The organism is Halomonas sp. ML-15 (assembly GCF_014779595.1).
In the GTDB taxonomy this organism is placed as follows: Bacteria; Pseudomonadota; Gammaproteobacteria; order Pseudomonadales; family Halomonadaceae; genus Franzmannia.
This window is the reverse complement of the sequence record NZ_JACXZT010000019.1, coordinates 795546-848078: the sequence shown is the minus strand read 5'-3', so window position 1 is coordinate 848078 and position 52533 is coordinate 795546. Positions and strand designations below refer to the sequence as shown.

The 52533-nt window shown below is 62.9% G+C and carries 67 protein-coding genes and 2 pseudogenes (2 of these 69 running past the window's edge); 37 read left to right on the top strand and 32 right to left on the bottom strand.

The window, feature by feature from the left end; translation table 11 throughout:
• On the bottom strand, positions 1-936 hold the 5' portion of the coding sequence (locus IEI94_RS15700) for an MFS transporter (protein WP_191168209.1). It extends 651 nt beyond the left edge of the window; only the first 936 of its 1587 coding nucleotides appear in the window; its start codon is at positions 934-936; its stop codon lies off the left edge, out of view.
• A 129-nt stretch (positions 937-1065) separates the two neighbouring features.
• Between IEI94_RS15700 and IEI94_RS15695 the strand changes: the two genes are divergently transcribed.
• Complete coding sequence (locus IEI94_RS15695; protein ID WP_191168208.1) at positions 1066-1869, top strand: helix-turn-helix transcriptional regulator; 804 nt, start codon at positions 1066-1068, stop codon at positions 1867-1869.
• Here the strand turns inward: IEI94_RS15695 and IEI94_RS15690 are convergent.
• Positions 1839-2243, bottom strand: coding sequence for a VOC family protein (locus tag IEI94_RS15690; RefSeq protein ID WP_191168207.1), 405 nt, complete (start codon positions 2241-2243; stop codon positions 1839-1841). The two genes, IEI94_RS15695 and IEI94_RS15690, sit on opposite strands and share 31 nt — an antisense overlap.
• A gap of 26 nt (positions 2244-2269) precedes the next feature.
• The gene (locus tag IEI94_RS15685; RefSeq protein ID WP_318153408.1) at positions 2270-3436 is read right to left on the bottom strand and encodes an MFS transporter; all 1167 of its coding nucleotides are present in this window, start codon (positions 3434-3436) and stop codon (positions 2270-2272) included.
• A gap of 124 nt (positions 3437-3560) precedes the next feature.
• Here IEI94_RS15685 and IEI94_RS15680 point away from each other — a divergent pair, with 124 nt between their 5' ends.
• Entirely contained in the window at positions 3561-4049 is a 489-nt protein-coding gene (locus IEI94_RS15680) for an Lrp/AsnC family transcriptional regulator (RefSeq protein ID WP_224750165.1), read from the top strand.
• Here the strand turns inward: IEI94_RS15680 and ada are convergent.
• Positions 4025-5119, bottom strand: a complete 1095-nt coding sequence (gene ada / locus IEI94_RS15675) for a bifunctional DNA-binding transcriptional regulator/O6-methylguanine-DNA methyltransferase Ada (protein ID WP_191168205.1) — start codon at positions 5117-5119, stop codon at positions 4025-4027. The two genes, IEI94_RS15680 and ada, sit on opposite strands and share 25 nt — an antisense overlap.
• A 241-nt stretch (positions 5120-5360) precedes the next feature.
• On the opposite strand from ada, the gene IEI94_RS15670 reads away from it, so the two are divergent.
• Positions 5361-6131 (top strand): SDR family oxidoreductase, encoded by a 771-nt coding sequence (locus IEI94_RS15670; protein WP_191168204.1) that lies wholly within the window; start codon positions 5361-5363, stop codon positions 6129-6131.
• Positions 6132-6355: 224 nt separating this feature from the next.
• Here the strand turns inward: IEI94_RS15670 and IEI94_RS15665 are convergent, their stop codons facing one another.
• Complete coding sequence (locus tag IEI94_RS15665; protein ID WP_224750164.1) at positions 6356-6760, bottom strand: DUF2000 domain-containing protein; 405 nt, start codon at positions 6758-6760, stop codon at positions 6356-6358.
• 267 nt (positions 6761-7027) lie between these two features.
• Here IEI94_RS15665 and IEI94_RS15660 point away from each other — a divergent pair, with 267 nt between their 5' ends.
• Together IEI94_RS15660 and IEI94_RS15655 are read left to right on the top strand one after the other, a co-directional pair.
• Entirely contained in the window at positions 7028-7390 is a 363-nt protein-coding gene (locus tag IEI94_RS15660) for an antibiotic biosynthesis monooxygenase family protein (protein WP_191168203.1), read from the top strand.
• Positions 7391-7555: 165 nt separating this feature from the next.
• Positions 7556-8431, top strand: coding sequence for a pirin family protein (locus IEI94_RS15655; protein ID WP_191168202.1), 876 nt, complete (start codon positions 7556-7558; stop codon positions 8429-8431).
• Between the two features lie 50 nt (positions 8432-8481).
• On the opposite strand, the gene IEI94_RS15650 is transcribed toward IEI94_RS15655, so the two are convergent.
• The gene (locus IEI94_RS15650) at positions 8482-8937 is read right to left on the bottom strand and encodes a cupin domain-containing protein (protein WP_191168201.1); all 456 of its coding nucleotides are present in this window, start codon (positions 8935-8937) and stop codon (positions 8482-8484) included.
• A 144-nt stretch (positions 8938-9081) separates the two neighbouring features.
• Between IEI94_RS15650 and IEI94_RS15645 the strand changes: the two genes are divergently transcribed.
• From IEI94_RS15645 to IEI94_RS15635, 3 genes are all read left to right on the top strand, one after another.
• Complete coding sequence (locus IEI94_RS15645; RefSeq protein ID WP_191168200.1) at positions 9082-10035, top strand: helix-turn-helix transcriptional regulator; 954 nt, start codon at positions 9082-9084, stop codon at positions 10033-10035.
• A gap of 78 nt (positions 10036-10113) precedes the next feature.
• Complete coding sequence (locus tag IEI94_RS15640) at positions 10114-10539, top strand: VOC family protein (protein WP_191168199.1); 426 nt, start codon at positions 10114-10116, stop codon at positions 10537-10539.
• Positions 10540-10644: 105 nt separating this feature from the next.
• On the top strand, positions 10645-11106 hold the full coding sequence (locus IEI94_RS15635) for a GNAT family N-acetyltransferase (protein ID WP_191168198.1): 462 nt from the start codon (positions 10645-10647) through the stop codon (positions 11104-11106).
• A 311-nt stretch (positions 11107-11417) separates the two neighbouring features.
• Here IEI94_RS15635 and IEI94_RS15630 read toward each other — a convergent pair whose 3' ends face one another.
• The 4 genes from IEI94_RS15630 to gcvA form a co-directional block, all read right to left on the bottom strand.
• Positions 11418-12752 carry a hypothetical protein gene (locus tag IEI94_RS15630; protein WP_191168197.1) on the bottom strand — a complete coding sequence of 445 codons (1335 nt, stop codon included), beginning with the start codon at positions 12750-12752 and terminating at the stop codon, positions 11418-11420.
• Positions 12746-13195, bottom strand: coding sequence for a toxin-antitoxin system YwqK family antitoxin (locus IEI94_RS15625; RefSeq protein WP_191168196.1), 450 nt, complete (start codon positions 13193-13195; stop codon positions 12746-12748). The genes IEI94_RS15630 and IEI94_RS15625 overlap by 7 nt, the downstream gene beginning before the upstream one ends.
• Before the next feature lies 1 nt (position 13196).
• Positions 13197-14945 carry a hypothetical protein gene (locus IEI94_RS15620; RefSeq protein ID WP_191168195.1) on the bottom strand — a complete coding sequence of 583 codons (1749 nt, stop codon included), beginning with the start codon at positions 14943-14945 and terminating at the stop codon, positions 13197-13199.
• A gap of 91 nt (positions 14946-15036) precedes the next feature.
• Positions 15037-15957, bottom strand: a complete 921-nt coding sequence (gene gcvA, locus IEI94_RS15615; RefSeq protein ID WP_191168194.1) for a transcriptional regulator GcvA — start codon at positions 15955-15957, stop codon at positions 15037-15039.
• Between the two features lie 140 nt (positions 15958-16097).
• Between gcvA and IEI94_RS15610 the strand changes: the two genes are divergently transcribed.
• Positions 16098-16817 (top strand): FMN-dependent NADH-azoreductase, encoded by a 720-nt coding sequence (locus IEI94_RS15610; protein WP_191168193.1) that lies wholly within the window; start codon positions 16098-16100, stop codon positions 16815-16817.
• A gap of 76 nt (positions 16818-16893) precedes the next feature.
• Here IEI94_RS15610 and arsH read toward each other — a convergent pair whose 3' ends face one another.
• The 3 genes from arsH to IEI94_RS15595 are packed head-to-tail and all read right to left on the bottom strand — an operon-like array spanning position 16894 to position 19269.
• On the bottom strand, positions 16894-17640 hold the full coding sequence (gene arsH / locus IEI94_RS15605) for an arsenical resistance protein ArsH (RefSeq protein WP_191168192.1): 747 nt from the start codon (positions 17638-17640) through the stop codon (positions 16894-16896).
• Positions 17637-18800, bottom strand: a complete 1164-nt coding sequence (locus IEI94_RS15600) for an MFS transporter (RefSeq protein ID WP_191168191.1) — start codon at positions 18798-18800, stop codon at positions 17637-17639. The genes arsH and IEI94_RS15600 overlap by 4 nt, the downstream gene beginning before the upstream one ends.
• Before the next feature lie 58 nt (positions 18801-18858).
• Positions 18859-19269 carry a PadR family transcriptional regulator gene (locus tag IEI94_RS15595; RefSeq protein ID WP_224750163.1) on the bottom strand — a complete coding sequence of 137 codons (411 nt, stop codon included), beginning with the start codon at positions 19267-19269 and terminating at the stop codon, positions 18859-18861.
• A gap of 165 nt (positions 19270-19434) precedes the next feature.
• Here IEI94_RS15595 and IEI94_RS15590 point away from each other — a divergent pair, with 165 nt between their 5' ends.
• A complete protein-coding gene (locus tag IEI94_RS15590; RefSeq protein WP_191168190.1) occupies positions 19435-20169 on the top strand; it encodes a DUF899 domain-containing protein in 735 nt (244 codons plus the stop codon).
• Here the strand turns inward: IEI94_RS15590 and IEI94_RS22890 are convergent.
• Positions 20160-21050 (bottom strand): helix-turn-helix domain-containing protein, encoded by an 891-nt coding sequence (locus tag IEI94_RS22890; protein WP_191168189.1) that lies wholly within the window; start codon positions 21048-21050, stop codon positions 20160-20162. The genes IEI94_RS15590 and IEI94_RS22890 overlap by 10 nt on opposite strands.
• Before the next feature lie 14 nt (positions 21051-21064).
• Here IEI94_RS22890 and IEI94_RS15580 point away from each other — a divergent pair, with 14 nt between their 5' ends.
• The 3 genes and pseudogenes from IEI94_RS15580 to IEI94_RS22980 all read left to right on the top strand — a co-directional run.
• Positions 21065-21520 (top strand): carboxymuconolactone decarboxylase family protein, encoded by a 456-nt coding sequence (locus tag IEI94_RS15580; protein ID WP_191168188.1) that lies wholly within the window; start codon positions 21065-21067, stop codon positions 21518-21520.
• A gap of 136 nt (positions 21521-21656) precedes the next feature.
• Positions 21657-21911 carry a hypothetical protein gene (locus IEI94_RS15575; RefSeq protein WP_191168187.1) on the top strand — a complete coding sequence of 85 codons (255 nt, stop codon included), beginning with the start codon at positions 21657-21659 and terminating at the stop codon, positions 21909-21911.
• 1 nt (position 21912) lies between these two features.
• Positions 21913-22013: pseudogene (locus tag IEI94_RS22980) on the top strand (type 1 glutamine amidotransferase domain-containing protein); the annotation flags it as partial.
• On the opposite strand, the pseudogene IEI94_RS15565 reads toward IEI94_RS22980, so the two are convergent.
• The 5 genes and pseudogenes from IEI94_RS15565 to IEI94_RS15545 form a co-directional block, all read right to left on the bottom strand.
• Positions 22014-22808 (bottom strand): annotated as a pseudogene (locus IEI94_RS15565) (carotenoid oxygenase family protein). It lies immediately after the preceding pseudogene.
• A 44-nt stretch (positions 22809-22852) separates the two neighbouring features.
• Complete coding sequence (locus IEI94_RS15560; RefSeq protein WP_224750162.1) at positions 22853-23032, bottom strand: hypothetical protein; 180 nt, start codon at positions 23030-23032, stop codon at positions 22853-22855.
• A 137-nt stretch (positions 23033-23169) separates the two neighbouring features.
• On the bottom strand, positions 23170-24336 hold the full coding sequence (gene ampC, locus IEI94_RS15555) for a class C beta-lactamase (RefSeq protein WP_191168185.1): 1167 nt from the start codon (positions 24334-24336) through the stop codon (positions 23170-23172).
• A 100-nt stretch (positions 24337-24436) separates the two neighbouring features.
• Positions 24437-24697, bottom strand: coding sequence for a hypothetical protein (locus IEI94_RS22885; protein ID WP_318153407.1), 261 nt, complete (start codon positions 24695-24697; stop codon positions 24437-24439).
• A 152-nt stretch (positions 24698-24849) separates the two neighbouring features.
• On the bottom strand, positions 24850-25047 hold the full coding sequence (locus IEI94_RS15545) for a PhzF family phenazine biosynthesis protein (protein WP_224750161.1): 198 nt from the start codon (positions 25045-25047) through the stop codon (positions 24850-24852).
• Positions 25048-25242: 195 nt separating this feature from the next.
• Here IEI94_RS15545 and IEI94_RS15540 point away from each other — a divergent pair, with 195 nt between their 5' ends.
• The 3 genes from IEI94_RS15540 (at position 25243) to IEI94_RS15530 (ending at position 26154) form a co-directional block, all read left to right on the top strand.
• Entirely contained in the window at positions 25243-25422 is a 180-nt protein-coding gene (locus IEI94_RS15540) for a hypothetical protein (protein WP_224750160.1), read from the top strand.
• Positions 25423-25520: 98 nt separating this feature from the next.
• Positions 25521-25766 carry a helix-turn-helix transcriptional regulator gene (locus IEI94_RS15535; protein ID WP_263574631.1) on the top strand — a complete coding sequence of 82 codons (246 nt, stop codon included), beginning with the start codon at positions 25521-25523 and terminating at the stop codon, positions 25764-25766.
• Entirely contained in the window at positions 25750-26154 is a 405-nt protein-coding gene (locus IEI94_RS15530; protein WP_191168184.1) for a hypothetical protein, read from the top strand. Before IEI94_RS15535 ends, IEI94_RS15530 begins: the two co-directional genes overlap by 17 nt.
• A gap of 34 nt (positions 26155-26188) precedes the next feature.
• On the opposite strand, the gene IEI94_RS15525 is transcribed toward IEI94_RS15530, so the two are convergent.
• On the bottom strand, positions 26189-27205 hold the full coding sequence (locus IEI94_RS15525) for a GlxA family transcriptional regulator (RefSeq protein WP_191168183.1): 1017 nt from the start codon (positions 27203-27205) through the stop codon (positions 26189-26191).
• Between the two features lie 104 nt (positions 27206-27309).
• On the opposite strand from IEI94_RS15525, the gene IEI94_RS15520 reads away from it, so the two are divergent.
• Positions 27310-28407: a class I SAM-dependent methyltransferase gene (locus IEI94_RS15520; protein ID WP_191168182.1), complete on the top strand. Its 1098-nt coding sequence runs from the start codon at positions 27310-27312 to the stop codon at positions 28405-28407.
• Here the strand turns inward: IEI94_RS15520 and IEI94_RS15515 are convergent.
• Both IEI94_RS15515 and IEI94_RS15510 read right to left on the bottom strand, forming a co-directional pair.
• Positions 28397-29233, bottom strand: a complete 837-nt coding sequence (locus IEI94_RS15515; RefSeq protein ID WP_191168181.1) for a PhzF family phenazine biosynthesis protein — start codon at positions 29231-29233, stop codon at positions 28397-28399. The two genes, IEI94_RS15520 and IEI94_RS15515, sit on opposite strands and share 11 nt — an antisense overlap.
• A gap of 49 nt (positions 29234-29282) precedes the next feature.
• The gene (locus tag IEI94_RS15510) at positions 29283-29900 is read right to left on the bottom strand and encodes a TetR/AcrR family transcriptional regulator (protein WP_224750159.1); all 618 of its coding nucleotides are present in this window, start codon (positions 29898-29900) and stop codon (positions 29283-29285) included.
• A gap of 121 nt (positions 29901-30021) precedes the next feature.
• Between IEI94_RS15510 and IEI94_RS15505 the strand changes: the two genes are divergently transcribed.
• The 3 genes from IEI94_RS15505 to IEI94_RS22815 are packed head-to-tail and all read left to right on the top strand — an operon-like array spanning position 30022 to position 30721.
• Positions 30022-30423: a RidA family protein gene (locus tag IEI94_RS15505; protein ID WP_191168180.1), complete on the top strand. Its 402-nt coding sequence runs from the start codon at positions 30022-30024 to the stop codon at positions 30421-30423.
• 9 nt (positions 30424-30432) lie between these two features.
• Positions 30433-30576 (top strand): hypothetical protein, encoded by a 144-nt coding sequence (locus IEI94_RS15500; RefSeq protein ID WP_191168179.1) that lies wholly within the window; start codon positions 30433-30435, stop codon positions 30574-30576.
• 10 nt (positions 30577-30586) lie between these two features.
• Positions 30587-30721 carry a hypothetical protein gene (locus tag IEI94_RS22815; protein ID WP_263574630.1) on the top strand — a complete coding sequence of 45 codons (135 nt, stop codon included), beginning with the start codon at positions 30587-30589 and terminating at the stop codon, positions 30719-30721.
• 127 nt (positions 30722-30848) lie between these two features.
• On the opposite strand, the gene thpD is transcribed toward IEI94_RS22815, so the two are convergent.
• Positions 30849-31763, bottom strand: coding sequence for an ectoine hydroxylase (gene thpD / locus IEI94_RS15495; RefSeq protein ID WP_191168178.1), 915 nt, complete (start codon positions 31761-31763; stop codon positions 30849-30851).
• A 179-nt stretch (positions 31764-31942) separates the two neighbouring features.
• Positions 31943-32839: a LysR family transcriptional regulator gene (locus IEI94_RS15490; RefSeq protein WP_191168177.1), complete on the bottom strand. Its 897-nt coding sequence runs from the start codon at positions 32837-32839 to the stop codon at positions 31943-31945.
• A 161-nt stretch (positions 32840-33000) separates the two neighbouring features.
• Here IEI94_RS15490 and IEI94_RS15485 point away from each other — a divergent pair, with 161 nt between their 5' ends.
• Both IEI94_RS15485 and IEI94_RS15480 read left to right on the top strand, forming a co-directional pair.
• A complete protein-coding gene (locus IEI94_RS15485) occupies positions 33001-33354 on the top strand; it encodes a hypothetical protein (protein WP_191168176.1) in 354 nt (117 codons plus the stop codon).
• Positions 33355-33469: 115 nt separating this feature from the next.
• Positions 33470-33832, top strand: coding sequence for a cupin domain-containing protein (locus IEI94_RS15480; RefSeq protein WP_191168175.1), 363 nt, complete (start codon positions 33470-33472; stop codon positions 33830-33832).
• Positions 33833-33912: 80 nt separating this feature from the next.
• Here the strand turns inward: IEI94_RS15480 and IEI94_RS15475 are convergent, their stop codons facing one another.
• A complete protein-coding gene (locus IEI94_RS15475; protein WP_191168174.1) occupies positions 33913-34413 on the bottom strand; it encodes a MarR family winged helix-turn-helix transcriptional regulator in 501 nt (166 codons plus the stop codon).
• Between the two features lie 72 nt (positions 34414-34485).
• On the opposite strand from IEI94_RS15475, the gene IEI94_RS15470 reads away from it, so the two are divergent.
• From IEI94_RS15470 to IEI94_RS15435, 8 genes are all read left to right on the top strand, one after another.
• A complete protein-coding gene (locus tag IEI94_RS15470; RefSeq protein WP_191168173.1) occupies positions 34486-35430 on the top strand; it encodes a DMT family transporter in 945 nt (314 codons plus the stop codon).
• Between the two features lie 37 nt (positions 35431-35467).
• Positions 35468-36109 carry a nitroreductase family protein gene (locus IEI94_RS15465; RefSeq protein ID WP_191168172.1) on the top strand — a complete coding sequence of 214 codons (642 nt, stop codon included), beginning with the start codon at positions 35468-35470 and terminating at the stop codon, positions 36107-36109.
• Between the two features lie 54 nt (positions 36110-36163).
• Complete coding sequence (locus IEI94_RS15460; RefSeq protein ID WP_191168171.1) at positions 36164-36625, top strand: OsmC family protein; 462 nt, start codon at positions 36164-36166, stop codon at positions 36623-36625.
• 55 nt (positions 36626-36680) lie between these two features.
• The gene (nfo, locus tag IEI94_RS15455) at positions 36681-37523 is read left to right on the top strand and encodes a deoxyribonuclease IV (protein ID WP_191168170.1); all 843 of its coding nucleotides are present in this window, start codon (positions 36681-36683) and stop codon (positions 37521-37523) included.
• Positions 37524-37528: 5 nt separating this feature from the next.
• Positions 37529-38389: a hypothetical protein gene (locus IEI94_RS15450; RefSeq protein WP_191168169.1), complete on the top strand. Its 861-nt coding sequence runs from the start codon at positions 37529-37531 to the stop codon at positions 38387-38389.
• 119 nt (positions 38390-38508) lie between these two features.
• Positions 38509-38874: a hypothetical protein gene (locus IEI94_RS15445; protein WP_191168168.1), complete on the top strand. Its 366-nt coding sequence runs from the start codon at positions 38509-38511 to the stop codon at positions 38872-38874.
• Positions 38875-38943: 69 nt separating this feature from the next.
• Positions 38944-40326 carry a PepSY-associated TM helix domain-containing protein gene (locus IEI94_RS15440; RefSeq protein ID WP_191168167.1) on the top strand — a complete coding sequence of 461 codons (1383 nt, stop codon included), beginning with the start codon at positions 38944-38946 and terminating at the stop codon, positions 40324-40326.
• Positions 40327-40442: 116 nt separating this feature from the next.
• Positions 40443-41162 carry an SDR family oxidoreductase gene (locus IEI94_RS15435; protein WP_191168166.1) on the top strand — a complete coding sequence of 240 codons (720 nt, stop codon included), beginning with the start codon at positions 40443-40445 and terminating at the stop codon, positions 41160-41162.
• Positions 41163-41168: 6 nt separating this feature from the next.
• Here IEI94_RS15435 and IEI94_RS15430 read toward each other — a convergent pair whose 3' ends face one another.
• Complete coding sequence (locus tag IEI94_RS15430) at positions 41169-42068, bottom strand: arylamine N-acetyltransferase family protein (protein WP_191168165.1); 900 nt, start codon at positions 42066-42068, stop codon at positions 41169-41171.
• Positions 42069-42305: 237 nt separating this feature from the next.
• On the opposite strand from IEI94_RS15430, the gene IEI94_RS15425 reads away from it, so the two are divergent.
• Genes IEI94_RS15425 through IEI94_RS15415 form a run of 3 tightly spaced genes read left to right on the top strand, consistent with a single transcriptional unit; the run spans position 42306 to position 44147 of the window.
• The gene (locus tag IEI94_RS15425; protein WP_191168164.1) at positions 42306-42701 is read left to right on the top strand and encodes a VOC family protein; all 396 of its coding nucleotides are present in this window, start codon (positions 42306-42308) and stop codon (positions 42699-42701) included.
• A 13-nt stretch (positions 42702-42714) separates the two neighbouring features.
• Positions 42715-43419: a DUF899 domain-containing protein gene (locus IEI94_RS15420; RefSeq protein ID WP_191168163.1), complete on the top strand. Its 705-nt coding sequence runs from the start codon at positions 42715-42717 to the stop codon at positions 43417-43419.
• Positions 43420-43451: 32 nt separating this feature from the next.
• Positions 43452-44147: an aspartate/glutamate racemase family protein gene (locus IEI94_RS15415; RefSeq protein ID WP_191168162.1), complete on the top strand. Its 696-nt coding sequence runs from the start codon at positions 43452-43454 to the stop codon at positions 44145-44147.
• A 40-nt stretch (positions 44148-44187) separates the two neighbouring features.
• Here IEI94_RS15415 and IEI94_RS15410 read toward each other — a convergent pair whose 3' ends face one another.
• Positions 44188-45366: an MFS transporter gene (locus IEI94_RS15410; protein ID WP_191168161.1), complete on the bottom strand. Its 1179-nt coding sequence runs from the start codon at positions 45364-45366 to the stop codon at positions 44188-44190.
• A 153-nt stretch (positions 45367-45519) separates the two neighbouring features.
• Between IEI94_RS15410 and IEI94_RS15405 the strand changes: the two genes are divergently transcribed.
• Both IEI94_RS15405 and IEI94_RS15400 read left to right on the top strand, forming a co-directional pair.
• The gene (locus tag IEI94_RS15405) at positions 45520-46548 is read left to right on the top strand and encodes an AraC family transcriptional regulator (protein ID WP_191168160.1); all 1029 of its coding nucleotides are present in this window, start codon (positions 45520-45522) and stop codon (positions 46546-46548) included.
• Entirely contained in the window at positions 46514-47053 is a 540-nt protein-coding gene (locus IEI94_RS15400) for a GrpB family protein (RefSeq protein WP_191168159.1), read from the top strand. Before IEI94_RS15405 ends, IEI94_RS15400 begins: the two co-directional genes overlap by 35 nt.
• Here IEI94_RS15400 and IEI94_RS15395 read toward each other — a convergent pair.
• Both IEI94_RS15395 and IEI94_RS15390 read right to left on the bottom strand, forming a co-directional pair.
• Entirely contained in the window at positions 47042-47839 is a 798-nt protein-coding gene (locus tag IEI94_RS15395; protein WP_191168158.1) for an aminoglycoside adenylyltransferase family protein, read from the bottom strand. The two genes, IEI94_RS15400 and IEI94_RS15395, sit on opposite strands and share 12 nt — an antisense overlap.
• Positions 47840-47903: 64 nt before the next feature.
• Positions 47904-49106, bottom strand: a complete 1203-nt coding sequence (locus IEI94_RS15390; RefSeq protein ID WP_191168157.1) for an MFS transporter — start codon at positions 49104-49106, stop codon at positions 47904-47906.
• A 93-nt stretch (positions 49107-49199) separates the two neighbouring features.
• On the opposite strand from IEI94_RS15390, the gene IEI94_RS15385 reads away from it, so the two are divergent.
• Positions 49200-50012 (top strand): AraC family transcriptional regulator, encoded by an 813-nt coding sequence (locus IEI94_RS15385; RefSeq protein WP_191168156.1) that lies wholly within the window; start codon positions 49200-49202, stop codon positions 50010-50012.
• 16 nt (positions 50013-50028) lie between these two features.
• On the opposite strand, the gene aroQ is transcribed toward IEI94_RS15385, so the two are convergent.
• Entirely contained in the window at positions 50029-50619 is a 591-nt protein-coding gene (gene aroQ / locus IEI94_RS15380; RefSeq protein WP_191168155.1) for a gamma subclass chorismate mutase AroQ, read from the bottom strand.
• 103 nt (positions 50620-50722) lie between these two features.
• The gene (locus IEI94_RS15375; RefSeq protein WP_191168154.1) at positions 50723-51595 is read right to left on the bottom strand and encodes a LysR family transcriptional regulator; all 873 of its coding nucleotides are present in this window, start codon (positions 51593-51595) and stop codon (positions 50723-50725) included.
• Positions 51596-51692: 97 nt separating this feature from the next.
• On the opposite strand from IEI94_RS15375, the gene IEI94_RS15370 reads away from it, so the two are divergent.
• The gene (locus IEI94_RS15370; RefSeq protein WP_191168153.1) at positions 51693-52442 is read left to right on the top strand and encodes an NAD(P)H-dependent oxidoreductase; all 750 of its coding nucleotides are present in this window, start codon (positions 51693-51695) and stop codon (positions 52440-52442) included.
• A gap of 34 nt (positions 52443-52476) precedes the next feature.
• On the opposite strand, the gene IEI94_RS15365 is transcribed toward IEI94_RS15370, so the two are convergent.
• Positions 52477-52533, bottom strand: the 3' portion of a protein-coding gene (locus IEI94_RS15365) for an efflux transporter outer membrane subunit (RefSeq protein WP_318153406.1). 1347 nt of this gene lie beyond the right edge of the window; only the last 57 of its 1404 coding nucleotides appear in the window; its start codon lies beyond the right edge, outside the window; it ends in the stop codon at positions 52477-52479.

Genomic DNA, 52533 nt, shown 5'->3' with positions numbered 1-52533 from the left:
CAATGGCGTGAGCCCCGCCACCAACTGCAGGTACTGGGTTACCAGCAGCATGACGCCGGAAACACCAACAAGACCCACCAGCAATACGATCAGCGCAGCGCTGAAGGTGCGGCTTCCGAACAGCCGCATATCCAGCAGCGGGTCGGCCAGACGCTGCTGGCGTCGCACGAAGGCAATCGTCAGCAGCCCGCCCAGCAGCAGAGCCAGCACGGAAACGGGCTCGAGCCCCGCCTTGGCCATCTCTTTCACGCCGTAGACCGCCGGCAGCACCGCCGCCAGCGAGAGCAGCACGCTGGCGAAATCCAGGGGGCCGCTGCGACGGGCGCGGTATTCCGGCAACAGCAGCGGAGCGGCGATCAGCAGCACGACCACCACGGGTATTGCCACCAGGAAGGCCGAGCCCCACCAGAAGCGCTCCAGCAGCAGGCCCCCCACCACCGGTCCCGCCGCCATCCCCAGCGCGAACATGGTGGCCCAGACACCGATGGCCAGTGCGCGCTGACGCACGTCACCGAACATGTTGCTGATCAGCGCCAGAGTCGACGGCATCAGCGTCGCGCCGGCCACGCCGAGCACGGCACGGGCGGCGATCAACATGACGGCACTGGTGGAATAGGCCGCTATCACCGAGGTGATGCCAAAGGCCACGGCGCCGATCATCAGCAGTCGACGGCGGCCGATGCGATCGCCCAGCGTGCCCATGGTGATCAGGAACCCCGCGATCATGAAGCCGTAGGCGTCCATGATCCACAGCGCCTGGGTGCTGCTCGGCTGCAGGTCCGCCGCCAGGGCGGGTAGTGCCAGATAGAGAATGGTGACATCGAGGCCCAGCAACGCGGTGGGCAGCGCCAATACCGCCAGGCCGGCCCACTCCTTGATACCCGCCTGCTGCCGGGGCGAACGTGTAGTTGTCTCTTGCTCGGTAAGGGAAACCATGCCGCGCCTCCAGTTCTACATGGGTTGGCATGGTAGTCTTGGCCTAACTTTATAGGGTTACAATATAGCTACTTATCCTATTACTTTGAGCAATACCAAACGGGAGCAATACTCCCCAGGAGCAATGCCATGGCCAGCCGCAGCCTCGACAGGACCCGCAGCGAACTCACCGACTTCCTGATTCATCATCGCAACAAGCTGACGCCGGCTGACGTCGGCCTGCCGTCTACCGGCCGCCGCCGCACACCGGGGCTGCGGCGGGAGGAGGTGGCGACGCTGGCTGGCGTGGGGCTGACCTGGTACACCTGGTTCGAACAGGGGCGTGATATCAACGTCTCGGAGAGCTTCCTGCTCAGCGTCTCCAAGGCGCTCAAGCTCGACGACGCCGAATGCTGCCACCTGTTCCTGCTCGCCCATCGCCGCCCGCCACCGGTGGAGGCCTACCAGTGGCAGGCGATTCCGCCACTGATCCAGACCCTGATGGATGACATGGCCAGGCCCGCCTACGTGATGAACCTGCGCTGGGACGTCATCGCCTGGAACGCCACGGCCGATGCCCTTTTCGACTTCAGCAACAGGGAACCTGGCGAGCGCAACATGATGCGCCTGATGTTCGCCGACCCCGCGCTGCGCCGGCGCCTCCCCGACTGGCGGCAGGATGCCTCCCGCCTGCTGGCCCAGTTCCGCTGCGATCTGGCCGCTGCGCCAGAGGACCCGGCCATGCAGGAATTGATCGAAGCGCTCGCCAAGCTGTCGCCGGATTTCCGCCACTGGTGGGAACAGCCCAATCATGAAGCCTACCGTTACGGTATCGGCACCATGCTCGACGCCGATGCGAATCTCAGGGAGTACGAGCACACCACGCTGCTGGTGGACGAGCATCGCCATCTCAGGATGGTGGTTTATTTCGCCTCCACCACTTCTTTGGGATAAACCACAAAGGCCAACTTATTGCCATCACAGTCACGCACATAGGCCGCATAGAAACCTTCGGCGTATTGCGGTCGATAGCCTGGCGCGCCTTCGTCACTGCCGCCATTGTCGATGGCGATTCGATATAGCCTGTCGACCTGCTCAGGTTCGGCGAATTGGAAGGCCGTCATGGTGCCATTTCCCACGTTCGCTGCTTGACCATCGAAGGGATAGTTAACAAAAAACCTCGGGAAATCGAGATCATCTTCTCTCCCATAGGAAACGCACGAATCATCCTTCCAGCAGACATCCCAGCCCATTTCAGCAAAGAGTGGGTCATAGAATTCAAGTGCGTTATCGAGATCCTTGGTACCCACCATGGTGTAAGCAATCATGCTCCATTACCCTCCTTACGGATTTCTCATACCTCCGAACGACAGCGTAGCACTGCCTGTTTTCTGCGCCGCTGCTCCAGCGCCCAGCCCAGAGAGGGCAACACCAGCATCGCCGAGGCCCAGGCGCTGGCGGCGAAACCGACGTGCAGGAAGATGGGGCGATAGAGCAGCGCACCGACGAAAACGCACAGGTAGGTCACCGCACTGTTCAGTCCCATGATGGCGCCGCGCTGTGCCGGGTCGAGTTCCCCCAGGCGACGCAGCAGCAGGTTGAGACCGATATGGTTGGCGATACCCCACGCCAGGCAGAACACCAGCAACAGCCAGGGCAGCGACGCCGTGGCGCCGAGCCCCAGATAAATTAGGATCAGAGCGGCAAAGGTCAGACACGCTACGCTGCTCGGCTCATGGCGATCGACCCAGCGTCCCAGCGGCGCGGCAATGCCGAAGCCGGCGCCATAAATGGCAATGGTCAGCCCGGCAAAGGTAGTCGAGGCCATCAGCACGTCACTAAGATGCGGGCCGAGATAGCTGTAGAGACCATAGAACGCCGTCATGAATGCCGCCACATTGAGCAGTACGCTCGGCACCCCGCGCACACGCAGCGCTGTCAGCGGCGAGGTCGGCATCACCGCACGCACGCTGCCCCACTCCCGGCAACGGGCCACGCCCAATGCCAGGAACAGTGCCGCCCCCGCCAGCAGCGCAAAGACGGCTCGCCAGTGGAGGATATCTGCCAGCACCGCCGACAGGCTGACGCCCGCTATCAGGCTCAGCGTCCAGCCGCTGAGCACGAAGCTAAGGGTCTCACTCTCGCGCCCCTTCACGGCCACCTGGGCGGCCAAGGTATAGATCGCCGGCAGCGCTACACCGGCCGCCAGCCCGGCGAGTGCCTGGGCACCAATCAGGATTATCAGCGAGGGCGCGCTGCCCGCCAGCAGCAGTGCCGCCGCCAGCACCAGCAGGGCTCGCATCAGCGCCCGTTCGGCGCCGATGCGGTCGGCGATCGAGGCCAGGAAGAGTGCGCTGCCGGCAGTGGCCAAACCGTAAACCGCAGCCGCCGTCATCACATCGGCAGCGCTGACGCCCGGAAACGCTTTCGCCACCGAGGCAGCAATCGGGCTCAGCGCCAGCGAGTTGGCACCGATCACGGCAATAGCGGCGGTTAACAGAAGAAGGTGGCGGGTAATCACGGCTAGCTCCAGATGATATTCGACGCTAACATTAAAGAAAGGAATATCATTCGGAGCAATGACGATAATGCCGAACTCAGAAAAAACAGACATCGTTCGGGAGAAGGCCCTGGAGGCGCGTCCAATGGATGCCTTCGACCGAAGAATATTAGGAGAACTGGCCGAGGACGCCGGGCTCAGTTACGCCGACCTGGGCAATCGTGTCGGGCTTTCGGCCCCTGCGGTGCACGAGCGGGTCAAGCGGCTGCGTGCTACAGGACGCATACGCGGCACCGTGGCAGTGCTGGATGGGCCCGCCACCGGTAAGCCGTTCTTGGCCTTCGTCCATGTCGACGCCACCGGATGGGGCAAGAGCAAGGAGCTGCTGGCCCTCTCGGCACTGCCCGAAGTCGAGGAGATCCACTCGGTAGCCGGCGACGCCTGCATGCTGCTCAAGGTGCGCTGCGCCAGCAGTCGAGCCTTGGAAGGGCTGCTCGCCCGGCTCTATGCCCTACCCAGTGTCAAAGCCACGCGCAGCTATGTGGTGCTCTCCACCTACATGGAACGCACGCCCCAGGCAGCTATTACCGAGGCACTGGAGGAAGAGCATTACGAGCCGTCGACGAGTTCGTAAGTTCGCTCCCGCTCGAGCAGGGCGCGCTTGCGCTCCACGCCCCAGCGGTACCCGGAAAGCGCCCCGTCGCTGCGCACCACTCGGTGGCAGGGGATGGCCAGCGCGATGGTATTGGAGGCACAGGCACTGGCCACGGCGCGCACTGACTTGGGAGAGCCGATCCGCTCCGCCAGCTCCGCATAACTGATGGTGGCGCCCACGGGAATCTCGGTCAGCGCCTGCCAGACCCGCTGCTGAAAGGCAGTGCCGCGAATGTCCAGCGGCAGCGACAGCCCGATCTCCGGCGCTTCAATAAAACCCACCACCCGGGCCACCCAGGCGTCGAAATCCTTTCCTCCCGGGACCAGGCTGGCGCTGGCGAACCGATCCTGGAACTCCTGCAACAGCGGCTCAGGATCACTCCCCAGGGAAATGGCGCAAATGCCCTTTTCACTGGCCGCTACCAGTATCGTGCCCAGTGAGCATTCTCCCAGGGCAAAACGAATATTCATGCCCTCTCCTCCCGAACGGTAGCGCTTCGGCGTCATGCCGAGCATCTGGGTCGACGCGGCGTAGAAGCGTCCGCTGGAGTGGTAACCCGCTTCATAGATCGCCTCGGTCACCGTTTCGCTGTTCAACAGTTCGGCGCGCACCCGCTCGGCACGCCGCGCCACGCCGTAGGCCTTGGGTGTCAGGCCAGTGATCGACTTGAACACACGGTGAAAGTGGAAACGACTCAAGCCCGCCACCTCCGCCAGCTCGTCGAGGGAAGGCAGGGTGTCGGATGTTTCGATAAGCCGGCAAGCTCGGGCCACACTCTCGGCATGGCGCTGTGCCAGTGACACTTGATGGGGCCGGCAGCGCAGGCAGGGCCGATAGCCGGCGTGCTCGGCCGCCGGGCCATCGGCATGGAACTCGGCATTCTCACGCCGCGGCCGGCGCGATGGGCAGGTGGGCCGGCAATAGATCCCGGTGGTGCGCACCGCATAGACGAAGGCACCGTCCGCCGCGGCATCGCGGGCCAGTACCGCCGCCCATTTCGCTTCATCGGCTTCGAAGATGGCAAGTGACTCGATCGTTGTCTTATTCATGGCGGGCCTCCGCTGTGGATTCGGCGTTCACCGTGGATTCAGGATGACCCTTGGGCCCGCCTGCCACACTCCGTCCCTTGCTTTCAAAGCGAGCCCGTCTCTTCGTGTCATTCGCAGCATAGCATTGCCGGTTTTTTGTGATTCAGAGGCAAGAAGCGGAGTGAGCCCATCGGCGCCCTCCCTCAGGGTTCGACATGGGGTCGCAAACGACGCCCCCAATCAACCTAGAGAGGACAGCCAGATGAACTCACTTGCCGATAAAGTCGCCATCGTCACCGGTGCCAGCTCGGGCATCGGACATGCTGCGGCTCGTCTCTTCGCCAGCGCAGGCGCCAAGGTGGTAGTGAGCGCTCGCCGCAAGGAAGAACTCGATGCCCTGGTCGAAGCCATCGCACGCGACGGCGGCTCTGCCGTCGCTGTCAGTGGGGATGTGCGCGACGAAGGTTTGGCCGAGCGCCTGGTCACCACCGCCATTGAGCGCTTCGGAGGGCTCGATGTTGCCTTCAATAATGCCGGCATCGTGGGCCCTATGGCGCCCCTGCAGGACATGTCGCCGAGTGACTGGCAAGACATCCTGGAGACAAACCTGACCGCTGCTTTCCTGGGCGCCAAATACCAGGTCCCGGCGCTGCTGCAGCGAGGCGGCGGCAGCCTGCTGTTCACCTCGAGCTTCGTCGGTCATACCGTCGGCATGCCCGGCATGGCCGCCTATGCCGCCAGCAAAGCCGGCATCCTCGGCTTGATGAAATGCCTGTCTGCGGAGCTTGGGCCCAACGGCATTCGGGTCAATGCTCTGCTGCCCGGCGGCACCGATACTCCGGCGAGCATTACCAATGCCCCCGATGCCGGAGCGGAAGTTCTGGCATTCGTCGAAAACCTGCATGCCCTCAAGCGCATGGCCACGCCGGAGGAGATCGCCCGCGCGGCGCTCTACATGGCCTCCGACGATGCCAGCTTCGTCACCGGTACGGCGATGCTGGCCGATGGGGGCGCCTCGATCAGCCGCACCTGACCGACAAGTACAACGCTGCCGGGTTTCAACTCCGCCGCGGTCAGCGTTGTTGCTTGTCAAGAACGGCTTTGAGGTAATACCCGTAGTCGCGGAAGAAGGCAGTAGAGCACCGACTGGCCATAAGAAGCACGGCTATGGCCAGAAGCGTTCGATCAGTGTTGGTTCATGAGCCGTCGCTGTTCGGCCTGCTAAAACTGGATCCGGCAGACAAAGTGTTATTGCGCTTAACGCAGCAGGGAGAGTTGGCCGCAGATTCGGTCCACCGCCTTTCTCGGCCCAGCCAGCAAAACGCCTAATGGCGTCTGCTCTTCAAACGACGCAGAATTGATGCGCAACGTATAATCGGCGTAGTCGCTCGCCTCGAACGCAGCACGCATGTAGGTAAAACGAATCGGCAACTCCTCTGCGGCATGAAAGAGGCCAGGCAGTTCACTTTCCGGGACACAGAGGATCGGAAGTGGCACTCTGGTAATACCTTTGAGCAGGATGCCATCGGCTGAGGCAGTATCGTTCCCCACCAGCTCGGGTGAATGCTTCCCAAGGCTCATGCCAAGAACCGCAGCAAAGTTGGCAGCCAGGCCATTAGGCAAATTGCTGGCAAGCACGATAACGGATTTTATCGACATCATTCATCCTCCTGTTGAGGTTTTAGCCTGCCCAAACAAGTGCCTTGTATATTGAACAAAAATGATCTTTGCCAGTAGGGATGTGCTCATCAACCTGGACGCGGATGACCGTGAACGGTGACTACCCAAAAGCTTGTCGCGGATGCCACCTTCTTCCACACTGCCTGCCTCGTGCACTCTCTGGGCCATGGCTATGATGAAATCGCACCCTGATGCGCCGTATCATTCGACCTGGAACAACCACAATCACTATAACGACATGGAGCTAGCATGATCGCCGTTATTTTCGAAGTCATCCCCAAGTCCGGCCATCGCGACCAGTACCTCGACATCGCCGCCAGCCTGCGTCCTCTGCTCGACGAAATCGATGGCTTTATCTCCATCGAACGCTTCGAGAGTCTGACTCAACCGGGCAAGGTCCTCTCGCTCTCCTTCTGGCGCGACGAGGAGGCAGTGGCCGAATGGCGCCGGCTGGAACGCCACCGCGACGCCCAGACCATGGGCCGCGACCTGGTTTTCGACGACTATCGCCTGCGCGTCGCCACGGTCATGCGTGACTACGGCATGCACGAACGCGACCAGGCGCCTACCGATAGCCGCGAGCGCCACGACCGCTCTCCCCCCACAGAGTAAAAGGCACTCCCCAAGAGTGCTTCAATGAGCCTTTCCTATCGAACACGCTCGACCACACCAGTATTTTGGCTTCGAACAATTTCCTGCAATGAGACGCGGCAAATTATTCACTCCTCATCTCCCCGCTCAGGTTTTACGCTGACCGTCATTGATAAGGAGGCCGTTATGTCGTTAGCCAGTGCGCAATCCGTTCGTCGAGTGGTCGCTCAGCATCCCTCCAAGCGCGATGATATCGGTGATTTAATCACCCGTCGGCCGCTGCCGGGGCCGCAGCTAGAACAGCTCGATCCCTTTCTGTTCCTCAACCATCACGGACCGCAGACATATCCTGCCAATAACGGCGGGCTGCCGTTCGGCCCACACCCCCATCGCGGCTTTGAAACGGTGACCTTTATTCTGCAAGGGTCGCTGGCCCATGCGGATAGCGCCAAGCATCAAAGCGTGATCCACGCGGGGGGCGTTCAGTGGATGACGGCGGGCAGCGGTATCGTGCATGCGGAAATTTCGCCGCCCGAGTTTCTGCGCGACGGTGGCCCGTTGGAAATTCTACAGCTGTGGGTCAACCTGCCCGCTCACCTGAAAATGAGCGAGCCGCGCTATGTGGGGCTGCAGCAAGAATCGATACCCGCCATTGCGCTACCGGGTGGCGGGGAATTGAGCCTGATCGCCGGTGAGTGGCAGGGAGACACAGGCCCTATCGAAACGCTCACGGGGATATTCATGTCGACGCTGCGGCTGCCTACCGGGGCGCAGGAGCGACTACCCGTTGCCCCTGGTCGGCAGGTATTTCTCTATGTGGTAGAGGGTGATGTCACGGTGGGCGGCGAGCCAGCCAAGCCCCACCATCTGATCGAGGTGGATCGCGCCGGCGACAGCCTAGTGATCGACGCCAGCAGCGACGCGCGTCTGCTGTTTGGCCATGGGGAGGTCATTGATGAACCGGTCTACTCCCACGGGCCCTTCGTGATGAATACCCGCGAAGAGATCGTTCAAGCGATCGAGGACTACCAGCACGGTCGCTTTGGTGGGTTGGACGTCTAGCTATCGGTAGCTCTGCAGCTCGATCACACCCGTTTCTCGATGCAAGGCTATTAGGGGATATGCTCGATATCGGCATGGTCGACCAGGGTTTGTTCACTACCGTTGATATAGAGCCGCTTGCCCGAGCGCGGGTAGTCGCATACGTCCTGGGCCAACCGCTGTCCCACCACCAGGCACACCAGCGGTTCATCGCCATCGTTATACATCTCATGGGCCACACCGTTGATGGGGTAGCCAATAAAGTCGCCGGGGCGGATCGGCTGCTTGCGGTCGCCGAGCGTGGCCATGCCGACTCCTGACAGCACGTAGACGGCCTCCTCCTCGTAGCGATGGCAGTGGTACTCGGTGGAAAAGTGGCCGGGTGGCACACTGATCTGGTGGATCCCAAGCTGGGTCATGCCGACGGCATCCCCCAGCGACTTGTTGATGCGCACGGCCTCGGCATTGAGGAGGTGTACCTTCCTCACGCCTTCGAGCTCTTCTATGTCCTGTTTCGATAGATACATGCCGATTCTCCTCGTTTGGATTTGTCCGAAAAGCGCCTGCGCCTTGCCATGCGGGATAAGCCAGCGCCCTCTGCGCCTGGCCTTGTCAGCAAGGTAATGGCTAAATAGGACATATTACGTCCTACTAAAAAGGAAAATTCCAGCGTGGCCAACCCCACGGTTCGCGTTCTGACGCTACTGGAACTGCTGCAGAGCCACCGCCATATGAGCGGCCGGGAGCTGGCCGAACGGCTGGGCGTCGATCGCCGTACGCTGAGGCGCTACATCCAGGCCCTGGAGGAGCTCGGCATTCCCGTGACCACCGAGCGAGGGCGGCACGGCGGGTATCGCCTGATGCCTGGCTTCAAGCTGCCGCCGCTGATGTTCAGTAGTGAAGAGGCGCTGGCCGTCTCACTGGGGCTACTCGCCGCTCAGGGGCTGGGTATCGCCGAGACGGCTCCGGCACTGGCAACCGCACGGACCAAGCTGGAGCGGGTAATGCCCGCCAGACTGAAACAGCAAGCGCAAGCCCTGAGCGAAAGCGCGCGGCTCGAACTGCCCCCGGCACAAGCACCGGGCGACGAACGCTTGCTGATCCTGTTCGCCACTGCCACCCAGGCGCGGCAGCGGGTCCGGCTCGCCTACCGGGACGACCGGTCACGGCATAGTGACCGCGTGCTCAACCCCTACGGCCTGGTCTATCGTGAGGGGCGCTGGTATGTCAGCGGTTGGTGCCATTTGCGCCGCGACCTACGCAGCTTTCGCCTGGACCGCATCTCCGAGGCCACACTGCTCGAGGCCAGCTTCGAGCGCCCAACTGACTTCGACCCCGCCGAGCATCTGACCCAGAGTATCGCCAGCCTGCCCCGTGCAACTGCCGTCCGCGTGCGCTTGCACACCGAGCTGGCCAAGGCCGTCGAGAAACTCGGACGCAACATCGGCGTGTTCACGCCTGATGGAGACGCCGTAGTGCTGCATGCCCGCACCGACAGCCTGGCCTGGTTTGCCCGTCAGTTGGCCCACCAGCCCTACGACTTCGAGATCCTCGATCCACCCGAGCTTTGCGACGCCCTCTCGGCGCAGGCTGTCCGGTTGCAACGATTGGCAGCAAGAAAATAAATGTATGGGTGTCGAAATCGACTACGTTGAATCGACGAAGGGAAGTAGAACCGACAACAACCCTCCTGGAGACCCATCATGCAGCTTTCCACCTACTTAATCTTTGATGGCAACTGCCGTGACGCTTTCGAGTTCTATCAGCGCTGCTTCGACGCCAAACTCGAGGCCATGTCCACTTATGCTGAGATGCCCGACAGCGAGGACATGGAAATCCCCCCCGAGGCCCGCGACCTGGTCATGCACGCTCGTCTGCGCATCGGCGACCAGCTGTTGATGGCCTCGGATAATGCCCCCTTCTGCCCGGCGCCCTATGAAGGCATCAAGGGCGCGAGTATCGCGGTTGGCGTCGACTCAGTGCCCGAGGCTGAACGGCTCTTCAACGCGCTGGCCGACAACGGCACCGTGCAGATGCCGCTCGAGGAGACCTTCTGGGCTCACCGCTTCGGCATGCTGGAGGATAAGTTCGGCGTCGCTTGGATGATCAACTACGAAAAGGACGCGTAGAGGGCTGCTTTCTCTTCGCCGGTAGGCGCCGTTGAGAGCATTACGCATGGCAGGAGTGCGGCGCCTCTCGTCAGCCTGGCTTTTCCCCCAACTCAGGGTGTAATCATGCTAATCGATACACTGAACCCCGACTCCCAAGCCGCCTCGCGCCTGATAAGCCTCTCCGATGCGTACATGGCTAGTCTTTACCCAGCCGAGAGCAATCACATGATGAACCAGCAGGAATTGAAAAGCCCAGATACTCACTTTATTGGCGTTCACTGCGATAAAGAGGTCATTGGCTGCGGGGCCGTAAAATCAGTCAAGGAAGACGTCCATTACGGGGAAATCAAAAGAGTCTTCGTGCCCGTGGAGCATCGCGGGAAGGGCCTATCCAAACTCATCATGCAGGCACTTGAAGACCACCTTCGCTCGATGAACATCGCTGTCGCTCGGCTCGAAACCGGCGCCAGACAGCCCGAAGCCATCCAACTCTACAAGAAGCTAGGGTATCGAGAGTGTGGGCCCTTCGGAAAATATACACACGACCCGCTAAGCGTCTTCATGGAGAAGGAACTCGCCTCATAACGCTGCGTGGGACCTTGATATCAGCAGAGTCCCTCCTCCGCCGTACCCTTCCGCCTATCAGTCCGCAAGCCAGGAGCCCTCGCCCTAGCGAATCGCCATATCGGCAACGATGCCCACCGCTCAAGCGCGGGTTGGCGTGGGAATCACGGTTGGCGCTAAACGGTATCCAGTAGTGCTGACTGACCACACCAATGGAAACGCGCTCATCACCTGCCAACAGTCGAGCAGCGCTATTGTTGTTTTGTAGACCGAACATACTGTCAGGCTCCGTCGCTATCAGGTATTGACTCAGCATGCGCCACTGATGTCAGTCAAGAAACGCCACCGGTCGGCTCGGTGCCAATGCGCTGGCGCCTTGGTCTTGGGCTACGGCGCAGCAGCATCAACATGACGATGACCAGCCATGCCAGTGGAGCGATGAAAGCCAGCAAAGCGGCCGTAGATTGCAGCCCCACGGCAGTGTGGTAGACCAGCCGCACACCGCCGTCAGAGCGTGATTCGACAGCAATGAGCACGGCTCTCTGCAATCGACTCAGGGTGCCGATATCCGGCACCTCTATGGCAAGCTCATCCGCGATATCTCTCAACTCGGGCCATTGGCCTGCACTGTTGCCCTTCGACAGCGGTTTGAATCCTGGCCAGGGGTTGTACGGTACCATGTCCCGTAAGGCGAGGCTGCGTGCCTGAGAATCGGCGTAGACCGCAACTATCCCGGCCACGCGTCTTTCCAGCTGCGCGCGAACGTCCTCGTCCAGCGTGCGCAGCAGCTCTCTCCGATCGATGTAATCGAGCGTTCTAAGCGACAGCGGCAAGGACGCAGTGGCCGTCGGTTCGTCTTCCGTGAGCGCCGTCCAGCTTTGCACGCCCAGTAACGAGGTGATCATGTTCTTGCTGGCGAGGCAGTCGTCGCTTTGCGGGCAGAGACGCTGGAGGTCGGTAATGGTCAGGTCATCCAGGCTATTATACAACAACCCCAACGACAGTCGCCCAGGGGACGCTTCTTCCCAGAGCTCCTCTAATGCATACAGCGTGGGCAGATCCGTGTAGGCAGAGTAATCAAGGGAAGCCATGGCTTGGCCCCAGTAATAATCCCGGCAGGAGGTGCTGTAGGATAATGCCGGCCTTGATGGCTCGGGGTTCGCAAACAGGCCGCAAGACAGTTCGTTTCCGGTCGGCTTGAAGATGAGCCGGGTTCCGGCCGGTGGCACATACTCGCCGAGATCTTCGGGGGTATGCAGTACCAGTGGCGGATAGCCCAGCACGGTTCCCTTGAGGTCATAAAAAATCGCGGGCCACAGGCGCTGCCCATCCCACAGCATCAACGCGGCGCAAACACTCGCCAGTACCAGCGAGGCGCTCAGCCGAGAGCGTTTGCCTTGGAGCGACAGTAATCCCAAGCTCGCCCCGTAGACCAGCGGCAACCCCAGCAGCAACCCGGGCAGGCCCGCGCTTAGCTCTGGAGCCCATATGAACAGCAGATAGTGGCTGCTGGCAAGAACAGCCAGTACGCCGCAGGCCAGGGCTACTGCCATGGCTATTGCGCCCCACGAGCAGCAACGTACCAGAAACCAGAAAACATAGCCCACAGCCAACAGGGCGAGCGATACCCAGAGCACCGAAGCGGGTGCAGCCAACAGCGCTAACATTGTCCTACCCACATGCCACACCTGCTCAGTGTGCTGCCATGTGCATGCACGTAGTGCCGGATCAGACGGCCATCGGGTTCCAGCTCATAAGAGACACCGTGGCGCTGGCCGTTTTTGTCATAACGCGCTACGCCCAGCAGTTGTTCAGAGGGCGATGTGACCAGCCAGGTTCCCTGCTCCTTGCCTTTGCGAAACCAGCCCTGCCAGCGTGAGTCGGTGTCGGCCCTGAGCACCCAATAACCCTCTTTGGCACCATCGAGGTACTGGCCGCATTCGACCAGCTCGCCCGCTTCATTGCGCTCCTTGTGAACGCCTTCTTCGCTCAGCGCACAACCATCCGCATCCAGTGGCGGTGGCCCCAACTCTTCCAACAGCGAGGGGGCGATGCCCGCCATTGACCAAGTGGGGGCTGCAAACAGCAGCGCCAATGCAATATACCGCATGTCAGTAGATCTCCAGGGGCATGAAACGGTAGGTCCAGCGTTGCGAGCGCTCTCTGGGGTCATCTACTTGTAATTGCTCTATATGCGTCACTTCGCCATGAAACTTGAGCTGGTCTTCGGGGAATACAAAGGACTCCAGAGCAGGGTCTTTCAGGTCTGCAGCTCGCGCCATGGGCATCAGTGCCTCTCCATTGGCATCGAGAAAGCGAAAGCGACCAAAGAACTCGCGCGCGGGTTGGGCAGGATCCACGCTGGCCCCGGGCAGCGCCTCCAGCGGCACCAGCCATGGCAATTCACTCTGCTGGTAAGTCAAGGGCTGCCAGGTTACCTCGGCTGGACAACGCAACTCGCTCGTCGCCTCAAGGTCGTGAAAGAAGCGCTGCTCGCCATCCGTGCTTTGCAGCTCCCAGCGCACGCGGCCGAGATACTCCTCGGGCAGCTCGGCGTAGCGCGAGTACGATTTGGCGGACAGGCGGCGTTGCTGATAGTCCTCCACATCTTCGTCATAGCGGCCTATGGAGTAGACAAACAGCCGCTCTACCGGGCGCCATTGCAGCGGCAGGTCTGCCCCCACAACCTGGAGTTCACAGGTGTCGCTCATGGTGACGGGGAGAAAGAGCTCATGGTACTCGAGGTCCTGGGCGTGCATGGGCAAGTCTAGAGTCAGGTCTGTGTCCGTGTGCTGCAAGGGAAGGTGCCAGGTCGGCGGTATCGAGGCCCTGGTGCGTTGATCCCGTTCGGTTGAAAAACGCACATCGGCAACGCGCACCTCTTCCGTATGCAGCAGCGTTACCGGCAGTTCTGCAGGCGCTGCAGCATTGAAGCGCAGCTGATAGCTTTCAGCGATCGGGTCGGGTCTGGGTTGATTGCGAGCAGTATCCCAAAATGATGACGATGGGTAGCGTTTGGTGCGCCAACCTTGATGGGCAGGAGGCTCGACAGCAGTAAACTGCCAGCGTTGCTGCCCCGAGTTGGCGATCTCGACCCACCACTCCCATGGCAGGGCGCCGGGTTTGGCGGTCATTGAACTGCTGCCGGCTTGCAGTTTGTGTGGTTCGTCGGTGAGCTCCAGCTGGCGCGGCTCCGTTGAGGTCGTCTGGCGCTGTACGACGTCAGCCAGAACCGACGCCGGCTGTTCATAGGGACAGCTCTGGAAGCGCTGATCCCACCGCACCTCCAGCCGATACCCTGTCGCCGATGGCATCCAGTAGCGGGTACTCTGCTGCGACAGGTCAAGGTCGGCCTTGACGCCTACGCTGCTGGGATCTGCGGACAGCTGCAACTGTACTTCGGGAGCGCACAGCAGGCTGCCATCCTGCGCAAACAGGCGAAGGTTTTCCAGGCCGACAGGTGTATCCACGGTCAGTCCGGGCACGTCATTGGCGGGCAAGAGCAGATTGAACCAATAACGCCCATCCCCCCCGCTTGTGTATGGGTAGCCTTCAAAGCCGGCGGCAGGCTCCAGCGTACCACCAAGCTCGGTGGGCAGAATCACCTGAGTGTCCTGCGCTGTGGGCAGTTGAAAGGGCTCAAAGTCCTGGTCAGATAGGGTGTTTTGGCGCCCGCTACCGACGGCCAGACCGAAACCATACAAGACGGTCAGCCAGACCAGTGCAGCTGCCGAAGCGCCAATGAAGCGCGGTGTGCGACTCTCGGCCCATAGCCTTGTTCCGGTTTGCCTGAACGCGCTCGCGACGCGGGCGCGAATGGTTGGGCTAGGCCCTACTTCGGTGTTACGCGCCTCCTGCATGCTGGAGCTATCCTTGCTGATTTTTGGCGCTGGTAGGCTACAGGGTCGGCTTTGTTGCCACAAGCCGACCCGGCACCAGGCAGCCCGCAGGCTAGCCATGCCCCTCGATAATCGACCGGCAGGCGCGCTCTCTGGACGCAGCATCCAGTAGGCCCATGATCCAATCACGCACGGCGGCGATAGCCGGCTCCTCGAGTCGCTCGGGTGGGTAGACGAGGTGGAAGGGAGCAGCCTGTATCTCAGGGCCGAACGGCTGCACCAGCCGTCCCTGGCGCAACTCCTCCTCGATAAGGTAGCGACTCATCAGGGCCACGCCCTGCCCATCCAGGGCGGCGGCGATGCCATGGGTTTCGTCGGAGAACAACATGCTGGCGCTGACATCGAGCCCTGGCACCTGCACCTGCCGCTGCCAGGCAGCCCAGTCCACCGGCGTGGGCGAAGAGAAGTGCAACAGCGTATGCCGCACCAACTCGTCAGGCTCCTTCAGCCCAAGTCTAGGGCTGCAGGCCGGCACGAAGACATTGTCGAACAGCTTCTCCGCCACCAGCCCGGGCCAGGGGCCCTCGCCATAGCGAATCGCCATATCGGCGGTGATTCCATCCAGATCGACCGTTTCGTGGGAGACCTGAATGCTCAGGTCGATCTGCGGTTGCGCGTCGCGTAGCAGGCACACCCAGGGCAGTAGCCAGCGTGCAGCAACGGCCGGCGTGGTCGAGAGCGTTACCGCCTGGCGCGCCGGCGGCCGGCGCAGCTTGGTCACCGTCTCTGCAATGGCATCGAAGGAGTCGCTGAGTACCGCCAGCAGCGCCTGGCCCTGGGCCGTCAGTATCAGCTGGCGCGGCCGTCGCACGAACAGGGCCACGCCCAGGCTCTCCTCGAGTTGACGAATCTGGTGGCTGATCGCCGTCGGCGTCACCGACAGCTCCTGCGCAGCACGCTTGGCGCTGAGGTGTCGCGCCGCCGCTTCGAAGGCGCGCAGGGCTGAGAGGGAGGGGAGTCGGCGCGGCATCATGGCTGAGTTTTATTTTCCATTCGTGAAAAAGAATCGTCGTTTGTCGCCGCAGATGGCCTCTGGCTTGATGGCAGCAGCTGCTCACCGCAGCTGAAACAAGCTCACTCGAACGATACTACCTCCATTAGCGGAGAAAGCCCATGACACGCATACTTCACCTCGACACCAGCCCACGTCCCGGCCGTGCCGGCAGCCAGGTCCACGGCTCGCACACCCGCCGACTGACGCACCACTTCATCTCACTCTGGCAGGCTCTTGAGCCAAAAACTGAGATCATCTATCGCGATCTCGGCGCCACCCCGCCACCGCTGACCAGCGTCGAGTGGATCGAAGCCGAGTTCACTCCAGCCGAACAGAGAACGGAAGCGATGTGGCAAGCACTGGCCGAGAGCAATGCACTGGTCGATGAGGTCATACAAGCCGACCTCCTGGTACTCGGCGTGCCCATGTACAACTTCGGCCCGCCGGCCGCGTTCAAGGCGTGGATCGATAATATCGTTCGCATCGGACGCACCGTCGATTTCGACCTGCAGCAAGGTGCCCATCCCTATGTCCCGCTGGAACACTACGCGCCACGGCTGGCCGACCGGCCGCGCCACGCGGTGCTGCTCTCCTCACGTGGCGGTTTCGGCTTCGACCCTCAGGGCCCTTTGTCCGCCTTCAACCACCTTGAACCTAGCGCGCGCACCGCCCTGCAATTTATCGGCATCGGCGGTTTTCACAGTATCGCCATCGAGCACCAGGAGGTGGGCGGCGAGCCCTTGGCGGCCTCGACGAAAAGCGCCCTTGAGCGTATCGATCGGCTGGTCGAGCAGCTGCAGGCCAACATGGCCACGCCAGGTATGCCGCTACCGGCATGAGGGTCAGGCAGGTATTACGAAAATGGGTCGAACGCCGGGGCGCGTCATCGCCCCGGCGTTGCAATCGCACCAGCCATTATGAGGCTTGGCCCACCGCCGCCTTGTCGGTCACCGGATCGGCCTTGGCGCCAGCCGCCTCGCGGCGCTCCGAGTAGCGGTCCACCAGCGTCTCGGCGTGGGGCCGCATTAGCAGGGTGAAGCGCACCAGCTCCTCCATCACATCAACAATGCGATCGTAGAGCGGCGATGGAAGCATGCGCCCAGCCTCGTCGAACTCCTGATACGCCTTGGGCACGCTGGACTGATTGGGGATAGTGACCATGCGCATCCAGCGGCCTAGCAGACGCAGGGTATTCACCGCATTGAACGACTGCGAGCCGCCGCTGACTTGCATCACCGCCAGGGTGCGCCCCTGGGTGGGCCGCACCGCGCCCATGCTCAGCGGCAGGTGATCGATCTGCGTCTTTATCACGCCGGTGATCTGGCCGTGGCGCTCGGGACTGCACCACACCTGGCCCTCGGACCAGATGGCCAATTCACGTAGTTCCCGCACCGCCGGGTGATCGTCGCCGGCTACCTGATCCGGCAGCGGCAGGTCGGAAGGATCGAAGATGCGCGTCTCGGCGCCGAAATGGCGCAGCAGCCGCGCCGCCTCTTCCACCGCCAGCCGTGAATAAGAACGCTCGCGCAGCGAACCGTAGAGCAGCAGGATGCGCGGCGGATGGCCGAGCGGATCGGGCAGATTCTCGCCGGGCCGCTGGCGGGCAAAGCGCTCGTCGAGCGCAGGCAGATAGTCGGGATCGGACAGCGGGCGCAGTCTCATGTCGCCTCCTTCATGGGGTGGTGTTGAAGAACCTGCAGCGCCACCAGGGCCGAGAGGCCCAGAGCGGCGGAGAACAGCAGCGCCTGGGTGCCGAAGCGCTCGATCAACAGGGCAAAAGCCAACGGCGCCAGCGCCTGGCCGAAGCGCGCCGGCACCATCAGGATCCCTTGGCGTAGCCCGTAGCCGTGTGGGCCGAAGATCGCCAGCGGCAGCGTGCCCTTGGCGATGGTTAGAATGCCGTTGCCGGCGCCGTGCAGCAGCACGAATAGCGTGGCCAGCGGCGCCCCAAGCGCCATCACACCGAGGGCGCCAAGGGGGTGGGCGACCACCGCCAGCTTTGCCGAGAACAGCGGATGAAAGCGCCGCAGCAGCGAGAACTCGAGCAGTCTTGCGGCCACCTGGGCCGGCCCCACCAGTGCCGCGGCGGCAATCGCGGCCGCCGGCGACAGGCCCGCAATCTGCAGCAGCCACGGCAGATGTGCGGCCATGGCGGTGCTGACGAACCAGGTCACGGCGAAGACATAGGCCAACAGCGCCATCGGCAGCCAGGACGCGCTGGCCTCGCCCGCCGCCGTCTCGGCAGGGGTCGCTGGTGGCTGAATACCGAACGGTATCAGCAGCCGATTGAGCGGCAGGCCCAGCAGCAGATGCACCGCAGCCCAGGTAAAGCAGGCGTTCTGCCAGCCGAACTCGGCGTTGAGCCAGCCAGTAATCGGCCAGCACACGGTACTGGCGAAGCCCGCCAGCAGCGTGATGCCGGTGATCGGACCGCGCGCCGCGCGACCATAGAGCCCCGTCAGGGTCGAGAAGGCCGATTCGTAAAGCCCCATGCCCATGCCGACGCCGATCACCAGCCACCCCACCCACAGCATCAGCGGTCCGCTGGCCAGCCCCAACAGCACCAGGCCCAGGGCGAATACCAGGCTCGACGCCGCCAGCACGTCGCGCCCACCGAAGTGATCGATGCGTCGCCCCACCGCCGGCCCCAGAATCGCCGACACCACCAGCGCCGAGGAGAAGGCGGCGAAGACCGTGCCGGTGGAGAGGCCGAGATCCCGCGCCATGGGCACGGCGAGGATGGCCGGCAGATAGTAGGTCGAGCCCCAGGCCAGGGTCTGGGATACCCCTAGGGCAACGACGACGCCGGTACGCGAGCTCACCAGACACCTCGACCATCGAGGTATATAGCCCGGCAAGAATGCTCTGCCCCCATTGCGATCACTCCTTGGATGGTATTGCCCCACCTGCCATGCGGCGGCTCGCGAGGATGCAGTCGGTGGCTTCGAGCCAGGCATCCACCGCCATCTGGAAGGCCTCCCGCCCTTTGTCCGTCAGCGCATAGACCTTGCGCGAGCGACCCTGCACGACTTCGGCGCTCGAACTCAGGTAGCCCCCCGCCTCGAACTCGTTGAGCATCGGGTAGACCGTGCCCTCCGACGGGCTGCAGCAACCCTTGGTGCTCCTCTCCACCGCCTGCACCACCTCATAGCCGTGCATCGGCTTGCGGTGCAGCACGCTGAGCACGAAGAACTTCGACAGCGACATCTTGATCGTACCGTGCCAGTACGAGGGATCGCTGTAGTCGGGGATCTTGCGGCCCGCGGCCGATTCGCTTTTCGTCTGGGTCATGGCGGAAACTTATACCTCGACGCTCGAGGCGTCAAGATCGACCAGCAAACTACAGCTGGCGGGACCATACCTGGCCTACTGAATCGCACCGTGTCGAAAGTGCACTGCCCGATTCGACTTCAGGAGTGAGGAACATCAGCCGCACCATCACAGGAGGAAACCCCCATGCACGATCACGAAGTCATTCACCCGTCCATCGCCAGCCGCAGCGACTGGCTGGCCGCACGCAAGGCCCTACTGGAACGCGAGAAAGCACTGACACGTGAAATGGACGCGGTGAATGCCGCACGACGGCGGCTACCCATGGTGCGACTCGATAAGCCATACGCCTTCGACGGCCCGAACGGCAAGACCCGCCTGCTCGACCTGTTCGAGGGCCGGCGTCAGCTCATCATCTACCACTTCATGTTCGACCCAGAATGGGAGAAAGGTTGCGGCGGCTGTACCGGATTGGTGAAATCGCTGGGCGATCTTTCGCTGCTGGGCGAGCGTAACACCAGCTTCGCGCTGGTTTCCCGGGCACCGTTGGCCAAGATCGAGGCCTACAAGGCCGACCAGGGCTGGCGCTGGCCCTGGGTGTCGTCTTACGGCAGCGACTTCAACTACGACTTTCACGTCACCCTGGACTCGGCTATTGCCCCGCCCCAGTACAACTACCGTGGCCAGGCGGAGCTCGAGTCACGCTGCAGCGAAGAACCGCACTTCACCAAAGGCGAGTGCCACGGCCTTAGCGTCTTCTTCCATCTGGATGGGGAGGTCTTCCACACCTACTCGACCTACGCCCGGGGCTGCGAGAGCCTCACCGACGCCTATGCCCTACTCGACAGAACGCCCTATGGTCGCCAGGAGGATTTCGAGGACTCACCGCAAGGGTGGCCTCAGCGGCCGACCTATGGTTGAGCTTCGCGGCCATAGCGTCGCCGCACATGGTCGAGATAGCCGCCCGGCGTGAAGCCGGTCACGGCCTTGAAGTCGTGAATGAAGTGCGATTGGTCGCAGTAGCCGGCGACAAAGGCGGTATCGGTCAGGGAGTTGGCGGCTCCGCACTGCTTGATCAATTGGCGACAATGAGCGACGCGCAAGAGTCGAGCGTAACGCTTGGGCGAGAGCCCCACATGGCGCTGGAACAGCCGCTCCAGATGGCGCTGGCCGAACGGCAGCTCGTCGATCAGTGCGGCGATGCTGGCCTGACCGCGGTGGCGCTGCAGCCAGCCAAGCGATGATCTCAGCGCTACCGGTACCCGTTCCGCCTGGCGCAGCCTGGCCAGCAAGTAGTGCTCCAGCAGCGCGATGCGCTCCGCCAACTCGGGGGTCTCGAATAGCCGCTCCTGCAACAGGTCGAGTTCAAGCCGGCGCAGCGCATCGCCTGCCACCAGCTCAGCTCCTGCCAACCCGGACAGCGCCTCGCCGACGAACGGCAACGCCATGCCCGGCAGGAAGCGCACACCGAGCAGGTCGAGCGTTTCCCCCACCGCCAGCCGCGCCGTGCGCCGCTTGGGGCCATCCACCCAGCAGACGGCACGCAGTTGTTCGCCATCACGCTCGAGTACGCCACCGAAGTTGAATAACAGACCGGTAGCGCCATCCGGATGCAGCAGCTCCACCCCCGCCGCTTCGCTACTGGCTCGCCCCCTGGCCTGCCAGAAACACTGCACATAGGGGCGCAGTAAAGCACAGGGTGCGAAGCGCCTGAGTATCAGGCCGGTGGCCATCTGCACTGCGGGTCGAAAATCTACAATGCCGCTGCTGTCGGCCGGGCTAGGGTGATGTCCTACCTTCACTCAGGAGACCTCCAATGCGTATGAACTACTTCTCTGCAAGCCCCGAAGGCCTCGCGGCCATGCTCGGCCTGCAGCGCTACGTCCACACAGCCGACGAAGACGGTGAGCTAGACGATGGCCTGCTGGCGCTGGTCTATACCCGAGTGTCGCAGATCAATGGCTGCGCCTATTGCATCGACATGCACACCAAGGACGCGCGCAAGGCCGGCGAAACCGAGCAGCGGCTGTACGCGCTGAGCGCCTGGCGTGAAACGCCCTTCTACACCGAACGTGAGCGCGCCGCCCTGGCCTGGGCCGAGGCCAATACGCTCATCGCCGGGCACGGTATCGACGACGCGCTGTTCGAGGCCACCCGCGAGCGCTTCTCCGAGAAGGGCATTGCCGACCTCACCCTGGCGATCTGCACCATCAACGCCTGGAACCGCCTGGCGATCAGCTTCGCCGCTGACGCCGGCAGCTACCGGCCCTGACCCACCATAATGCCAAGCTTGCTTGACAAAACCACAAATGCCAAACAAGCTTGGCATATGCACAATCATGTTCGTTCGCTGCCCCTCGCCTTCCGCCTGGCGCGTTTCTTCGACAAACCCGTCGAGGAGGTATTCGATGACAGAGCACCGTGATGCATCAGCCCATGACAAGCCCATGCTCGTGCCGCTGTGCGGCGTGGCCCTGGGCGTGGCGATATTCCTTACTTCCTGGCTGGCAGCGGCAGGCCAGCACACCCAGACTCATTTCTATGCTGACATTCTTAAGGGTTTTGGTCAGAAAATATGTCGCCCCCATCCAAGCCTGAAGCCTTCCGAATGGGTGCTCGACTGTCTGGCGCCTGAGACGCACCATTTCCGGCGTTACGGATAGATTCTATATCTTGAAGGATGCGACGCCGACATTACTCTCGCCTCGCCGAAAGTCGGGCAGCCGCCCCTCGATCCGAAGAGCAACGAGCCGGGCTTCCAGACTTTAGACCTCATTATCGCCAATCCAGGTTCCGTGCACACCGGCGGGCACCCAGGCAGGCAGTTCGATTGCAGCGACTGGGCGGGCACCGACCTGTGTTGCGTCCAGGACCCACAGCTCCGCCACGTTGCTACGCAGGTCAGTGACATAGGTTAATAACCATCCGTCATCTTCGCCGCGACCCTATGGGTCGGGAACGAAGCAGGGCTCGCCCGCATAGACGCCTATAGGAAGATCAAGCACCCAGCGCCGGTCGTACTCCATGTCATATTTGACGATCCCGTAACCGGCGCGCGTCGCGTCGGGGAAAACCACCGCATAGGCGAAGCGATTTTGCCGCCCGGTGAAGCCGGGGTGAATCATGGGGAATTCAATCGTAAGGTCATCGAGCAGCCCGACACGCGCCGTTCCTTGTCGCGGATCGATTATCCAGCGACTGCGCTTCGCTCCACTGACAGGGGCTGCTCCCTGTGGCGCTGCGCCATTGATAAAGGCTGAGGCTTTCCCCCAAGCGGCTTCGTCAAAGAACGGCCCCTCGACCACAAGGTGGCCATCTGCGTCTTCCCAGGCATTGGAGAAGTGCAGCATGTAATAGGGATCGACGTCGATCCACTGCACTCCCCCCTTGCTGCGGTCACGCGGCATAACGCCGATCCTGCCGCGATACTCCCTCTGCCACGTATAGGGAAAAGCAAGGTTGGAATGTAGATCAAGCGCTACGTTGGGATCGAACCAAATCACATAGTTTTCAGTGATGGCGAAGTCATGTATGACAGAACCGTTTGGCCCTTCGATCACCTCACTATGCACCAGCCGCCCCGAGGCATCCGCCACGTGGTAGGTCAAAGCAGCCGCAGGGCCTCGCGCTCGCCGTCTTTTGATATATCGATGCCATCGGGGTAGATGGCTGGCATATCGACGACCTCCACGGCAGGTAGCTTGGCCGCTGCCGCAGCCAACGCAACATTGGCCTTCGAGTGCGCAAGATCGGGGGGGAAAAGAAGAATGAGCGTCTTAGTCATGGGGCCGGATCTGCTAGACATCAGTCAGGCTCTGGAAGTAGCACCGGGTAAGTATCTTATCCCCGTTCGAGGTGGGAATTAGGCAGCCAGATTATTCAGCTGCCTGTCATGCTTCAAGGTATGGGGTTGACTGGTACTCAGTCCAGCGTATGCAAGATTTGCCAGGCAGCTTCGACACGCTCTGCATTGGGGTATCGCTTGTTTGCGAGAATCGCGATGCCTTTTTGCTGGGCGGGGATGAAGGCGGCATAGGCACCAAACCCACCGGTTGAGCCGGTCTTGTGGTACCAACGCTGCGCTTGCGGATCGCCCGAAGTGTTCAGCAAAGTAGCTGGCTGTGGCTCCAACGCCATCTCCGCAGTGGTACCAGCCTTTAGAGTGTCGAGCGTAACCGGCAGCGCATAGCTCTCCCAGCCCAGGCCCTGCTGCATGTCACCGATCGCAGCGTAGCCGTGCTGGGTCTCCAGCAGCCCTCGGGACATGGGATCATCTGGATGATAGGCATCGATATTGGCCTGGACAAAGCGGGCCAGATCCAAAGCAGTGGTCTTGATGCCATAGGCTTGGGCGTCCATGGCCCCCGGATTGACCCGCACGGGCTCATCGTCCTGATTGTAGCCCTGCGCATAGTGGTCGGCCTGACCTTCCGGCACCTCGAGCCAAGTGTGCTCCAGACCCAGTGCCGGCAGGAGCTGGTCCTGCATCAGCACCTTGAATGGTTCACCATAGCTCTTCGCTGCCAGCTCACCGAACAAACCGATGCTCGGGTTCGAGTAGAGGCGTTGAGTGCCCGCCGCAAACTCGGGCTGCCAGTTGCGGTAGTAGTCGTACACGTTGTCACGGGTCACGCCGTCGGGAAACTGCAGTGGCATTCCTCCGGCCATGTAGGTCGCAAGCTCAACCATGGAGACCTCGCCTACCGGGCTGCCAGTGAAGTCCGACTCAATGCTGGCGACAGTATCTGTCCAACCGAAGCCGCCCTTCTGATGGGCCCAGCCAGCAAGGGCCGAAGTGAAAATCTTGCTGACAGACCCCGCTTCGAACAGGGTGTGATCGTTCACGGCAAGCCCGGTGTCACGAGAGGCCACGCCATAATGACTGACGCACAGCACGCCATGATCAACCACCGCGACGGAAATACCGGCAATATCATGGCGACTCATCAGTGCATTGATCTGCTGGTCTATCGTGATGCTGTCGCAGGGCTCGGTTTCCGCCTGAACCGAACCGGCAGCGACAGCAAGTATCAGGGGTAGTAGGCGCATCGGCATGACAGGAATCTCCTTGGCGAAACAATCACTCATTTCATGTGGTCGTCAGCATTGGGCTGAGGCAGCAGAGTAATCAGGCGCGATAAGCCATACAACCGAGCATTTCTACCATCTGATACAAATTGGATTTATATCAGCTATGGATCGCCATCAACTTCCACTGAATGCATTGCGGGCTTTCGAAGCCTCGGCACGACACACCAGTTTTACCGGAGCTGCTTGAACTTTGTGTCAGCCAGGCAGCGGTCAGCCACCAAGTATGGTGCTCGCCGCCCCGCAGATGCAGGGCGCTAATCCCGAGGTAGGCGAAATCCTGAAAACGCACCGGGTGGAGAACACTCATCTGCTCGAGTGGCGCCTGCGGCGCGCCGTGGAGGAAGGCGAGTTGCTCCACTCGGCCGACTACCATTGCGATCGCCAATTACTTCGTCACCGTGCAGCATGGCATGTCGATCCAGGCCCGGGATGTCGCATCACGCGAAACGCTGCTGGCGACTGTCGACTGTGTCATGGCCAGTTGGGACGCCTTGATCTGCTGACCGCCCCCTAGATCTCCACCGCTTGCCCGGTCACCACGATGCCGCCCACCCCGGCGATGAAGGCGGTTTCGGAGTATCCCACCTCGGCGGCAATACGCTGCATCTCCACCGGCTCGGGCAGCGCCTCACGCAGCCATACCCCGGCCGGGTTGCCGCCGTTCGGATCGTCGGTGAAGGCCGCAAGGCGATATAGGGTGCCACTCATTGGGAAGCTCCTCGGGTGTGGATGGTGCTTTACGGGTATGGATGGTGCCTTAACAGAGTGGGCCGAAGGGAAGGATAGAACAGGCAGGACGATAACGAAGCGGCTATGTTTAGGCATTTCGCCGCCGGCATGGGAAGCACTGGCGAAACGAACAACAAGAGACACTGAGGGTGCGATGTGAAAGTGAAACGCATCATGTCCAACACGGCAACGGAGGAACTCGACAAGGCGGCCGCCTTTTACGGCGATATCCTGGGCCTCGAGCTGCTCATGGACCACGGCTGGTTCCGCACCTACGGTTCGAACGAGAAGATGACCGTGCAGGTGAGCTTCGGTAGCGAAGGCGGCTCACCGGGACTCACCAGCTTGTCCTGAAAGATCTCCAGGTCGAGGTAAATCTCGCCGCTGGTAGCGATTTCCAGATTCTCTAGGGTCGCGGACGTGAGGAGCGCCCGCTGCAGGCGCTCCATCATATGCCAAGCTTGCTTGACAAAATGCCCAATGCCAAACAAGCTTGGCATATGCACAATCATATTCGTTCGCTACGTAAGGCGTGTGGCCTGACCCAGGCGGCCCTTGCCGAGGCCATGGGCGTTTCGCGCAATACCATCAACTCCATCGAAGTCGGCCGCTACGTTCCTTCGTTACCCCTCGCCTCGCGCCTGGCGCGATTTTTCGACAAACCCGTGGAGGAGGTATTCGATGACAGAGCACCGTGAAGCCCCCGTCGAAAACAAGCCTGCTCTCGTGCCGCTGTGCGGCGTGGCCTTGGGCATGGCGATGTTTCTCACCTCTTGGCTGGCCGCCGATGCTCCCGGTATCGGGTTAGTCATGCTGGCCATCATGCTGGGCTATGCCGCCGCCATGCGTTTTGGCCAGCGCTTCGAGTCGATCCAGATACTCAGCAACGACCCTCCCCTGGACGAACGCCACGGCCTGATTCAGCTCCATGCTCTACGTGCCGCCTACTTTACCGTGCTCGTTGTCGCACTGATCGGCTTCTTCTGGGAAGTCACACGCGGCGCCCCCGGGGCCTTCACCCTGATCGCCTTCGTCGGCGGCACCACGCACCTTCTCGCCACCGTCATATTGAGCCGCCGCTTGTAAGCGGCATCCCGGTATTGGCCTGGCGCGCTAGTCCTCAACCCGTCAGCGCCTTGCGCAGGCCCCCGAAACGTCGCCGATACTGGGCCGGAGTCAGGCCGACCTTGCGCCGGAACAGCCGACCGAAGAAGGCGGCATCCTCATAGCCCACCGCCTCGGCGATGGCATCCACGGGCACCATCTCGCTCTCCAGTATCTGCTTGGCCTCTTCCAGGCGCAGGGTATGCACGTACTCCATGGGTGAGAGGCCGGTAGCCTTCCTGAAGCGACGGTGAAAACTGCGTTCGCTGAGCCCCGAGACCTCGATCAAGTGGGCCACGGGGGACGGCTCGTCGTAGTGCTCGGCGATCCATGTCTGGCAGCGGGCGATGACGGCATCCTCGGCCTGACGGGTGCGTGCAAGCATGGCGAAGGGAAGCTGACCGGCCGCATGCCAGTCGATCAGGAACAGCTTGGCGAGATGCATCGCCTCGTCGACCCCGGCCAGGCGTGCGACAAGATACAGCGCCAGATCGCTCCATGAGGTGCCGCCCCCGGCCATGACCAGGCGACTCCCGGTGCCCCCGATCACCAGCGCGCGATGCGGATGCACCCGAACGCCCGGATAACGCCCCAGCACATCGCAGTAGGCCCAATGGGTGGTGGCATCTTCGTCTTGCAGCAGGCCCGACTCGGCCAGCAACAGAGCTCCCGAGCAGGCGGTCGCCAGGATGGTGCCGTTTGCGTGGCAGCGCTTGAGCCACTCGACCTCGTCGCCATAGCGGCCCTCGAGCAGCGTTTCCGGTGGCAGCATGATCTCGGGGATGCACACCACATCGGGCACCCAATCCAGCCCGGCATCGGGAACGATGCGCACGCCGTTGGCGATGGTCAGCTCATGGGGGCCGGTGCGGGCGACCACCTGCGGCACGAAGAGCGGCTCACCGGCCTTGCCCTCGATCAGGGCGGGCCAATCGCGCCCCGCAGCGGCGAAGACGTCGTACACCCCGTACAGGGTGGAAGCCGCCGATTCGGGAATCGCCAGCAGTGCGATGGTGGGTTTGTGTATCGACATGGCGGAAATCGCCGGTTTCTGTCCGTAGGGACTTCAGTGTAGCCCAGCCGGGAGCGCCAGAATGGACGCGCCAATGCACACAACAAGACCCGAGGAGAACCGCCATGACTGCCCAAACCAAGTCTACCGCTGACGACGGCTTCGACGCCTCCCGCGCCGCCGACTTTGAAGCCCGCTTCGTATCCGCGCTCAACGAAGGCGCCATGCTGCAGTTGATCTCGCTGGCCCACCGCAGCGGCCTGCTCACTCACTTGGCCGACGGCGAGGCGGTGACCAGCAGCGAGCTTGCCACCAAGGCGAAGCTCGACGAGCGCTACGTTCGTGAATGGCTGGGCGGCGCGACCGTCGCGGCGCTGGTCGAGCACGACCCGCAGACCATGACCTACCGCCTTCCGCCCGAGCACGCCGCACTGATTACCGACGGCGGCGAGGCCAACCTCGCCGTGTTCTCCCAATACCTGCCATTGATGGGCCAGGTGGAAGATGATGTGCTGGAATGCTTCCACCACGGCGGCGGCGTACCGTACTCGCGCTACGCTCGTTTCCATGACGTCATGGCCGAGGACAGCGGCCAGACGGTACTGCCGGTGCTGTTCGACGCCATCCTGCCCCTGGCAGCGGAACTGCCGAAAAGGCTGGAACAAGGCATCGACGTGCTCGACCTGGGCTGCGGCCGTGGCCTCGCGCTGATGAAGCTCGCCGATCGCTTTCCCAACAGCCGCTTTACCGGCTACGACCTCTCTGCCGAGGCCATTGGCTGGGCGGCGGAGCAAGCCGCACGTCGCGGCCTGACGAACCTGCGCTTCGAGGAGCGCGACCTCAGCGACTTCGACCGCACGGCCCCACCGGAGCACTACGATCTGGTGACCACCTTCGATGCCATCCACGACCAGGCCTATCCGCTGAATCTGCTCAAGGGCATTCGCCGTACCCTGCGCGAGGATGGCGTGTACCTGGCTCAGGACATCCATTCATCCAGCCACCACCACGGCGACCGCGACCACCCCATGGGTACCCTGCTCTACACCCTCTCGATCATGCACTGCATGAGCGTCTCCCTCGCCCAGGGCGGAGAAGGGCTGGGAACGATGTGGGGCCGAGAGAAGGCACGGGAGTACTTCGGCAAGGCCGGCTTCGGCGCCATCGAAGTGCATCAGCTGCCGCACGACATCCAGAACGACTACTGGGTGCTCAGGCCATGAGCTCCACCGCCTGCCCGGTGACGACGATGCCCCCTGAGAGCGGAATATCCACTTGCAGGCGGCTGGGTCGGCCCATCGCCTCACCCTGGCGAATTATCAATTGGGCGGGCGCCTTGAGCAGGCTCGCATCGCGCAGATAGCCACCCAACGCCGCGGCCGCCGCACCGGTGGCGGGATCCTCCACCACCCCGCCCACCGGGAACGGATCGCGGACATGGAAGCGTGTTTCACTCTCGCGCCACACCAGCTGCAGGGTGGTCAGCCCCTCCCGCAGCATCAGCGCCTTGAGCCGTTCGAAGTCGTACTCGAGCCGCTCGAGGCGCTGCTTCTCCTGACATGCCAGCACCAGGTGCCAGGCCCCGGCGTAAGCTAGCGCAGGAGGAATCTCCCGATCGAGTACATCCCTCTGCCAGCCGAGCAGCTCGCACACGTCCTCGACCAGTGCCGGCTCCGCGGGCCGAAATGCCGGCGTGACCGACACCAGCGACGCCTGCCACGCCCCCTCCATCTGATTGGCCGTGACCATCACCTCGCCCACCGCCGTATCCAGCCGATAAGTGCCCGCGCCGCTGAGCTGTCCTAGCTGCACGCCTCCAGCCACCGTGGCGTGGCCGCAGAAGCTCACCTCCGCCTCGGGGCTGTAGTAGCGTACCGTGCGCCGCTCACCCTCCCCGGCAATGAAGGCCGTTTCGGAATAGCCCACTTCCGCGGCAATACGCTGCATCTCCGCGGGCTCAGGCAGCGCCACGCCCAGCCACACCCCGGCAGGGTTGCCGCCGTTTGGATCGTCGGTAAAGGCAGCCAAGCGATAGAGAGTTCCACTCATAAGAATCTCCTATGTAGGCGGTACCGCCAAAGGTTGAAGCATGTACTTATCATCCCTCGGCTTTAAGTAAACCGGAAGCCAACTGGCGGAATGCGTCGATAGCCTTCGGCAGCACGGTGCGGGGCTCGTCGGCGGCGGCGATCCACAGGGCGGCGTTGAGCGCCGCGCCATTGATCAGCCGGGCAGCGGCTTCCGCATCCACTGGCTTGACCACACCTTCATCAATGAGCGCCTGGATGGTCTGCGCCGTGCGCAGCAGGCAAGCATTCTGGTTGGGCCATTGCGATGGGTCGCCGAGCACCGCCGGCCCATCCAGCAGCATGATGCGCTGCACTTCCGACTCCAGCGCCATTTCGATATACACCACGCCTTCGTCGAGTAGCCCCTCCCATGGGCTCGCCGCTCGATCATGCACAGCCAGCATCTTGGCTACCATCTCGTCATCGATCTGATCGACCACCGCCTGTAGCAGCCCCTGCTTGCCGCCGAAGTTGTGGTAGAGCGCTCCTCGCGTCAACCCCGCTTCGGCAGTGATATCGTCCATCGAAGCGGCCGCATAGCCTTTGACCGCGAAGGCCTTGCGAGCGGCTCGTATAAGTTTGGCTCTGGTCTCTTCCATCATCTGCGTACGCTTCGACGCCACTGCACACTCCTCAAACTTATCCATATGCCAGCTCGATATCGCCAATATTAACATACAGTGTGTATGCGAATTGACATACGCCGCGTATGTGTCAAGATCCCAACATACGGGGCGTATATCAACGCCCCTCAACCGGAGCAGACAGATGACCAAACGCGATGCAGTGTTTCCTGCCGGCCGGCAGGCGCTTTATGACATCAACCGCTACTCGGCGGCGATCCGTTCAGGCGACTTCCTTTTCGTCTCGGGCCAGGTCGGCAGCCGTGAGGACGGCTCCTCTGAGCCGGAGTTCGAGAGCCAGGTACAGCTTGCTTTCGACAATCTTGCCGCCGTTCTCGACGCCGCCGGTTGCACCTTCGACGACATCGTCGATGTGACCACCTTCCACACCGATCCCGCCGCCCAGTGGGAAGCGATCGACAGGGTTCGAACGAAAGCGATTGGCGAACCGCCCTACCCCAACTGGACCGCCGTGGGCGTGAACTGGCTGGCCGGGTTCGACTTCGAGATCAAGGTCATCGCCCGACTTCCACAAGCGGCAGCGTAAGGATCACCCTTGAAGCGCATCGCCGCTGGAGCAGCGGCGATGCATTTTACCAACAGGCTCTTTCCCCAAATTGAACACACCGACAGACTAACCAATACTGCAGCGAGCGGTATCGCCACCGACGGGCTGAAGAGAGGCCTGTCAAAACCATAAGGAGGTATCAATGGATGAAGACCTCGACCGGATGACCCGCGACGAGCTGATCGAGGAAGCCAGGCGCCCAAGGCAGCGCGCACCGATGAGCCCTATGAGGAGTGAAATCCTTACACTGCGTCACACGCTGATGATTCGGCCATGATCGATCGAGTCATAGCGAAGGCCAACGACAGTGGCTAAAGAGGCCCTATCGCTACGACACCACAGCGAGTCAGCACTGGCTCGGGTATACGGCGGTGATCTGCAAGCATATGACGAGGCGATCATCGTTACGACTCACCCAACGGCTTTAACGGCCGCCAATCGGAGCGTTCGGCCAAAAACTCGGGCCTTGGCCGATTGCCGCAATACGGATCCTGGAGCGTGTTCTCGACGCTGTTGTAGACGAAGAACAGATTGCTCCGAGGCCAACATGACATATTGATATTCGAGCCATGTAGCGTATTGCACTCGAAGATGATCAGCGACCCGGCGGGCCCTTTAGGCGCTTCGATATCATTCTCCAGCATTATCTCGCGCAGACTGCTGGCGGGTGGCACCCCGACTTCCTGGCTCTTGAGCGACTCCTTGTAATTGTTCTCCGGCGTGCGCCCCACACAAGGGACGAAATAGCGATGCGAACCGGGAATCAGCATCAGCGGCCCGTTAAACTCACCGTTATCCGTCAACACAATGGAACAGCTCAGCGAACGCATACGGGGCATGCCATCTTCGCTGTGCCAGGTCTCGAAATCTGAGTGCCAGTCAAAGCCCTTGCCCTTGAAACCTGGCTTGTAGTTGATCCGTGATTGATGGATATAGACATCGCTGTCCAGCAGCTGCTTGACGATCGCCAGTAGACGAGGATCTCGCGTCAGGCGGCTGAAGCGCTGGGACACCTGATGAATGCCGAACACCGTGCGTATTTCCTCGCGACCGGGTTCGAGAACCGTACCTTCGGAAAGCTTCAGATCGGCATCGTCTTCATAGTCGCGCAGCTCGTCGATAAAGGCCTGCATATCGTCAGGATCGAAGAAGCCTTCGAATGACAGAAATCCGTCGCGCTCATACGCTTCGATCTGCGCTTTATCCAGTGGCCCGCTGGCGAGCTGCGACTCGTCGCCGTACACTACCGGATCGATGCGCTCGAACATGCCCAGTTTGCGTTCCAGGCGGGTGGGAAAGAGATCTTGAGAGTCTCTCATGGCAAACTCCTCCGTTAGTTTGCATTTAGCCGGTGCGTCACTGCACCCACCCCCAACGTAGTCTCCATCTCCCTTCTCAGCAATCCGCTGAGCGCCCGAAGAAACCGCCCCGCTTCGCCACTCGCACGGCAGGCACCATCACAAATGTCCCTTACACTAGCGGTATAGTAATGAGGCCGTCAGCGGTGGGCCTGCCCAAAGGCATCCATCACATGCCCGGCCAAAGCGTCGCTCGCCTCACCAAGGTCACTGCGCTTGACTAGCGCTATCTGGTAATCACCCAGCGGCGGCAGTTGATCCTGCTCGATGCGCCGTAGCGGTGCACGAATCAAGCTACGCGGGAAGGGCGATACGACAAGGTCGGCGAGCATCGCCGCCTCCTGCCCTGCGGAGTGCTCGCAGGTATAGGCGATGCGGTAACCGATGCCAGCACTGTCGAGGGCATCCAGCGCCATTTTCCGCCAGGCGCAGCCCTGATGGGCCAACGCCACCGGCAATGGTGAACGCTGCACGGCCACCCCCCCCTCGCGCCCGACCCATACCAACGGCTCGCTATGCACGATCTCGCCGCGTGGCTCTTGGCCCGGATTGCCAGCGGTGATCAGTATCAAGTCCAGCTCCCCGGCATCCAGGCGCTGCAGCATGCTGGCGCTACTGCCTACCACCACATCGACATGCACCGCCGGATGCGAACGGGCGAACTGAGCCAACACACCGGGCAAAATGCGCGTACCGACATCATCGGTGGTACCAAACCCCACCCGACCCTGAAGCGTAGGTGCCAGAAACTGCGTCACCGCCTCCTCGTTGAGCTTGAGCAGGCGTCTACCATAGCCCAGCAGCACCTCACCCTCAGGGGTCAGTCGTACCTGGCGGGCTTCGCGCACGAACAGCGGCTGGCCCAGGATCTCCTCGAGGCGCTTGATCTGCATGCTCAGCGCCGACGGCGTGCGGAAGACCTGCTGTGCGGCACGCGTAAAACTGCCGCTCTCGGCAATCGTCACGAAGGTCCGCAGCACATCGCTATCCAGCAAGGGCAAGGCACGATGGCCGCTGAGTGAAGGCATCTGTGTCATGGTCACACCTTTCAATTTTTCTTAACTGAAACTGTAGACCTTTTCGTTTGTTTGATCAAAAGAGAGACACCATGCTGTCAATCAGAGGTCGCGACCCTCCATTCACAACCCGATAGTCACCGCAGCCGCTCAACGGGCGGCTGCTGGGATGGAGGTGCAAGATGAGCCAGTACGAACCGTTTCGCCGCCCGCAACCCGTCGCTGACGAGCCGGCACCACCTGCCAAACCGGATCTCTTTATGCCGGCGATGCCTCCGCTGGGGCTGATCACTGCCGTCGAGCACTGGTGGCACATCTATCGCCGGCGCCGGCAGTTCCGGCAACGCTTCCTGCCGCTGCTCGCCTATGACGACCATATCCTCGAGGACATGGGACACCACCGTAATGACATCCTGTGGGCATCGCGCCTGCCGTTGAAAGTGGATGCGTTCAAGGCCCTCGAGGGGTGCAGGGCGCTGCGCAAGCGTAGCGGCTTGCTTGACGCAGCCACACGGCCGGGCAAGGCTGTCTACTGACCAAGCCACTGAGCATGGGCCCTGCGGGGCGCATGCTTGCCAACGAAACTGACGAGTGTCGTGCGCCTCTCTGTTCCAGCAGCGACGGCCGCAAGTGAATAAGGAGTCCTCACCGATGTCAGACGTCATCAACTTCACTGAGAAGCTCGGCAAGTTTTCCGACCTGTGGTCACCTCGCGTCATAGCGGAGATGAATGACTACCAGTTCAAGCTGGTGAAAATCCGGGGTGAGTTCGTGTGGCATGATCACAAGGATACGGACGAGGTCTTCGTGGTGATCGAGGGCTCCATGGGCATCGAGATGCGGGACCGCACCATTTATCTCACCGCAGGTGAGATGACCGTCATACCCAAAGGCGTGGAGCATAGACCATTCGCCAGGGAGGAGTGTCAGATCCTGCTCATCGAGCCCCAGGGCCTGGTCAACACAGGGGAAGCCGGCGGCGAGCTCCAGGCGGAGAACGATGTCTGGGTGTGACCGCTCGCCCGACGGCGTGCCCAGGTCGCCACGTCCCGACCGTGAGATCGGCTAAGCCTGCTCGAACATGATAATGCGACCTACTTGTCGTAAGACTCCCCTTCCAGGCCATCGAGCAGCTTGCCGAGCAGGAAACCTAACGTTTGCTGCTCTTCACGGCTCAGAGCAGCAAGCATGCTTGCCTCGTTCTCTACATGTAGCGGAATGAGCTCGCTCATCAGCCCCAGCCCCTTCTCCGTCAACGATACCAAGGTGCCACGACGATCCTCGGGGTTGGGAGCACGCACGATCAGCCCGGCCCGCTCCAGGCGATCCAGCCGGTTGGTCATGCCCCCGGACGAGACCATCAGCGCTTCGAACAGCTGGGTTGGTGTCAGCGCATAGGGCGATCCGGAGCGACGCAGGGTAGCTAGCACATCGAACTCGCCCAATTGCAGGCCATACGGCTTGAAGAACGCCTCCAGCCGGCTCCGAGTCACAAGCTGGCTGGCTTTCAGGTAACCGACCACCTCCATCGGAAGCAAGTCGAGGGTGGGCATCTCATGCTGCCACTGGGCGATCGCCGATTTCACTCTGTTCATTGCCAACCACCTATCTTGATACTAAGATACTCGACGAAAAGATACTTTCTGCCGAGCTACGGGAGTTGGATGATGTCGAACGGATTGCAGAGGCGCAAGAGTTCAAATCGGGCAGGACTCCGCGCCTTAAGCTGCCTGCTACTGGTCGGCACCTTCCTGGCGCTATCGCTGGTGGTGGCCAAATTGGCCGATGGTGCCGGAGCACCGCGACTTACCTTCCTGATGGCGGCCATGACCGGTGCTGGCATCGTGCTGGGTGTTATCGGGGCGCTGCAGCGTCAGGCCATGGCATTAAATCGCCGCACCCTCGAGTATGCCGCCGTCGCCGGGGCGCTGTTCGCCATTCCCAATGCGCTGGCCTTCCTTGCGGTACGCCATGTCGGCGCGGGGTTCATCTCGCTGAGCTTTGCCTTTCCGATACTCATTACCTGGATACTGGCCGTCTGGCTAAGCCTCGAGCGCTTGCGTGCTCTGCGACTGCTGGGCGTACTGCTAGGGCTCTCCGGTGGGCTGGTGCTGGCCACGGCCAAGGCCGGCGGGTCCGGCGATGCCCTGGGTTGGGTCCTGCTGGTGCTCGCCATGCCGCTGGTAATCGCGCTCGGCAACATCTACCGCACCCTGCGCTGGCCTACCGATAGCTCACCGGTATTTCTGGCAGCACTGATGATGCTGGGCGGAGCCGTGACCTTGGTACCCTTCGTCCTGCTGTTCGAGCCAGGCCAGTCTCAAGCGTTGTTCACTACCGAGATGGTACTCCGGCTGCTGCTCCTGGAAATCGCCGTATTTTCGGTGCTCTACCTCTTCTACTTCGTGCTGCAGAAGCTCGCCGGTCCTGTCTACCTGAGCCAGATCGGCATAGTAGCGGCACTGGTCGGCACTCTCATCGCGGTACTCGCGCTCGGTGAGGCCCCGCCTCCCAACCTGGGTCTGGCCGCATTGTTGGTAGTGCTCGGTACCGTTATTTTTCATCGCGGCGCCCGAGCCGCGTCCACCTCGAGGGATGCCACAGCCACCTGATGGCATCCCCCTCATCATCCCCTGCAAGGAGTGATTCATGAGCCTTATCGATGCTCTAAACTGGCGCTATGCCACCAAGCGCATGAATGGCAAGCAGGTGCCCCAGGCACAGCTCGACAGGATCCTGGAGGCGGTGCGCCTAGCCCCCTCCTCCTACGGCTTACAGCCCTATTCCGTGCTGGTGATCGAGGACCCGGCACTTCGCGAAAGGATAAGTCCGGCGGCCTTCGACCAGCCCCAGATCACCCAGTCCTCACACCTGCTGGTGTTCGCCGCCTGGGACTCTGTCGAGGAGGCACACGTCGACGACTTGATCCGGCTCACCGCCAAGACCCGCGGCCAGCACCCAGACGAACTGGCGGCATATGGAAATGCCATCAAAGACACCGTCAGTGGCTTTGCCTCCGACCAGGACAAGTTTCACTGGGCTGCCAAACAAGCCTACCTGGCACTGGGCACGGCACTTGCCGCGGCGGCCACGGAGCGGGTGGACGCCTCGCCAATGGAAGGCTTCGACCCGGCGGCGCTGGATGACCTGCTGGGGCTCAGGAAACAGAATCTGCGCAGCGTCGTGCTGATGGCACTAGGCTATCGTGACAGCAGCGCCGACCGCCATGCCGGCCTCGAGAAGGTGCGCTGGCCACACGAGAAGCTGTTTATCCCGATGCCGTCGGCATGACAGCTCCTCGTCGCCGGCTCCCTAAGGTTAGCCTCAACATGGAGTAGCATCGCAATGCACGACTACCAAGTACGGGTCACCTGGACCGGCAACCAGGGCAGCGGCACTCGTGACTACCGCGCTTATTCGCGTGACCATGAGATCGAGATAGCCGGTAAGGTCACGCTGCAGGGCTCAGCAGATCCCGCCTTCCTAGGCGATGCCGGGCGCCATAATCCCGAAGACATGCTGGTCGCCTCCCTCTCCGCCTGCCATATGCTCTGGTACCTACACCTGTGCGCCGAGGCCAAGATCGTCGTCGAGGACTATATCGACCAGGCTCAGGGCAGCATGGCCCTGACCAGCAGCGGCGGCGGTCATTTTACCCAAGTGACCTTGCGGCCACGGGTCACCGTCAGCGGCGACAGCGATGCACGACTCGCCGAACGCCTGCATGAGAACGCCCATGCACTCTGCTTTATCGCCAACTCGGTCAACTTCCCGGTGACATGCGAACCGACCATCGTGCCGCAGTGAAAGGCGATGCTAAGCTTTGGCCTTCTATAACGCCTAGCTCAAGGATATTCGTCTCATGAAATACCTCGGTGCCCACGTCAGTGCCGCCGGTGGACCGGATCAGGCCGTGCTGCGTGCGGTGGAGATCGGCGCCGATGCCTTCGCGCTGTTCACCAAGAATCAGCGCCAGTGGAAGGCCAAGCCGCTCAGCGACGACGCCATCGACGCCTTCCGCACGGCGTGCAGTGAACACGGCTTCGGGCCAGGGCAGATCCTTCCCCACGACAGCTACCTGATCAACCTCGGGCACCCGTCAGCCGAGGGGCTGGAGAAGTCCCGAGACGCCTTCCTCGATGAGTTTCAGCGCTGCGAACAGCTCGGCCTCTCGCTGCTCAACTTCCACCCCGGCAGCCACCTCAACAAGATCAGCGAGAGCGAATGCCTCACCCGCATCGCCGACTCCATCAACCTGGTGCTGGCCGAGACCCGCGGCGTCACCGCGGTGATCGAGAACACCGCCGGCCAGGGCACCAACCTGGGCTGGCGCTTCGAGCATCTGGCCGAGATCATCGACCAGGTCGACGACAAGTCGCGGGTCGGGGTGTGCATCGATACCTGTCACGCCTTCGCCGCCGGCTACGACCTGCGCACCGCGGAGGCCTGCACCGCCACCCTCGACGAACTCGGCAAGGTGGTCGGCTTCGAGTATCTGCGCGGCATGCACTTGAACGACGCCAAGAGCGCCTTTGCCAGCCGTGTCGACCGTCACCATAGCCTGGGCCAGGGCAATATTGGCCTCGACGCCTTTACCACCATCATGCGCGACCCGCGCATCGACGCCATTCCCATGGTGCTGGAGACCATCGAGCCGGCGATCTGGGCCGAAGAGATCGCCTGGCTGCGCGCCCAGCAGCACTGATCGCCATGAAACTGATCCTCAGCCGCAAGGGCTTCGACTCCTCCGCCGGCGGCGTACCCAGCCCCATCCTGCCGGACGGTCGGCTACTCGCCCTGCCGATCCCGGATGCGGCCTCGACGATTCGCTATGCTGACATCAGCTTCGACGGTGCGCCGCTAAGCCAGCTTGTCGAGCCGCTCACCCGCGGCAAGATCACGGCGGAACATGGCGCCCATTTCGACCCCGACCTGCTGCCCGAGATGCTGCCTCGTGCAGGGGACTGGCAGCCGCTCTTCGGGCAGAGCGGCCAGGCCCAGGGCCACCTGCGCAATCATGGCGTCGGTCAGGGGGATCTCTTCGTGTTCTTCGGCCTGTTCCGGCGCGTAGAGCGCCATGCCGACGGCTGGCGCTGGGCACCCGGCGCACGGCCCTGCCATATGATCTGGGGTTGGCTACAGGTGGCGTCGGTCGTGCCGGTAGACGAGGCCAGAGGCGACCGCTACGCCTGGGCGGACTATCACCCTCATTTTCGGCGCCCGGCAGACTCCGGCAATATGCTCTATCTGTCGCGTTCCCGGCTCGCCCTGCCGGGACTCGACAAGCCACTGCCTGGTGCCGGCGCCTTCTCCCACGTCGCGCCGGACCGGCAACTGACGGCACCCCAGGCGACGCGGATCTCACAGTGGCGGCTGCCGCGCTGGTGCTATCCAGCGCATGGCCGTACACCGCTGAGCTACCACGCCAATCGCCAACGCTGGCGCCAACGGTCCGACCACACCGAGCTGAACGCCGTGGCACGAGGCCAGGAGTTCGTTCTGGATAGCGACGAGTATCCCGAGGCCCTCTACTGGGCACGTGAGCTGATTCGCCGCAGGCAGCGGGATTGACCCGGCATCGGAAAGTGGCTTCACTCACTGGTTTCCGCCAGCTTGGCAGCCGATCACGACACGGAACGACGCTCATGACGCGACCGGGCTTACACGGCCCCCTCCTCCCTCGGAAGCGCATGCTTGCCCTTCTGATGGTCGCGCTGACGCTGATGATCGGAGCGCTGGGCAGCTACGGCCAGGCCAGCATGATCAGCAGCGGGTCACATGGCCACCATGGCTCCCATGACCATGACCATCATCATGCCGACTGCGATTCCCATCCAGCCCCGGCCCACGACGCCTCCTTCCATGACCAGTGCCAGGCACTCTGCCAGTTGGCCTGCAGCTTCGCCACGGCGGTACCGACCCATGCCCTGGATGCCGCGCTAGCAGAGTGGATCGAGGACTCACCGGATGCCCCGCCCAGCCGTCGGGCATTCCAACGCGCCCGGCTACTGCCGGATGCTCGCGCCCCGCCCGCTCCTTCCGCTACACACGCGTAACCCCACTCGATGTTACTACCGCCTTGGCCACCAGCTGGCCAGGCGGTCCTTATGCGTATCGGAGGAAGCATGCAGACCCCACACGACGTTGCGGCCAGTTCGCCGCGCCCCGCGCCGCGACGTGCCACCCAGGACCTCTATCTCGCCATATGGCGTTGGCACTTCTACGCCGGCCTGCTGGTACTCCCCTTTCTGGTTACTCTCGCCGTGACCGGTGCTATTTACCTATTCAACGACGAGCTGGATGCCTGGTGGCATGCCGATCTCAAGCGCGTCACTGTTCAGGAGCAAGCGCCACTGCCGTCCTCCACCCTGCTGGCGGCGGCCCTCGAGGTCCAGCCCGGCACACCGCTCAAGTACAGCGCCCCCGCGACGCCAGACGCCTCGGCCGAGATCACCGTCGCCAACCCGGAGGGCGAGCCGATCGCCGTCTACCTCGACCCTTACCGCGGCGAGGTGCTGGGCTGGCTACCCGATCGCGGCACCCTGATGTGGACGGTACGTCACCTGCACAGCCTGCGCCTATTCGGCCCCATCGCCCGCGGGATGATCGAGATCGCCGCCGGCTGGTCGATCCTGCTGGTGGGGACGGGCATCTACCTGTGGTGGCCGCGGCACAGCAGGAGCAGCCGACTTGGCGGCGTGCTCAGCGTGCGCGGCACCCCCAGGCGACGGCTATTCTGGCGCGACACCCATGCCGTCACCGGCGTGCTGGTCGGCGCCTTTATCGTTTTCCTGGCCTTCACCGGCATGCCCTGGTCCAACCTCTGGGGCGGCAAGGTCAACGAGTGGGCCAACGGCAACAACTTCGGCTACCCCGCCGGCCTGCGCGTGGCGGTGCCACTCTCGGACGAGCACCTGGATCACCTGGGCCCCACCACCTGGTCGCTGGAGCGGGCCCAGGTGCCCCTCTCCTCGCACGACCGGCATGACGTCGAGCCCATCGACCTCGACCAGGCCGTGGCCACCTTCGAACGCCTGGGGCTGCACCCCGGCTATGCGGTCAACCTGCCCAGCACGCCGGATGGCGTATTCACCGGCTCGGTCTACCCGGACGACGTGGCTCAGCAGCGCGTCGTGCACCTGGACCAATACAGCGGCGAGCCACTGCTCGACATGCGCTATGCCGACTACGGCCCCCTGGGTCGCTGGCTGGAGTGGAGCATCAATGTCCATCTCGGCCAACAGTTCGGTCGCACCAACCAGATCGTGCTGCTGATCGCCTGCCTGGCCATGGTCCTGCTCGCCGTCTCGGCAGCCATCATGTGGTGGAAGCGTCGCCCTTCAGGCCAGCTCGGCACGCCCCCGCTACCCAAGGACCCCAAGGTACTGCGCGGCGTCATCGCCATTCTGGCCCTGGGCGGCGTGATCTTTCCCCTGGTGGGGGCCTCGTTGCTGGCGATGCTGGTACTCGACCGGCTGTGGGTCTGGCAACGCCAGCGCCGCCTATAGGCCCAGCACCCGCAGCTCCGGCCTGCCTTTCGGCGCTTGACCTCAAGTGAAGTCGAGGGGCTAGCCTCGCCAGCGAATGGGCCAATGCCTGGCCCAGCTAAGCGAGGAGAGTGCAGATGCGCATCATGGTAGTAGGAGCGAGCCAAGGCCTGGGCTGGGCCTTTATCGAAGGACTGGGCGACAGCGGTGATGGTCTGATCGGCGTATCACGCAGCGTGCCAACCAAGCTACCCGAACGCCCCGACATCGCCATCGACTGGATAGCGGCCGACTTGGCCTCGCCCGAGCAGGCGACTGCCCAGGTGGCCGAGACGCTGGCAGAGGGCGAACTGGATGTGCTGATCTACAACCTGGGGCTGTGGGAAAGCCGGGCCTTCGAACCGGACTACCGCTTCCTGACGGACAGCCCCGCAGAGATCCAGCGCATGGTCACGGTCAACGTCAGCGGGGCCATCCTGCTGATCCAGGCGCTGCTTCCCGCGCTGCTGCGCTCCGCCGCCCCTCGCATCATCCTCACTGGCTCGACCTCCGCGCTACCCGGCCACGGCAGACCGGAGGTCACCTTTGGTGCCACCAAATTCGCCCTGCGCGGCATCGCCGAAGCACTACGCGAAGGGTTTCGCGATAAGCGCCTGGCGGTTACCTGTCTGCAGCTCGGCCACCTCAATACCGAGGACCACCTCTCGGTGCCTCTCGAGCAGGCGGCCCGACGCGGCGATGGCGAGTTCATCCCTATGCACGACGTGGTGAGCCTGGTGCGAACCTTGCTGGCGCTGTCGCCGAGCGCTTACCTCAAGGAGGTGGTGATGCCCGCCATAGGCGATATGCGCTTCTAGACTCGCTCAAGCGCCCAACGGCTCTTCCGCGATGGTGGCCTCAGTGAGCGTCGCGGCTCGCCGAAGCAGCACGCGTTCCTGCTCCGCGGGCAGCTTCAGCCCAAACCACTCCTGCAGCACGCTTGGCAGCTCACCGGCAACGACCTTATGAAGCTCCGGCTCCTTGCCTGGGCGGAATATCTTCAGCTCCAGATCGGTGAGGGCAAGCCGCACCTCTGCACCGTTGTGCTGAGCCACGATCCGCCGCACGAATGGCGATGCGGGATGATGAGAGGCCAGATAGTTGTATTCGCCAGAGTCGGCGCGGTAGCAGGGCTCGTCACTGAACTGGTAGATATTGAACCACTCACCCTGCCGTCTATGCCGCAGCAGCCAGTGCCCCAACGGCGAGCGCTCCAGCCGATACTCCCAGGGGCCATGACTCACCTCGTTGCCCACCTTGAGCAGAATCGGCTCCCGCGGCCCGATATTGCCGACCCCCACATCCACCAGCCAATCCCCGCCGGCCACTGTCACCACCAGCATCGTATGACCAAGCGGCGTGACCACCCGCTCGTCGTCGCCCATCAACATTCTGGCGTTGCGCCCAGCGACCTCGAAGCCAAGCCGATCCAGCACCGTGGCAAACAGCGTGTTCTGCTCATGGCAATAGCCGCCGCGTTGACGCCGTACCAGCTTGTCCTGAAGGCTTTCCAGGTCGATACGGATCTCGCCGCCGGTGACGATTTCCAGATTCTCGAACGGTATGGCGGCAAGGTGCGCCTGCTGCAGGGCTCTCAATGTCGCCAGGTCGGGCGTCAGAGGTCCGCGGTAATCGATGCGTGCCAGATAGGCGTCAAGATCGAGCGCCGGGGTCTCCCAGCGGGCCGACTCATGGAGGGGGTAAGCGATCGTTTCTTGCTGCATGACGTGCACTCCTAATACCAAGCGGCCCAAGGCTGTTTGTGAATGCTCAAGTGGATACTTCAAAAGAGACCCTGAAACGCAGCCTAATACCTGAAGTTAACTCTAGGTAAAGCAACAAAAGCACAATCGCCCTGATAGCCAGCGACGATGCCAGTCGTTTCCAGGCTTGGTTCAACCAGTTGGTACAGCCGGGAAGCAGCGGCTAAGCTTCTACGATGGTTTCAGGGAGGAGTACCGATGCCGCATCACATCACCCCACAGCTGATGTTCGAAGGCAATGCCGAGCAGGCCATGCGCTTCTACGTCTCACTGTTTGAGGGGGCCGAGATCTTGGGGCTCGAGCACTACGGCCCAGGCGAGCCTGGCAAGCAAGGCAGCGTCAAGCAGGCCGAGTTCACCCTGGCCGGCCGCCGCTATCTATGCATCGACAGCCCGGTCACACACGACTTCACCTTTACCCCCTCGATGTCACTGTTCGTCGAGTGCGAAAGCCTCGGGGAGTTCGAACGCCTTCTCGAACAGCTCGCGGAACAGGGCGAGACCCTGATGCCACCCGACGACTACGGTTTCAGCACCCGTTTCGCCTGGCTCAACGACCGTTTCGGCGTCTCCTGGCAACTCAACCTGACTTGATGAGGAAGACGCCATGACGACCTCGCCCCTGCCACCCATCGTCTCCCAGGACGAGTGGCGCGCAGCCTTGGAAGTACAGCTCGTCCGCGAGAAGGCCCATACCCGTGAGCGCGACCGCCTGAACGCCGCGAGGCGACGCCTGCCCATGGTCGAGGTGCGGGCCGACTACGTCTTCGATGCGCCACAGGGTAAAGCTACCCTGCTCGACCTGTTCGAAGGGCGCCGCCAGCTGATCGTCTACCATTTCATGTTCGGGCCCGACTGGGAGGCCGGCTGCGACGGCTGCTCCTGGGTGGTGGACGCCATGACCCACCCCGCCCACCTGCACGCCCGCGACACTACACTGGTGCTGGCCTCCCGGGCACCACGGGAGAAGCTTGCTCGCTACCAGGCACGCATGGGCTGGCAGCACCCAGCCTGGGTCTCGTCGCTGGGCAGTAGCTTCAACCAGGATATGGGGGTGACCAGCGAGACCTGCTGTGCCCCGGACACCGACCGTGGTGAGCGCCATGGCATCAGCGTCTTCCTGCGCGACGGCGAGCGAGTCTTTCGCAGCTACTTCAGTGGTAAGCGCGGCGTCGAATACCTGGGCAGCCTATGGAGCTATCTGGACCTCACGCCCTATGGCCGCCAGGAGAACTGGGAGGATTCGCCAGCGGGTTGGCCGCAGACGCCGCCCTATGGTTGGAACCGCCGTCACGACGAGTACGACATCTGAGCAAGCCACGGCCACAAAGGGAGTGCCTGACCATGAAGACCATCGGCCTGCTCGGCGGTATGAGTTGGGAATCCACCGTGAGCTACTACCGTGCCCTCAACGAGGGGGTAAAGGCCGCCCTGGGCGGACTACACTCCGCCAAGCTATGCCTGTATAGCGTCGACTTCGCCGAGATCGAGCGGCTGCAGCACGCCGGCGACTGGGCCGCCACCGCCGAGATCCTGAGCCACGCCGCCCGCCGCGTGGAGGCCGGCGGCGCCGACTTCCTGCTGATCGGGACCAACACCATGCACAAGGTCGCACCGCAAATCGCCGAGGCGATCTCGATTCCGCTCCTGCATATTGCCGACGCCACGGCGCAGCGCCTCGCCAACGACGGCATTCGCCGTGTCGGCCTGCTCGGTACCCGCTTCACCATGGAGCAGGACTTCTACAAGGGGCGGATCGCCGAAGACTTCGGCATCGAGGTGCTGGTACCCCACGCAGAGCAACGCGACCTGGTGCATGAAGTGATCTACACCGAGTTGTGTCTGGGCGAGGTGAAGGAGGTGTCGCGACAGCGCTACCTGGAGATCATCCAGTCGCTACGCGAGCGCGGCGCCGAGGCGGTGATCCTCGGCTGCACCGAAATCGCCCTGCTGGTAGAGCAGCGCCATACCGAGGTGCCGCTCTACGACACCACGGCCATTCACGCCGAGGAAGCGGTCAGGTGGGCCCTCGAAGAGTAACAAAGATGGATATAAGGCCCGCCGACGCGGGCCTCGTGAATCACGCTGTCGCCAACGGCCGGGTTTTGACCCCCATCAAGATCATCAGGGCGGCCAGCAGCAGTACGGCGCCGCTGGCGGCAAATACGTTAAGGGCTCCACCGAGATCGAAGATGAGCCCGCCCGCGGCGGCACCGGTTGCAATCGCCAGGTTGATGGCGGCCACCAGCAGGCCGCTGGCGCTTTCGGCTTCGTCGGGCACCGTGCGGGTGAGCCAGGTGGACCACGCCACGGGGATGGCGCCGAAGGCCAGCCCCCACATCGCCACCAGCGCAGCGTCCGTGGCCGGTGTGCTTTCCAGCAGCACTAGCGACACCCCCAGCGTGCCCATCAGCAGCGGCATCATGATCATGGTCAGACGCAGGTTGCGCTCGGCCATCCAGCCACCCAGGTAGTTGCCCAGGAAGTTGGCCACGCCGAAGCCCAGCAGGATGGCGGCAACGCCGTTCACCCCCACGCCGGTGACGGTCTCGAGGAACGGACGAATATAGGTGAAGAAGGCGAAATGACCGGTGAAAACCAGGGCCGCGGCCAGCATGCCCACCCCTACCCGCGGGCGCATCAGCACATCGAACAGGGTGCGCAGGCGGGTCAGACCACTCGGCGCCATGCGCGGCAGGGTCATGAACTGCACCACCAGTGCTACTAGCCCCAGCACTGCAGCCATGAGGAATACCTCGCGCCAGCCGAGCAGGTCCCCGAAATAGCTGCCCAACGGGGCCGCGGCGATGGTCGCCGCGGAAACGCCGCTAAACATGATCGATAGCCCCCGCGGCACCAAGGCCTCGGGCACCAGACGCATCATGGTGGCAATCGACATGGTCCAGAACCCACCCAGGGCCATCCCCAGCAGCACGCGCCCGAACAGCAGTACCGTCAGGTTGGGCGCGAAGGCTACTACCAGATTTGCAGCCACCAGCAGCATCGAGAACCCCAGCAGGACATGACGACGGTCGATGCGCCGGGTAGCGGTGGAGATCAGCAGACTCGTCAATAGGGCCACCGCCGCGGTCACCGTCACCGCCTGGCCCGCCATGCCTTCGGTAATGCCCAGGTCCGCCGCCATTGGCGTCAGCAGGCTGGCGGGCAAGAATTCCGCCGTTACCAAGCCGAATACGCCGAGGGCCATCGAGATAACCGCCCCCCATGCGGGCCGTGCCCGCGATGCCGATTCGTTCATTGCTCGTTCCCCTTCCTAGAGAAGCATTCATCAGGAACGAGAAGACTAGAGGGGCCAAGCCGGACGATCTATGCTAGATACTCTCTATTATTTGATCATTCATCCGAACCGCATGGATAATGGCAAAAATGCCGAAACAGAAGGGAGCGCGAGATGCCCAAGCCGGAACTCTCCAGCGATCTGGTCAGCGAGCTTTTGCTCGGCATGCGCCTGCGCGGTATCGCCTACCGCCGCATCGAGCTCTCGCCGCCTCTAGGCGTCGAGTTCGGCACGGTAGCAGGCTGGGCACAGTTTCACTTCGTGGCGCGCGGGCCCGTCTATCTGCGCAGCCCGAACGGTAGCGTTCATACCCTCGCCACAGGCGATGCTCTGCTGCTGCCCCGCGGCGGCCCTCATGCCCTGCTCTCCAGCCCCGACCAGCCGGCTCAGGATGTCGCCGCCTTCGAAAGTGCCAGGCTATGCGAGGCGGTCAGCGCAATCCGCGCCTGCCCCCAGGGCTGTACCCTTGAAGGCGCCCTGACCTTTAGCGGCTGCATGGAATTCGACCTGGGCAGCATGCACGCCCTGGTCTCGCTAATGCCCGAGGTGATGCACGTCGGTACCCTACTCGAGCGACAGCCCGAGCTCCTGCCCATGCTCGAAGCAATGGAACGCGAGGCGAGGAGCGAGCGGGCGGGTTTCGCCGCCATCCTCGCGCGGCTCGCCGACGTGGTCTCCGCCTCCATCGTGCGCGGCTGGGTGGAGTGCGGCTGCGGCGACGCCAGCGGCTGGATAGAGGCGCTACGCGACCCGCGACTGGGCCGCGTCATTGCCGCCTTGCATCGTGAACCGGGGCGCCACTGGACGGTGGCCGAACTCGCCGCCGAGATGGGCTGTTCGCGCTCGGTGTTCGCCGAACGCTTCCTGGCAGTCACCGGCATGACCCCGCACCGCTACGTAACCGAACTGCGCATGCGCCTGGCGGCGCAGTGGATAGGCCGGGAGCGACAGCCGATCGAGACCGTGGCCTACCGCCTGGGCTACGGCAGTACCGCCGCCTTCAGCCGCGCCTTCAAGCGTATCCATGGTTACCCGCCCGGGGCCCTGCGTCAGCAGCGCGGACCCGGCACGGGTTTCTCCACATCTTCCTCCGCACCTGGGAGCCCCAATGAACGACGCCCAGTCGCTGCAGCTGGCCATTGATGAGCCGGTAAACCTGGCCGATTACGCCCCTGACTGGCCGGCACGCTTCGTCGCCGAGCGCCTCCGCCTGCTGAAGCGCTTCCCGGCCGAACTGCTCGACGTACAGCATATCGGCAGTACCGCCATTCACGGCATGCCGGCCAAGCCCATCATCGACATCATGGCCGGTGTCGCCTCCATGGCCGTCGCCGACGCCCTGTTCGATTCGCTGCTCGATTACGGCTACGTGACCTCGCTCGAGTTCAATGCCGGCCTGAGCGACCGCCGCTGGTTCATGCGCCACGCCAACGGCCGGCGCACCCACCATCTGCACGTGGTGGTCTATGAGGGCGAGCTGTGGCGCCAGCGGCTGGACTTTCGCGATGCCCTGTGCAGCGATGTGACGCTGGCCGCACGCTACGCCGCTCTCAAGCGCGAGCTGGCTTCCCGCCACCAGGCGGACCGCGAAGCCTATACCCGGGCCAAGAGTGATTTCGTCAGTACAGTACTCGGCTCAGGCAGTTGATTCGCCCCTCTCAATAGCTCGCCGCAGGAACTCCACCAGCGCTTCCAGCTGTGGCATGTGCTGCGTCCAATCGTCGCCGTCTCCTGCAAGATAGCCCCATCGCGCCAGCGACATCTCGGCCTGGAACTCCTGCGGCAAGCGCTCCAACGCCCAGGCGGCGGCAACATCCTTGGGAGCGATCTCTCCCGTCTCGAGGGTCATCCACATCCGCGCCAGGGTCAGCAGCACGTTGCGCTCATCGCCCTGCAAGCCCTCCACCAGACCAGGCAGCGAATCGAGCATCGCCCGCCGCAGGTCCGCCTCGGGGATCGGCGCCACCAGTTCCGTTAGCTCGGGGCCACACAGGGGCAGGCTGGCCTGCCTGGCGGTGGCCAGCACCACGGCCAGGTCGGGGTCGGCTGCCGTGGGAGGAATCCGGCCCTGCTCGAATTCCTCCCGCAACCACTCTCCGTAGACCAGCTCGCTTCGCGGCGGATATTGCCAGAGCGCCAGCTCACGGCGACAGAGCAGCGTTACTTCCAGCGGCCGGGGCGTGTCATCGTCTTCAGGGCCGCCGGATACCGTCATCAACGCCTCGACCAGGCGTCTTCGAGCCAACTCGTCGGGAGGGTCACTGACGATGACCAGTAGGTCCACGTCGCTATTGGGGCGCAGGCCACCAGACAGCGCCGAGCCGAATAGATAGACGCCGACCACGCTTTCGCCCAGCTCGCGAACGATAATGTCGAATGCGGACTTGGCCTCCGTGGGTAGCGGTTGCCCGCTCGCCCGTGAAGAGAGCGTCATCCTGATCTCCATGAAAACTTGTCATGCTTCGAGCATCTGCCGAACAGGCACCCCATGGTCGATGCTAGGCGTTATCGCTGAGGGCTGCCTGCCGGTAGCGACGAGCCGGCAGCAGCAGTGCTGCCACCGCCACTCCGACGGCACAGGCGGCCAGCAGCAGATAGAGCCGCTCGAATCCGCTGGCCGGATCGTAACCCCAGGCCACGACCGGCACGGCCAGGGCACCGACGCCCAGCGACAGCACGTACTTCACGGCATAGACACGCGCCCGCCAGCCGCTAACGGCGTGCCGCGCCACGATGGCGTCCTGCACTGGGATGACCCCGAACACCGTTATCATCAACCCCAGCGACAGTAAAACGATCCACCATTGCCCCTCCTGAGTCATCAGCAGCAATAACAGCGGCACCTGTACCAGCGCCAGCAGCAGCATCAGCTGCCGCGGCGAGACCCGATCCACTGCCCTGCCGGTGACCAGTTGCGCCATGGAGGCGCAGGCAAAGATCAGCGAGGCCAGCCCGGCGGCGCCGATCAAGCCATTCCCGCCACCGCGGAAAGCCTCTTCCATGATCTTGGGCAGCACTACGGTGGTGGCTGCGAACACCAGCCCACCCATCAATGCCGTGATGACCAGGTAGGCGAGGATACGGCCCGGCAGCGCCGTCGAGGCTTTTGCCGGCGGGGTATCGGCGATCTCAGGCGTCGACTCACGCTTACTGAGCTCGGCCGGCACCAGTGCCAGATAGGCGATGCCGCTGACGAGACAGAGCGCGCCGGGAATCAGGAAGGCCGCCTGCCAACCGAGCATGCCCGTGAGCGCACCGGTCAGCAGCGGCGCCGCCGCAACGCCCATGTTGCCCCACACGCCGTTCACGCCCAGTGCTTGGCCTACCCCTGCGCCGCTCTCCGCCACCATGGCGATACCCACCGGATGATAGATCGCCGCAAAACTGCCCATCAGAAACAGCCCGGCCGCCATCTGGTAAGGGCCACTCGCAACGCCTGTCAGCATGGAAGCCACCCCGAGTCCCAGGAACATCAGGGCCATCATGCCGTTTCGGCTCCAGCGGTCGCCCAGCCAGCCCGCCGGCAGCGTAAAGGCCGCAAAGGCGACGAACCCCGCGGTAGCCGGTAACAGCAGCTCGCCATACTCGCCCTGGCCGCGCCTCTCCAGCATCACCGCCACGGTAGGATGGATCAGCATGAAATAGTGGGCGTAGGCGTGCCCCAGGTTGAGAAACAGTAACCGAACGCGATTGCCGTTCATGGCCAGACTCCAGGTTGCCGGCCTTTCAGGCTAAACTGCACGCGAAGCGACTTCTCTCGCCATTCCGACAACATATATCGCGTAACGGACAATATGCCTCACACTCTGGCACACACCCTGCCCCTGCCACGTGAAGCCCTGCAGCGGCGCATCGAGAGCGCATCGGGCCCCGTGCAGCCCTATGCCTGCGACTATCCCGCCGGCTGGGATACCGGCCGCCATCATCACGCACGCGCCCAGCTAGTCTTCGCCACCCAGGGGGTGATGACGGTATCGACTCCAGCGGGGTGGTGGGTAGTACCGCCCCAGCTCGCGGTATGGATACCGGCACACATGGAACATGCCCTGCTGATGCACCGGGCCGTGAAGCTACGCACGCTCTATCTCGACGAGCGGCTGCCGGGGCTCCCTACCCAGCCGCGGGTAGTAAACGTCTCGCCCCTGCTGCGTGAGCTGATACTGCGCTTGATGGCACTACCGGCCGAGGCGACCGACCAGGGCGCCGGCGCGCGCTTGGTGGCGGTGCTTCTGGACGAGTTGCACGAGGGGCCCACGCTGCCGCTGCACCTCCCCGAGCCTGACGACCCCGCGTTGCAGCGGATCTGTACCGCCCTGCGTGACGACCCGACAAACCGCGACGATCTGACTACCTGGGGCCAGACGGTCGGCGCCTCGCCCCGTACCCTGGCACGACGCTTCCTGGCCCAGACCGGCATGGGCTTCGCCGCCTGGCGACAGCAGGCACGCCTGCTCGCCGCCCTGCCCATGCTGGCAGAGGGGCGTGCGGTCACCGCCGTGGCCCAGGACGTCGGTTACGACTCGCCGAGTGCCTTCATCGCCGCCTTTCGCCGCAGCCTCGGCGTCAGCCCCGGGCGCTACTTCACACGCCCGGGCTGTCGCGACTGAGGCCCTCTGCGGGCTCTTAGCGTGTCATCCTGTCCATCAGCGGCTGCAGCGCCACGCTACGCGGCTCGCCGTCGAAATCATCACTGACCAGCACCTCGGCACGCTGACGCAGGTAGTGGCCCGCCCCCTCGACCTCGGCAATACGCTGCATCTCGGACAGCGACTCGATCAGCTGCGGCGTCAGGCGGTCGAGTACTGGGCGCACCTCCTCGCCGAGATCCGGTGGCGAGTCGAAGGGTGGCCGTCCCTCCTGAGTCCACTGTAGATGAAGCCGCCGCTGAATCTGCTTGCTGGCCTCGAACTGCTGCTGGAAGAACTCTCGCGCGAACGCTTCGTCGATCCCTGCGGCAACGGCCTCCTCCGCTACCGACTCGAGGATCTGCGCTTCGCGTTCCGGCGCCTCGATGGCCGCACCGGAGTTCCACTTCGACTGCGCCACCAACGGCGCCACCTCGAGACGTTCATCGACCCGTTGCAGCATATGGTCGATGGCGAGTTGATCCTGCTCCGGCGGTAGCGGCGGTTGAGTCTGACACCCAGCGAGCAGCAACAAGGCGACAATGCCGGCGACATGACAGCGCCAAATACGTCGATAGCCAAACAACATACGGACGACTCCTTTCGTGAATGATGGCCTCCCAGTGTGGCAGCACGGCCTGACCACGGCCATATCCAGAGATGCCCCCAGGCGCTAGCGGAGAGGCGAGGCGTCAATCGCCATACTTGCCGGTCAGTCGTGAAGTTCGCTCCGCCAGCGCCTCGGCCACAAAGGTCATAAAGGCACGAATACGCGCCACCCGCCGCAGGTCGGGATGGGTCAACAGCCACAGGTCGGTGGCAAGCTCGGGAATCGCTTCGCCAATGCGTGTCAGCGCCGGGTCGCTATCAGCGAGGTAGCACGGCAGTACGGCCCGCCCTAGCCCATCGCGGGCCGCGGCCAACATGCCGAGCATGGTGTCGACGCGATAGCGGCAGTTGGCATCAGCGCCGTTTGCTTGCATGCAGGAATCGAGCGCGGTATAGCCCAGGTGACGGTCCGGTCCGACCCAGTTATCTGACGCCGCTCCGGCACGGGCATAGACCGCCTGGGCAATACGCCCCACCGGGCGACCAACCAAGTGCTCCGGCGGCGTGGCCGAGGGCCGCACCGCTACGTCGGCATCACGCTGGGAAAGATTGAACAGCTGATTGGAGACCGCCACCTCGAGCACGATCTCAGGATGCGCACTCTGGAAGTCGGCGAAGATCGGCGACAGCAACCCCATCAGCAGGGTATCCGTGGTGGTGACCCGCACCACCCCGGACAGGCGCAGATCGCGCCCTATCACACGGCGCTCGACGCCCAGCACTTCCGCCTCGACCCGCTTCGCCGCCGCCGCCAGCTCTTCGCCCGCCGCCGTCGCGGCATAGCCCGTGCGTGAGCGCTCGAAGAGCCTGACGCCCAGGCGCCCCTCGATGGCATTCAGCCGCCGAAACAGCGTGGCGTGACTGGCACCCATGCGGCGTGCGCCCCCCGCTAACGAACCTGCCGAGGTGATCGCCAGGATCACCCTCAGGTCATCCCACTGCAGCTGTTCATTCATGCAAAGTTACTTCTCATGAAAAGGGAATGTTAGATCATAAATGAACAGCATAGCTTCGGAGGCCTGAGCATACACATCCCATCAGAGGTCTCCGCCCATGAACGTGCTGATCGTTTTCTGTCACCCCGAACCGCGCTCCTTCAACGGCGCCATGAAGGAGATCGCGGTGCGGTCGCTGGAGGGGCTGGGTCATCGCGTGGAGGTCTCGGACCTCTACGCCGAGGGCTTCGATCCGGTGGAGCGGCCCAGCCACTACCCGCAACGCGCCGAGCATACGGTCTTCGCGCCGCTCACCGAGCAGCGCCACGCCTTCAACCAACAGACCCTGCCAGACGACGTGCAGCGCGAGATTGCCCGGCTCGAGCGCGCCGATCTGATCATTCTGCAGTTCCCGCTGTGGTGGCACGGCCTGCCGGCCATGCTCAAGGGCTGGTTCGACCGGGTGATGGTCTACGGCGGGCTCTACTCCGGCAGCATGCGCTACGACCGCGGCCGCCTGGTGGGCAAGCGGGCGCTCTGTCTGGTGACCACCGGCTCTCCCACGGAGGCCTTCACTCGCCACGGGCGCGGTGGGGATATGGCCGCGCTGATGTGGCCAACCCACTGTTCGCTCTACTACCTAGGCCTGGAGGTGCTGCCACCGCAGGTGGTATACGGCGTCCAGGGCGGCGGGCTCAGCTATCAGGCCGAGGGCGAGTTCCGCGAGCATATCGAACACGCCAAGCAGGCCTGGGCGGAGCGCCTTGGACGACTCGAAGAGGCCAAGCCCATCCCCTTCAGCGGCTGGCAAGACTGGGATGAGCAAGGCGTGCTGAAGGCGGAGCATCCGCTGTACTGGCGACCCTGACGGACAGTCGCCGCACAGAGCTGTTGGGTGACGATCAGGCGCTGCCCGGCCAGCCACCGGCCAGCGCGCGATAGAGCCCCACCAGGGCGGT

What these genes read in the sequence shown, in the direction of transcription:
- IEI94_RS15515 (WP_191168181.1), bottom strand. Translation starts at nt 29,233, where the DNA reads ATGAGTGGAACTCTCTATCGCTTGGCTGCCTTTACCGACGATCCAAAC.
- IEI94_RS15635 (WP_191168198.1), top strand. Translation starts at nt 10,645, where the DNA reads ATGCTAATCGATACACTGAACCCCGACTCCCAAGCCGCCTCGCGCCTG.
- IEI94_RS15575 (WP_191168187.1), top strand. Translation starts at nt 21,657, where the DNA reads ATGACAGAGCACCGTGATGCATCAGCCCATGACAAGCCCATGCTCGTG.
- ada (WP_191168205.1), bottom strand. Translation starts at nt 5,119, where the DNA reads ATGAATAAGACAACGATCGAGTCACTTGCCATCTTCGAAGCCGATGAA.
- IEI94_RS15460 (WP_191168171.1), top strand. Translation starts at nt 36,164, where the DNA reads ATGCACGACTACCAAGTACGGGTCACCTGGACCGGCAACCAGGGCAGC.
- IEI94_RS15505 (WP_191168180.1), top strand. Translation starts at nt 30,022, where the DNA reads ATGACCAAACGCGATGCAGTGTTTCCTGCCGGCCGGCAGGCGCTTTAT.
- IEI94_RS15480 (WP_191168175.1), top strand. Translation starts at nt 33,470, where the DNA reads ATGTCAGACGTCATCAACTTCACTGAGAAGCTCGGCAAGTTTTCCGAC.
- IEI94_RS15465 (WP_191168172.1), top strand. Translation starts at nt 35,468, where the DNA reads ATGAGCCTTATCGATGCTCTAAACTGGCGCTATGCCACCAAGCGCATG.
- IEI94_RS15435 (WP_191168166.1), top strand. Translation starts at nt 40,443, where the DNA reads ATGCGCATCATGGTAGTAGGAGCGAGCCAAGGCCTGGGCTGGGCCTTT.
- IEI94_RS15490 (WP_191168177.1), bottom strand. Translation starts at nt 32,839, where the DNA reads ATGACACAGATGCCTTCACTCAGCGGCCATCGTGCCTTGCCCTTGCTG.
- IEI94_RS15485 (WP_191168176.1), top strand. Translation starts at nt 33,001, where the DNA reads ATGAGCCAGTACGAACCGTTTCGCCGCCCGCAACCCGTCGCTGACGAG.
- IEI94_RS15520 (WP_191168182.1), top strand. Translation starts at nt 27,310, where the DNA reads ATGACTGCCCAAACCAAGTCTACCGCTGACGACGGCTTCGACGCCTCC.
- IEI94_RS15530 (WP_191168184.1), top strand. Translation starts at nt 25,750, where the DNA reads ATGACAGAGCACCGTGAAGCCCCCGTCGAAAACAAGCCTGCTCTCGTG.
- IEI94_RS15670 (WP_191168204.1), top strand. Translation starts at nt 5,361, where the DNA reads ATGAACTCACTTGCCGATAAAGTCGCCATCGTCACCGGTGCCAGCTCG.
- IEI94_RS15370 (WP_191168153.1), top strand. Translation starts at nt 51,693, where the DNA reads ATGAACGTGCTGATCGTTTTCTGTCACCCCGAACCGCGCTCCTTCAAC.
- IEI94_RS15385 (WP_191168156.1), top strand. Translation starts at nt 49,200, where the DNA reads ATGCCTCACACTCTGGCACACACCCTGCCCCTGCCACGTGAAGCCCTG.
- IEI94_RS15590 (WP_191168190.1), top strand. Translation starts at nt 19,435, where the DNA reads ATGCACGATCACGAAGTCATTCACCCGTCCATCGCCAGCCGCAGCGAC.
- IEI94_RS15630 (WP_191168197.1), bottom strand. Translation starts at nt 12,752, where the DNA reads ATGTTAGCGCTGTTGGCTGCACCCGCTTCGGTGCTCTGGGTATCGCTC.
- IEI94_RS15650 (WP_191168201.1), bottom strand. Translation starts at nt 8,937, where the DNA reads ATGTATCTATCGAAACAGGACATAGAAGAGCTCGAAGGCGTGAGGAAG.
- IEI94_RS15425 (WP_191168164.1), top strand. Translation starts at nt 42,306, where the DNA reads ATGCCGCATCACATCACCCCACAGCTGATGTTCGAAGGCAATGCCGAG.
- IEI94_RS15655 (WP_191168202.1), top strand. Translation starts at nt 7,556, where the DNA reads ATGTCGTTAGCCAGTGCGCAATCCGTTCGTCGAGTGGTCGCTCAGCAT.
- arsH (WP_191168192.1), bottom strand. Translation starts at nt 17,640, where the DNA reads ATGAGACTGCGCCCGCTGTCCGATCCCGACTATCTGCCTGCGCTCGAC.
- IEI94_RS15580 (WP_191168188.1), top strand. Translation starts at nt 21,065, where the DNA reads ATGCGTATGAACTACTTCTCTGCAAGCCCCGAAGGCCTCGCGGCCATG.
- IEI94_RS15620 (WP_191168195.1), bottom strand. Translation starts at nt 14,945, where the DNA reads ATGCAGGAGGCGCGTAACACCGAAGTAGGGCCTAGCCCAACCATTCGC.
- IEI94_RS15510 (WP_224750159.1), bottom strand. Translation starts at nt 29,900, where the DNA reads ATGGATAAGTTTGAGGAGTGTGCAGTGGCGTCGAAGCGTACGCAGATG.
- IEI94_RS15610 (WP_191168193.1), top strand. Translation starts at nt 16,098, where the DNA reads ATGACACGCATACTTCACCTCGACACCAGCCCACGTCCCGGCCGTGCC.
- IEI94_RS15395 (WP_191168158.1), bottom strand. Translation starts at nt 47,839, where the DNA reads ATGACGCTCTCTTCACGGGCGAGCGGGCAACCGCTACCCACGGAGGCC.
- IEI94_RS15640 (WP_191168199.1), top strand. Translation starts at nt 10,114, where the DNA reads ATGCAGCTTTCCACCTACTTAATCTTTGATGGCAACTGCCGTGACGCT.
- thpD (WP_191168178.1), bottom strand. Translation starts at nt 31,763, where the DNA reads ATGAGAGACTCTCAAGATCTCTTTCCCACCCGCCTGGAACGCAAACTG.
- IEI94_RS15440 (WP_191168167.1), top strand. Translation starts at nt 38,944, where the DNA reads ATGCAGACCCCACACGACGTTGCGGCCAGTTCGCCGCGCCCCGCGCCG.
- IEI94_RS15625 (WP_191168196.1), bottom strand. Translation starts at nt 13,195, where the DNA reads ATGCGGTATATTGCATTGGCGCTGCTGTTTGCAGCCCCCACTTGGTCA.
- IEI94_RS15450 (WP_191168169.1), top strand. Translation starts at nt 37,529, where the DNA reads ATGAAACTGATCCTCAGCCGCAAGGGCTTCGACTCCTCCGCCGGCGGC.
- aroQ (WP_191168155.1), bottom strand. Translation starts at nt 50,619, where the DNA reads ATGTTGTTTGGCTATCGACGTATTTGGCGCTGTCATGTCGCCGGCATT.
- IEI94_RS15470 (WP_191168173.1), top strand. Translation starts at nt 34,486, where the DNA reads ATGTCGAACGGATTGCAGAGGCGCAAGAGTTCAAATCGGGCAGGACTC.
- IEI94_RS22815 (WP_263574630.1), top strand. Translation starts at nt 30,587, where the DNA reads ATGGATGAAGACCTCGACCGGATGACCCGCGACGAGCTGATCGAGGAA.
- ampC (WP_191168185.1), bottom strand. Translation starts at nt 24,336, where the DNA reads ATGAGTGATTGTTTCGCCAAGGAGATTCCTGTCATGCCGATGCGCCTA.
- IEI94_RS15690 (WP_191168207.1), bottom strand. Translation starts at nt 2,243, where the DNA reads ATGATTGCTTACACCATGGTGGGTACCAAGGATCTCGATAACGCACTT.
- IEI94_RS15375 (WP_191168154.1), bottom strand. Translation starts at nt 51,595, where the DNA reads ATGAATGAACAGCTGCAGTGGGATGACCTGAGGGTGATCCTGGCGATC.
- IEI94_RS15400 (WP_191168159.1), top strand. Translation starts at nt 46,514, where the DNA reads ATGAACGACGCCCAGTCGCTGCAGCTGGCCATTGATGAGCCGGTAAAC.
- IEI94_RS15445 (WP_191168168.1), top strand. Translation starts at nt 38,509, where the DNA reads ATGCTTGCCCTTCTGATGGTCGCGCTGACGCTGATGATCGGAGCGCTG.
- IEI94_RS15390 (WP_191168157.1), bottom strand. Translation starts at nt 49,106, where the DNA reads ATGAACGGCAATCGCGTTCGGTTACTGTTTCTCAACCTGGGGCACGCC.
- IEI94_RS15695 (WP_191168208.1), top strand. Translation starts at nt 1,066, where the DNA reads ATGGCCAGCCGCAGCCTCGACAGGACCCGCAGCGAACTCACCGACTTC.
- IEI94_RS15525 (WP_191168183.1), bottom strand. Translation starts at nt 27,205, where the DNA reads ATGTCGATACACAAACCCACCATCGCACTGCTGGCGATTCCCGAATCG.
- IEI94_RS15540 (WP_224750160.1), top strand. Translation starts at nt 25,243, where the DNA reads ATGTCCAACACGGCAACGGAGGAACTCGACAAGGCGGCCGCCTTTTAC.
- IEI94_RS15420 (WP_191168163.1), top strand. Translation starts at nt 42,715, where the DNA reads ATGACGACCTCGCCCCTGCCACCCATCGTCTCCCAGGACGAGTGGCGC.
- IEI94_RS15430 (WP_191168165.1), bottom strand. Translation starts at nt 42,068, where the DNA reads ATGCAGCAAGAAACGATCGCTTACCCCCTCCATGAGTCGGCCCGCTGG.
- IEI94_RS15560 (WP_224750162.1), bottom strand. Translation starts at nt 23,032, where the DNA reads ATGACTAAGACGCTCATTCTTCTTTTCCCCCCCGATCTTGCGCACTCG.
- IEI94_RS15680 (WP_224750165.1), top strand. Translation starts at nt 3,561, where the DNA reads ATGGATGCCTTCGACCGAAGAATATTAGGAGAACTGGCCGAGGACGCC.
- IEI94_RS15660 (WP_191168203.1), top strand. Translation starts at nt 7,028, where the DNA reads ATGATCGCCGTTATTTTCGAAGTCATCCCCAAGTCCGGCCATCGCGAC.
- nfo (WP_191168170.1), top strand. Translation starts at nt 36,681, where the DNA reads ATGAAATACCTCGGTGCCCACGTCAGTGCCGCCGGTGGACCGGATCAG.
- gcvA (WP_191168194.1), bottom strand. Translation starts at nt 15,957, where the DNA reads ATGATGCCGCGCCGACTCCCCTCCCTCTCAGCCCTGCGCGCCTTCGAA.
- IEI94_RS15545 (WP_224750161.1), bottom strand. Translation starts at nt 25,047, where the DNA reads ATGAGTGGCACCCTATATCGCCTTGCGGCCTTCACCGACGATCCGAAC.
- IEI94_RS15410 (WP_191168161.1), bottom strand. Translation starts at nt 45,366, where the DNA reads ATGAACGAATCGGCATCGCGGGCACGGCCCGCATGGGGGGCGGTTATC.
- IEI94_RS15665 (WP_224750164.1), bottom strand. Translation starts at nt 6,760, where the DNA reads ATGATGTCGATAAAATCCGTTATCGTGCTTGCCAGCAATTTGCCTAAT.
- IEI94_RS15415 (WP_191168162.1), top strand. Translation starts at nt 43,452, where the DNA reads ATGAAGACCATCGGCCTGCTCGGCGGTATGAGTTGGGAATCCACCGTG.
- IEI94_RS15475 (WP_191168174.1), bottom strand. Translation starts at nt 34,413, where the DNA reads ATGAACAGAGTGAAATCGGCGATCGCCCAGTGGCAGCATGAGATGCCC.
- IEI94_RS15405 (WP_191168160.1), top strand. Translation starts at nt 45,520, where the DNA reads ATGCCCAAGCCGGAACTCTCCAGCGATCTGGTCAGCGAGCTTTTGCTC.
- IEI94_RS15595 (WP_224750163.1), bottom strand. Translation starts at nt 19,269, where the DNA reads ATGACCCAGACGAAAAGCGAATCGGCCGCGGGCCGCAAGATCCCCGAC.
- IEI94_RS15535 (WP_263574631.1), top strand. Translation starts at nt 25,521, where the DNA reads ATGCCAAGCTTGCTTGACAAAATGCCCAATGCCAAACAAGCTTGGCAT.